The organism is Leisingera sp. F5 (genome assembly GCF_001593695.1).
Genome location: NZ_LUKH01000032.1, coordinates 1 through 57,671, shown reverse-complemented (window position 1 = coordinate 57,671; position 57,671 = coordinate 1). Strand labels below are relative to the sequence as shown.

At 62.6% G+C, this 57,671-nt stretch carries 47 protein-coding genes (1 of these 47 running past the window's edge); 17 read left to right on the top strand and 30 right to left on the bottom strand.

From position 1 onward, the window contains the following. The 8 genes in view from tcuB to A2I95_RS19035 are tightly spaced (at most 8 nt apart) and all read right to left on the bottom strand, a layout consistent with a single transcriptional unit that may run on beyond the window. A protein-coding gene (gene tcuB, locus A2I95_RS19070; RefSeq protein WP_291732160.1) for a tricarballylate utilization 4Fe-4S protein TcuB crosses the window boundary here: on the bottom strand, positions 1-531 show its beginning. Its footprint begins 555 nt before the window's first position; 531 of the gene's 1,086 nt are visible here — the first part of the coding sequence; the start codon lies at positions 529-531; its stop codon lies beyond the left edge, outside the window. Further along, positions 524-1,900, bottom strand: a complete 1,377-nt coding sequence (tcuA, locus tag A2I95_RS19065) for an FAD-dependent tricarballylate dehydrogenase TcuA (protein WP_291732162.1) — start codon at positions 1,898-1,900, stop codon at positions 524-526. Before tcuA ends, tcuB begins: the two co-directional genes overlap by 8 nt. Before the next feature lie 2 nt (positions 1,901-1,902). Next, a complete protein-coding gene (locus A2I95_RS19060) occupies positions 1,903-3,585 on the bottom strand; it encodes a thiamine pyrophosphate-binding protein (RefSeq protein WP_291732158.1) in 1,683 nt (560 codons plus the stop codon). Positions 3,586-3,588: 3 nt separating this feature from the next. Further along, positions 3,589-6,000 (bottom strand): FAD-dependent oxidoreductase, encoded by a 2,412-nt coding sequence (locus A2I95_RS19055; protein ID WP_291732156.1) that lies wholly within the window; start codon positions 5,998-6,000, stop codon positions 3,589-3,591. Next, a complete protein-coding gene (locus A2I95_RS19050) occupies positions 5,993-8,398 on the bottom strand; it encodes an FAD-dependent oxidoreductase (RefSeq protein WP_291732154.1) in 2,406 nt (801 codons plus the stop codon). The genes A2I95_RS19055 and A2I95_RS19050 overlap by 8 nt, the downstream gene beginning before the upstream one ends. Further along, positions 8,395-9,690 (bottom strand): aminotransferase class III-fold pyridoxal phosphate-dependent enzyme, encoded by a 1,296-nt coding sequence (locus tag A2I95_RS19045; protein ID WP_291732151.1) that lies wholly within the window; start codon positions 9,688-9,690, stop codon positions 8,395-8,397. The genes A2I95_RS19050 and A2I95_RS19045 overlap by 4 nt, the downstream gene beginning before the upstream one ends. Before the next feature lie 8 nt (positions 9,691-9,698). Beyond that, positions 9,699-11,159 (bottom strand): aldehyde dehydrogenase family protein, encoded by a 1,461-nt coding sequence (locus A2I95_RS19040; RefSeq protein ID WP_291732149.1) that lies wholly within the window; start codon positions 11,157-11,159, stop codon positions 9,699-9,701. Further along, positions 11,159-12,703 carry a trimethylamine methyltransferase family protein gene (locus tag A2I95_RS19035; protein ID WP_291732146.1) on the bottom strand — a complete coding sequence of 515 codons (1,545 nt, stop codon included), beginning with the start codon at positions 12,701-12,703 and terminating at the stop codon, positions 11,159-11,161. Before A2I95_RS19035 ends, A2I95_RS19040 begins: the two co-directional genes overlap by 1 nt. Before the next feature lie 108 nt (positions 12,704-12,811). Between A2I95_RS19035 and A2I95_RS19030 the strand changes: the two genes are divergently transcribed. After that, entirely contained in the window at positions 12,812-13,705 is an 894-nt protein-coding gene (locus A2I95_RS19030) for a LysR substrate-binding domain-containing protein (protein WP_291732145.1), read from the top strand. Positions 13,706-13,714: 9 nt separating this feature from the next. Here the strand turns inward: A2I95_RS19030 and A2I95_RS19025 are convergent, their stop codons facing one another. Together A2I95_RS19025 and A2I95_RS19020 are read right to left on the bottom strand one after the other, a co-directional pair. Then, a complete protein-coding gene (locus tag A2I95_RS19025; RefSeq protein WP_291732143.1) occupies positions 13,715-14,383 on the bottom strand; it encodes a GntR family transcriptional regulator in 669 nt (222 codons plus the stop codon). A gap of 101 nt (positions 14,384-14,484) precedes the next feature. After that, positions 14,485-15,099 (bottom strand): XRE family transcriptional regulator, encoded by a 615-nt coding sequence (locus tag A2I95_RS19020; protein WP_291732141.1) that lies wholly within the window; start codon positions 15,097-15,099, stop codon positions 14,485-14,487. A gap of 173 nt (positions 15,100-15,272) precedes the next feature. Between A2I95_RS19020 and lpdA the strand changes: the two genes are divergently transcribed. The 8 genes from lpdA to A2I95_RS18980 all read left to right on the top strand — a co-directional run bounded on the left by lpdA (position 15,273) and on the right by A2I95_RS18980 (position 25,139). Further along, positions 15,273-16,655 carry a dihydrolipoyl dehydrogenase gene (lpdA, locus tag A2I95_RS19015; RefSeq protein ID WP_291732140.1) on the top strand — a complete coding sequence of 461 codons (1,383 nt, stop codon included), beginning with the start codon at positions 15,273-15,275 and terminating at the stop codon, positions 16,653-16,655. Positions 16,656-16,673: 18 nt separating this feature from the next. Then, positions 16,674-17,618, top strand: coding sequence for a lipoyl synthase (gene lipA / locus A2I95_RS19010; RefSeq protein ID WP_291732138.1), 945 nt, complete (start codon positions 16,674-16,676; stop codon positions 17,616-17,618). Positions 17,619-17,643: 25 nt separating this feature from the next. Continuing rightward, positions 17,644-19,059: a sodium:alanine symporter family protein gene (locus A2I95_RS19005; RefSeq protein ID WP_291732136.1), complete on the top strand. Its 1,416-nt coding sequence runs from the start codon at positions 17,644-17,646 to the stop codon at positions 19,057-19,059. Positions 19,060-19,126: 67 nt separating this feature from the next. Continuing rightward, positions 19,127-19,540, top strand: a complete 414-nt coding sequence (locus A2I95_RS19000) for a universal stress protein (protein WP_291732133.1) — start codon at positions 19,127-19,129, stop codon at positions 19,538-19,540. A 30-nt stretch (positions 19,541-19,570) separates the two neighbouring features. Then, positions 19,571-20,668 (top strand): glycine cleavage system aminomethyltransferase GcvT, encoded by a 1,098-nt coding sequence (gcvT, locus tag A2I95_RS18995; protein ID WP_291732131.1) that lies wholly within the window; start codon positions 19,571-19,573, stop codon positions 20,666-20,668. A 21-nt stretch (positions 20,669-20,689) separates the two neighbouring features. Then, positions 20,690-21,055, top strand: a complete 366-nt coding sequence (gcvH, locus tag A2I95_RS18990; RefSeq protein WP_024091132.1) for a glycine cleavage system protein GcvH — start codon at positions 20,690-20,692, stop codon at positions 21,053-21,055. A gap of 120 nt (positions 21,056-21,175) precedes the next feature. Next, positions 21,176-24,034, top strand: a complete 2,859-nt coding sequence (gcvP, locus tag A2I95_RS18985; protein ID WP_291732126.1) for an aminomethyl-transferring glycine dehydrogenase — start codon at positions 21,176-21,178, stop codon at positions 24,032-24,034. A gap of 97 nt (positions 24,035-24,131) precedes the next feature. Beyond that, a complete protein-coding gene (locus tag A2I95_RS18980; protein ID WP_291732123.1) occupies positions 24,132-25,139 on the top strand; it encodes a helix-turn-helix domain-containing protein in 1,008 nt (335 codons plus the stop codon). Positions 25,140-25,219: 80 nt separating this feature from the next. Here A2I95_RS18980 and A2I95_RS18975 read toward each other — a convergent pair whose 3' ends face one another. From A2I95_RS18975 to A2I95_RS18960, 4 genes are all read right to left on the bottom strand, one after another. Further along, positions 25,220-26,512 carry an ABC transporter permease gene (locus tag A2I95_RS18975; protein WP_291732120.1) on the bottom strand — a complete coding sequence of 431 codons (1,293 nt, stop codon included), beginning with the start codon at positions 26,510-26,512 and terminating at the stop codon, positions 25,220-25,222. Next, a complete protein-coding gene (locus tag A2I95_RS18970) occupies positions 26,509-27,429 on the bottom strand; it encodes an ABC transporter permease (protein WP_291732118.1) in 921 nt (306 codons plus the stop codon). The genes A2I95_RS18975 and A2I95_RS18970 overlap by 4 nt, the downstream gene beginning before the upstream one ends. Positions 27,430-27,442: 13 nt before the next feature. Continuing rightward, entirely contained in the window at positions 27,443-28,555 is a 1,113-nt protein-coding gene (locus A2I95_RS18965; RefSeq protein WP_291732115.1) for an ABC transporter ATP-binding protein, read from the bottom strand. A gap of 169 nt (positions 28,556-28,724) precedes the next feature. Further along, positions 28,725-29,849 (bottom strand): extracellular solute-binding protein, encoded by a 1,125-nt coding sequence (locus A2I95_RS18960; RefSeq protein WP_291732113.1) that lies wholly within the window; start codon positions 29,847-29,849, stop codon positions 28,725-28,727. Between the two features lie 432 nt (positions 29,850-30,281). Between A2I95_RS18960 and A2I95_RS18955 the strand changes: the two genes are divergently transcribed. After that, positions 30,282-31,256 carry a LysR family transcriptional regulator gene (locus A2I95_RS18955; protein ID WP_291732111.1) on the top strand — a complete coding sequence of 325 codons (975 nt, stop codon included), beginning with the start codon at positions 30,282-30,284 and terminating at the stop codon, positions 31,254-31,256. Between the two features lie 12 nt (positions 31,257-31,268). On the opposite strand, the gene A2I95_RS18950 is transcribed toward A2I95_RS18955, so the two are convergent. After that, complete coding sequence (locus A2I95_RS18950; RefSeq protein WP_291732109.1) at positions 31,269-32,786, bottom strand: trimethylamine methyltransferase family protein; 1,518 nt, start codon at positions 32,784-32,786, stop codon at positions 31,269-31,271. 187 nt (positions 32,787-32,973) lie between these two features. Here A2I95_RS18950 and A2I95_RS18945 point away from each other — a divergent pair, with 187 nt between their 5' ends. Continuing rightward, on the top strand, positions 32,974-35,409 hold the full coding sequence (locus tag A2I95_RS18945) for an FAD-dependent oxidoreductase (RefSeq protein WP_291732107.1): 2,436 nt from the start codon (positions 32,974-32,976) through the stop codon (positions 35,407-35,409). A 70-nt stretch (positions 35,410-35,479) separates the two neighbouring features. On the opposite strand, the gene A2I95_RS18940 is transcribed toward A2I95_RS18945, so the two are convergent. The 3 genes from A2I95_RS18940 to A2I95_RS18930 form a co-directional block, all read right to left on the bottom strand. Next, positions 35,480-36,745, bottom strand: coding sequence for an ABC transporter permease (locus tag A2I95_RS18940; RefSeq protein WP_291732106.1), 1,266 nt, complete (start codon positions 36,743-36,745; stop codon positions 35,480-35,482). Next, on the bottom strand, positions 36,742-37,548 hold the full coding sequence (locus tag A2I95_RS18935) for a taurine ABC transporter ATP-binding protein (protein WP_291732105.1): 807 nt from the start codon (positions 37,546-37,548) through the stop codon (positions 36,742-36,744). The genes A2I95_RS18940 and A2I95_RS18935 overlap by 4 nt, the downstream gene beginning before the upstream one ends. A 78-nt stretch (positions 37,549-37,626) precedes the next feature. Further along, positions 37,627-38,622, bottom strand: a complete 996-nt coding sequence (locus A2I95_RS18930; RefSeq protein ID WP_291732103.1) for an ABC transporter substrate-binding protein — start codon at positions 38,620-38,622, stop codon at positions 37,627-37,629. 207 nt (positions 38,623-38,829) lie between these two features. On the opposite strand from A2I95_RS18930, the gene A2I95_RS18925 reads away from it, so the two are divergent. Both A2I95_RS18925 and hisD read left to right on the top strand, forming a co-directional pair. Next, complete coding sequence (locus tag A2I95_RS18925; protein WP_291732101.1) at positions 38,830-39,801, top strand: LysR family transcriptional regulator; 972 nt, start codon at positions 38,830-38,832, stop codon at positions 39,799-39,801. Between the two features lie 154 nt (positions 39,802-39,955). After that, entirely contained in the window at positions 39,956-41,233 is a 1,278-nt protein-coding gene (hisD, locus tag A2I95_RS18920; protein WP_291732098.1) for a histidinol dehydrogenase, read from the top strand. Positions 41,234-41,250: 17 nt separating this feature from the next. Here hisD and A2I95_RS18915 read toward each other — a convergent pair whose 3' ends face one another. From A2I95_RS18915 to A2I95_RS18865, 11 genes are all read right to left on the bottom strand, one after another. Further along, the gene (locus A2I95_RS18915; RefSeq protein WP_291732096.1) at positions 41,251-41,769 is read right to left on the bottom strand and encodes a nitrous oxide reductase accessory protein NosL; all 519 of its coding nucleotides are present in this window, start codon (positions 41,767-41,769) and stop codon (positions 41,251-41,253) included. Continuing rightward, positions 41,766-42,587, bottom strand: coding sequence for an ABC transporter permease subunit (locus tag A2I95_RS18910; protein WP_291732094.1), 822 nt, complete (start codon positions 42,585-42,587; stop codon positions 41,766-41,768). Before A2I95_RS18910 ends, A2I95_RS18915 begins: the two co-directional genes overlap by 4 nt. Next, positions 42,584-43,486 (bottom strand): ABC transporter ATP-binding protein, encoded by a 903-nt coding sequence (locus A2I95_RS18905; RefSeq protein WP_291732092.1) that lies wholly within the window; start codon positions 43,484-43,486, stop codon positions 42,584-42,586. Before A2I95_RS18905 ends, A2I95_RS18910 begins: the two co-directional genes overlap by 4 nt. Next, the gene (locus A2I95_RS18900; protein ID WP_291732089.1) at positions 43,479-44,747 is read right to left on the bottom strand and encodes a nitrous oxide reductase family maturation protein NosD; all 1,269 of its coding nucleotides are present in this window, start codon (positions 44,745-44,747) and stop codon (positions 43,479-43,481) included. Before A2I95_RS18900 ends, A2I95_RS18905 begins: the two co-directional genes overlap by 8 nt. 2 nt (positions 44,748-44,749) lie before the next feature. Continuing rightward, positions 44,750-46,660: a TAT-dependent nitrous-oxide reductase gene (nosZ, locus tag A2I95_RS18895; protein WP_291732088.1), complete on the bottom strand. Its 1,911-nt coding sequence runs from the start codon at positions 46,658-46,660 to the stop codon at positions 44,750-44,752. Between the two features lie 11 nt (positions 46,661-46,671). After that, positions 46,672-48,864, bottom strand: coding sequence for a NosR/NirI family protein (locus A2I95_RS18890; RefSeq protein ID WP_291732086.1), 2,193 nt, complete (start codon positions 48,862-48,864; stop codon positions 46,672-46,674). Further along, positions 48,855-49,319: a hypothetical protein gene (locus A2I95_RS18885; protein WP_291732084.1), complete on the bottom strand. Its 465-nt coding sequence runs from the start codon at positions 49,317-49,319 to the stop codon at positions 48,855-48,857. Before A2I95_RS18885 ends, A2I95_RS18890 begins: the two co-directional genes overlap by 10 nt. A gap of 138 nt (positions 49,320-49,457) precedes the next feature. Beyond that, positions 49,458-50,219 carry an ABC transporter permease gene (locus A2I95_RS18880; protein ID WP_291732082.1) on the bottom strand — a complete coding sequence of 254 codons (762 nt, stop codon included), beginning with the start codon at positions 50,217-50,219 and terminating at the stop codon, positions 49,458-49,460. Further along, positions 50,216-50,962, bottom strand: a complete 747-nt coding sequence (locus tag A2I95_RS18875) for an ABC transporter permease subunit (protein WP_291732080.1) — start codon at positions 50,960-50,962, stop codon at positions 50,216-50,218. Before A2I95_RS18875 ends, A2I95_RS18880 begins: the two co-directional genes overlap by 4 nt. 9 nt (positions 50,963-50,971) lie before the next feature. Continuing rightward, positions 50,972-51,736, bottom strand: coding sequence for a transporter substrate-binding domain-containing protein (locus A2I95_RS18870; RefSeq protein WP_291732079.1), 765 nt, complete (start codon positions 51,734-51,736; stop codon positions 50,972-50,974). 39 nt (positions 51,737-51,775) lie between these two features. Next, positions 51,776-52,573 carry an ABC transporter ATP-binding protein gene (locus A2I95_RS18865; RefSeq protein WP_291732078.1) on the bottom strand — a complete coding sequence of 266 codons (798 nt, stop codon included), beginning with the start codon at positions 52,571-52,573 and terminating at the stop codon, positions 51,776-51,778. 97 nt (positions 52,574-52,670) lie between these two features. On the opposite strand from A2I95_RS18865, the gene A2I95_RS18860 reads away from it, so the two are divergent. Genes A2I95_RS18860 through A2I95_RS18845 form a run of 4 tightly spaced genes read left to right on the top strand, consistent with a single transcriptional unit; the run spans position 52,671 to position 56,887 of the window. Then, the gene (locus A2I95_RS18860; RefSeq protein WP_291732075.1) at positions 52,671-53,318 is read left to right on the top strand and encodes a TetR family transcriptional regulator C-terminal domain-containing protein; all 648 of its coding nucleotides are present in this window, start codon (positions 52,671-52,673) and stop codon (positions 53,316-53,318) included. After that, positions 53,315-54,499 carry a pyridoxal phosphate-dependent aminotransferase gene (locus A2I95_RS18855; protein WP_291732073.1) on the top strand — a complete coding sequence of 395 codons (1,185 nt, stop codon included), beginning with the start codon at positions 53,315-53,317 and terminating at the stop codon, positions 54,497-54,499. Before A2I95_RS18860 ends, A2I95_RS18855 begins: the two co-directional genes overlap by 4 nt. Next, a complete protein-coding gene (locus A2I95_RS18850) occupies positions 54,496-56,100 on the top strand; it encodes a 5-guanidino-2-oxopentanoate decarboxylase (RefSeq protein ID WP_291732071.1) in 1,605 nt (534 codons plus the stop codon). Before A2I95_RS18855 ends, A2I95_RS18850 begins: the two co-directional genes overlap by 4 nt. Before the next feature lie 4 nt (positions 56,101-56,104). Further along, the gene (locus tag A2I95_RS18845; protein WP_291732070.1) at positions 56,105-56,887 is read left to right on the top strand and encodes an arginine deiminase family protein; all 783 of its coding nucleotides are present in this window, start codon (positions 56,105-56,107) and stop codon (positions 56,885-56,887) included. A gap of 284 nt (positions 56,888-57,171) precedes the next feature. On the opposite strand, the gene tnpA is transcribed toward A2I95_RS18845, so the two are convergent. Further along, positions 57,172-57,546: an IS200/IS605 family transposase gene (tnpA, locus tag A2I95_RS18840; RefSeq protein ID WP_291732068.1), complete on the bottom strand. Its 375-nt coding sequence runs from the start codon at positions 57,544-57,546 to the stop codon at positions 57,172-57,174. Positions 57,547-57,671: the final 125 nt, after the last annotated feature.

Genomic DNA, 57,671 nt, shown 5'->3' with positions numbered 1-57,671 from the left:
CTGCCCGCCCACATGGCGCCAATACCGCCGCAAGGACACAAACAGCGCCAGAAGCGGCAGCAGGAAGGCGGGCATGAACACCGAGACCATCAGCCCGTGGCTCATCACCGCATAAAAGCCTTCGCCGCTTTCAGGGCGCAGCGTTTGCGCGGCCCAGAACAATACGGCAAATCCCAGCGCCAGGGCCAGAGCCAGCGCCGTGCCGCTGCGCTGGAACAGCCGGGCCAAGGGGCCGGGCCAGGCAAAACGCTCCCAGCTGTCGCTGCGCACCTCGGCCAGGATGCCGGGCAGGTTCAGGTCGAACTCATGCGGCTCGATGTACTGGCAAGCGTAATAGCAGCCGCGGCAGTTGTGGCAGAGGTTGGCGAACTGGGTGATATCGGCGTCAGCAAAGCTGCGCTGGCGCATGATTGCCGGGAAGACCGAACAGTAACCCTCGCAATAGCGGCAGGCATTGCAGATCTCGATCTGGCGGCGGGCTTCGTCGATGCGGGTCGAGGGCTTGCTGCCCATTTGGCTTTGATCAAACATAGTTGGCGGCCTCCCGGCCTGCGATGCGGCCGAACACCGTGCCGATGGTCATGCCGAAACCGGCCAGATAGCCCTGGCCCAGGATCGACCCGGCCATAGTCTCGCCTGCGGCCCAGAGGTTCTCCACCGGGCCATCAGCGCCCTGCACCTGGGCGGTCTCGTCCACCTTGAAACCCAGGTAGGTAAAAGTCACGCCTGGGCGCAGTGAGTAGCCGTAGAACGGCGGCTCGGTGATCGGACGGGCCCAGTTGGTCTTGGGCGGGGTCAGGCCTTCGGTCGCCAGCCCGTCCAGCTCGGTCGGGTGGAAGGTGCCGGGGCGGCAGGCGGCGTTGAAGGCTTCGACAGTTTCGGAGAGCTTCTGCGGCTCCAGACCCAGCTTGCCCGCCAGCTCCGGGATCGTGTCCGCGGTTACAGGCGGAAAGACCGAAGGCATAAACAGGTCCTTGGACTTCGAGTCGATGATTGAATAGGCAACCTGCTCCTGCTCCGCCGCCACCAGCCGTCCCCAGATTGCATAGCGCTTGGGCCAGACGTCCTCGCCCTCGTTATAGAACCGCTTGCCGTCATTGTTCACCACCACCGAGAACGGCACGCAGTCGAGCCGGGTGACAATGCCGCCGTCGAATTTGGGCGCGCGCCCGTCAATGGCCACCGCGTGGCATTGGGTCGGATCGCCGATCGACTGCACCCCCTGCCCCAGCAGATTGAACAAAACATCGCCGCGATTGTAAGGCGTGCCGCGGATCAGGAAGTTCTCGGCCTCCGGCCCCCAGGCCTCCACCAGCCGTTCGATATTGCCCTGGAAACCGCCAGAGGCCACTACCACCGCAGGCGGGCTGAGGCTGTGGCGCGCGCCGCCATGGTTGAAATCAACCCTGGTAATCCGGCCGCCGTCCAGTTCGATATGGGTGACCGGCGCCTCATAAAGCACCTCAACCCCCAGCGCCTCCGCGGTGCGGTAATAGGCATTGACCAGCGCCTTGCCGCCGCCAAGGAAGAAGGCATTGGTGCGGCTCAGCGACAGCGTGCCCGACAGCGAGGGCTGGAACCGCACCCCATGCGCCTCCATCCAGGGCTGGCTCTCCCGGCTGCCGCGGATTGCCATGCGGGCCAGATGCTCGTCGGTCTTGCCTTTGGTCACTAGCAGCAGGTCGTTGTAATATTCATCCTCATCATAAGTACCTGTCAGCACCGACAAGGGGCCGTCGTGCATGCAGCGAAAGTTGCGGGTGTGGCGCGAGTTGCCGCCGCGGTAGGGCTTGGGCGCGGCCTCCAGCATCAGCACGCGCTTGCCCGCCTCCGCCGCGGTGATCGCAGCGCAAAGGGCGGCATTGCCGCCGCCCGCCACAACGATATCGGGATTGCTCATCATCAGGACTGCTTTGGCGCCTTGAACAGATCCTTGCGCAGGGTCATCAGCGCGCCGGGGTCGATTTTGCCCTGGATGATGGTGGTCTCGCCGCTGGCAAGGGCTTCCTCCAGCGCCGGGCCCATTCCGCCGGGACCATCCACCCAGATACCCTTGCCGCCGCAGAGTTCCGCAAATTTGTCATAGCGGGGCGAGGTGATTTCGGCCCCCAAGAGACGCCCGCCATAGAACTCCTGCTGATAGGCTTTCTCGGCACCCCAGGCCTCGTTGTCCAAGACCACCACCACAACCGGCAGCTTGTGCTGAATGGCAGTCTGTATCTCGATCATGGTGTAACCGACGGCGCCATCGCCCATCACTGCAACCACCGGACGTTCCGGCGCGGCAGCCTTGGCGCCGATCGCTGCAGCCAGGCCAAAGCCCACCAGGCCAAAGTCCAGCGGGGTGATCAGGCTCATCGGTTCATAATGCGCCAGCCGGTCAGCGGCCTGCAGGCAAGTGTTGCCGGTGTCCAGCGTCACAATGGCGTTTTCCGGCAGCGCCGCGCGGATCTCTGCCAGCGCCCGGCGCGGGTGCATCGGCAGGGTGGCGATCTGCGCTTCTTCTTCGCGTTCTGCAGCCAGGCTGGCCATATCCGCCTTGAAGGCTGCACGCCATTCATCCGCGGCAGGTTTCGAAACGGCGGCGGCCAGCGCCTCGGCGGTCAGCCTGGCATCGGCCTGCACCGCAATTTCCGCCGGGAAATAGCGCCCAACGGCAGAGCCGTCGATATCCACATGCGCGATGCGGGTGTCCGCGCCGACATAATCGTTGCTGTGGAAGGTGGAGTTGAAGCCCAGCCGCGCGCCGAGCACCACCATCACGTCGGCTTCTTTGGTCAGGCGGCTGGCCACCTGGTTGCCGCGCGGGCCCGCCTGGCCTGCAAACCACGGATGGCCGTGGCGCATCACATCGGCATGGCCAGTCGAGGCTACAACCGGCACCTCCAGGGTCTCAGCCAAAGCATTCAGTGCCTCCCGCCCCTTGCCCCATTTGAAACCGCCGCCTGCAAAGATCACCGGACGCTCCGCGTTTGCGAGCAAAGCAGCTATGGCGCTGACGTCTTCCGGCGCCGCAGGCCCCGGGCGGGCGATGTTCACTGGCTTGGGGTCGATAGGTGGCACGTCGGCGGCAAACAGGTCGCGCGGCACATGCAGCACCACCGGCCCGCGGCGGCCCGAGTTGGCCAGCCGGATCGCGTCCTCCAGCATCGGCGCAAGGCGCGTGGGATCGGTGACCATGACCGAACGTTTCGAGATCGGCGCGAACAAGGCAACCTGATCAACCTCCTGAAAGGTATCCTTGGCCTGGTCGCAGCGGCTGATGGCGCCGGCTATCACCACCAGCGGCGAATAGGCCAGCTGCGCCTCGGCCACTGCGGTCACGATGTTAACGACGCCGGGGCCTGCCTGCGCGCCCAGCACCACTCCGGGCTTACCGGTCATCCGTGCCCAGGCGTCAGCCATATGGCCCGCCGCACGCTCATCCCGCGCGCCAACATACCCGATGCCGCCGCCCTCATACATTGCGTCGTAAAGTTCCAGCATCGAGCCGCCCAGCAGGCCGAACACAGTGTCGATGCCATTGGCCTGCAGCACGCGGTAGACAGCCTCGCCTCCGGTGATCTTGGTGTTGATCATGGTCATGTCTTAATCCTCGGATCGGGGCCGCAGGTTCTGCGGATCAAAAATTGCGTTCTGGTGGACGGTCACGGGAATTTCACGGTTCAGGATCTGCACACAGAGGCCCTCACACGGGGTGCCCTTGCGCACAAACAGCCAGCCAAGCGATTTGCCGACGGTATAGCCATAGCCGCCCGAAGTGGTCAGACCCACGGGTTTGCCATCCAGCAGCACCGGCTCACCGCCGTGGATGTCGATATCCTCTGCGTGCAGTTCGGCGTAGAACAGCTCCCACTCGGGATCGCGAGCCAGCAGCGCTGCCTTGCCCAGGAAGCTGCGGCCTTCGGCGACTACAAAACGCTCCAGCCCCACGTCCAGCGGTCCCACATCGGTGGTCAGCTCGCCGGACGCGCGATAGGCCTTCTCCATCCGCATGCCGTTGAAGGCATAAGAGCCCAGATCGGTCAGCCCGTGTTTTTTGCCAGCGGCAAACAGCGCGTCATAGAGTTCACCGATCTGCTCCAGCGGTGCGTGCAGCTCCCAGCCAAGCTCGCCGACGAAGGAAACGCGCAGGGCATAGCAGGGGATGCCGGCCACGGTGATTTCCTGCCCGGACAGCCAGGGGAAGGCCTTGTTCGACAGATCAGCTCCGGTCAGCTCTGCCATAATCCGGCGCGAGGCAGGACCGGAGAGCGCCAGCATCCCCCAATCGTGGGAGCGGTTGATCATCTGCACATCTTCGCCGTCGCGGATATGCGATTTGATCCAGTCGAAATCCGGGTTGGAACGAGCGATGGGCGAACCGGTGAAATAACGGTCCTCAGCCATGCGCCAGATGGTCATTTCGGTCTCGAACCGGCCCTTTTCCGTAAGCAGATGGTTCAGGCTCATCCGCCCGTCCCTGGCCGGGACTTTGTTGGCCGACAGCCGGTCCAGCAGCGCGCCTGCATCCTTGCCGGTGATCTCAAACTGGGCAAAGGCGCAGAGGTCGATGACACCGGCTGCTTCCCGCGTTGCCTTGGCCTCAGCCATTGCATTGGCGTGCCAGGGCTGATGGCCCCAGCCGATCTGCTCGGTCTCGCCCACCTCGCCGAAATAGCGCGGGCGCTCCCAGCCGGCGACCTCGCCAAAAACCGCGCCTTTGGCAGCCAGCCGGTCATAAAGCACATGGCGGTTCAACGGGCGCAAGCTGTTGAACTGCTTGCCCGGGCACGGGGTGTCGTGCCGGCGCATGAACTCATCCTTGGTGCGCTCGACGATGAAGTGATCGGTGGAGAAATTGCCATATCGGCGCGGATCCATGCCGCGGGTGTTGATCGGGGTTTCGCCATGCACCATCCAGTCGGCCAGCACCTTGCCCGCGCCGCCGCCCCAGGCCAAGCCGATGGAGGAGCCGCAGGACAGCCAGACATTCGGCGCCCCGGACGGGCCGACCAGCATGCCGCCATCCGGCGTATGGGTGATCGCGCCGCGCACCACGCGCTTGATACCCAGCTCCGCCAGCACCGGCATCTTGTCGAACGCCACCATCAGGAAGTCTCCGATGGAGTCGTAGTCTGCCTCGAACAGCTCATTCTCGGCGGCCCAGGGCGCGCCTTGGGGCATGGTCCAGACTGTGGGGCAGACGTGGCCCTCATAGATACCGATCAGGCCGGATTTCTGCTCCTGCCGGATATAGCCGCCATAAGCGTTGTCGCGCATCACCGGCAGCTCCGGGCGGTCCATGAACTCGGGCACCGTATCCGTCACCAGATAGTGATGCAGGCAGCTGACAGAGGGGATCTTCAGCCCGAACCACTCGCCCACTTGATTGGCATAGGAACCGGCGGCAATCACCACATGTTCGGCCAGCACATCGCCCTTTTCCGTGCGCAAGAGCCACATATCCCCCTTGCGGGAGGCGCCCAGAACCTGATTTCGGCGTTCGATCCTGGCCCCGCGCGCGCGGGTGGCGGCGGCCAGCGCCATTGTGACTGACGACGGATCAATATGGCCGTCCTCATAGGTGCGCACTGCCGCCTTGACGCCGTCCACATTGTAAAAGGGGTTCACCCGGGCGACCTCCTCCGGACCGACCAGCTCCATCGGCAGGTCCAGCAGCTTGCCAACGCCCATAATGGATTTCATCCAATCCACCTCGTCATCAGTGGTGGCAATGCGAAAGCCGCCGACCTCATGCCAGCCGATAGATTGGCCGGTTTCCTTCTCAACCCGCTTGTAGGTCTCAATCGAGGTCTTGTTGATCCAGCCCGCCAGGCGGCTGCCCACCGCATGGGCGATCTGTCCCGCCGCATGCCAGGTGGAGCCGGAGGTGAGTTCGGCCTTTTCGAACAGGATTGTATCGGTCCAGCCGTTCTCGGCCAGCTGGAACTGGGCGGCCACGCCCATGATGCCGCCGCCGATGATGGCGACCTGCGTGGTGCGGGGGATGTCAGTCATGTGCAAAGGCCTCTTTGGCGGGGTGCAGCGACGCTTTGGCGGCGTAGCGGGTGCAGGCGATTTCGACCTCAAAACCCGGGACAACGGTGTTTTTGGAGAGCAGGTCCAGCGACGCATCAATCATCGCCAAAGCCACCGAACGGCCGTAGCGACAGCTCCACGCAGCCGAGGTGATCTGCCCCACCACATCACCGCCGAAATAGACCGGCTCGTCATGGATCGGGATCGCCTCCGGATCATCGAACAGGATCGAGACGATCCGGCGCTCCGGGGAGTGATCCTTCAAGGCCTCCTCGCCAACAAACCCGGTGCCAAAGGCGCAGAAGCCGCCCAGGCCCGCTTCCTGCGGCGTGGTGCCGGGGCTGAGCTCATGGCCAAAGGCGCGAAAGCCGCTTTCTATCCTGAGCGAGCCGCTGGCGTACAGACCTGCATGGCTTGCACCTGCTGCCAACAGTGCCTCATAGGCGGCCATGGCCATGTCGGCGGGGATGTACAGCTCATACCCCTCTTCGCCGGTGAAGCTCAGCCGCCCGGCCCAGCCGCGGGCCAGGCCGATCTCAACGGGAGCGAACTGGAAGCGTTTCAAATCCGGCACCGGGCTGTTCGAGGTCGTTTGCAGTACCTCGCGAGCCTTTGCGCCTGCTAGACCGATGATCGCGTAGCCGCTGGTGACATCGGTGAATTCCACGTGAAACGCACCTTTGGTCTCGCGCATCCGCTTCAGGTCGCGCACCACCTCACCGGCACCGACGATCATGAGGTATGTATCAGCCCCGTGCCTCTGAACGGTGATGTCGCTCTCCACTCCGCCCTTGCGGTTGAGGATCTGGGTATAGGCGATGCGGCCTTCTGCAATGTCCATCTGCGCCGCGCACAGGTGGTTGAGGAAGGCGCAGGCGTCCGGCCCCTGCACCATGATCTTACCGAATGCGCTTTGGTCCAGGATGGCAGCGCCAGTGCGGCAGGCGTCGGCTTCGCAGCCCACCTGTTCGCGCCACTTCGGCACGCCGAAAGTCAGCGGAAGATGCGCGTCTTCACCGCCGAAATGCACCGCCCGCTCCCAGCCGCCGCGGGACTCAAAACGCGCACCGGCAGCCGCAAGGCCAGCGTGAATAGGCGAACGGCGCTGGCCACGGGCGGTCTCCATCGAGCGGCCTGGGAACGGGTTGTCATAGTGGCGGCCCAGCACCTCGGGGATGCGGGCCTCCAGCGCGCCCAGCACGTTCATTTCCGGGCTGAAGCGGCGGATGTCGGCCTCGTTCAGCTCCATCGTCGGCTCGCCTGCGATGATCCATTCCGCCATCGCGCGCCCAGCCCCGCCGGCCAGCGCGATGCCGGTGGAGTTCATGCCGCCCATCAGGAACAGGCCCGGCACCTCGGGGCTTTCACCCAGCATGAACTGACTGTCGAGGGTGAAGCTCTCCGGGCCGTTCAGCAGCATCCGCACCTCGGCCTTCTCCAGCGCCGGAATGCGGCGCAAGGCGTTCTCCATCATCGGCATGAAGTGGTCCCAGTCCTCGTCCAGCAGATCGAAGGAGAAATCCTTGGGCAGCCGGTCCAGCGGCAGCCCCTTGGCGTGTGGCTCAAAACAGCCGACCAGCAGGCCCTCCACATCGTCGCGGGCGTATAGGAAGGCGTCCTGGTCGTTCAAAGTCGGCAGATGCGTGCCTTTGCCCAGCACCTGCACCTCCTCCAAGGGCTTGGTCAGGATATAGAAATGCTCGCAAGCGTAGAGCGGCATATGGGCGCCCGCCATGGCGGCGACTTCACGGGACCAGAGACCACAGGCGATGACCACCTCATCGGCCTCAATCACGTGATCGCCAACCTCAACGCCGGAGATCCGCCCGCCCTTCTTCTGCAGACCGGTGACGGCGGTGTCCTCAAAGATCTGCACGCCCCGCGCCCGCGCGCCTTTGGACAGGGCCAGGGCCACATCCGAGGGGTTCACCCGACCGTCTGCAGGCGACCAGACCGCGCCGATCACATCATCGGTTTCAATCAGCGGCCACAGCTCCTTGGCACGTTTGGCGTCCACCACGTCCGCCTCCAGGCCAAAGGCGCGGCCCAGCGAAACCTGGCGTTTGATATTGGTCAGCCGGTCCTCATTGGTGGCCAGGGTCAGCGAGCCAGTCTGGGTCCAGCCGGTTGCCTGGCCGGTCTCCACCTCCAGCTCTCCGTACAGATCAATCGAATAGTTGATCAGTTTGGTCAGCGTCGCCGAAGGCCGCAAGCGGCGCACCAGCCCGGCGGCGTGCCAGGTGGTGCCGGAGGTGAGTTTCGAACGCTCCAGCACCACGATATCCTTCCGCCCTTCGCGGGCCAGGTGATAGGCGATGGAACAGCCGATGACGCCGCCGCCGATGATGACAGTGCGGGCGTGGGAAGGAAGGCTCATTGAAGTACTCCGTCACGGATGAGCGCAGAAAGGGTGCCGCGGAAATGCTCCACGGCTTCGTCGATCAAGTCTGGGGTATGCGGCAGGCCGGTGACGCAGGAGGTGAAGGACATGAAGTCCACCCCCCGCTCCAGCAGCCCGTCACGCAGGCCCTTGACGATGGCGGGCGGCGTCTTGCGGATCGCAGCCGCATCCAGCCCTTCGATCGAGGTGCCGCCGACATAGATGTGGCAGGTGGAGCTGTCGCCATAGGCCAGCGCCTGCAATTCCAGGTCGCGGAAAACCCCGTTGAACCCGTCCCGAAGCCGCGCCGCCATGGCATCTGCATGGGCCTGCACGTCGCCGGTGGAGAGGATCTCCATCGCCTTGATCGCACCCGCCGCTACCATCGGAGCGGCGTTAAAAGTGCCCTTGTGGCTGACCGGCGGCGACAGCCCGTCGCGGGTTTCGGCGGGGCTCAGCAGCTCCATGATCTCTGCCTTGCCCACGACCGCGCCGCCGGGCAGGCCTCCGGTTACCACCTTGGCCAGCGTGGTCAGGTCCGGTACCACGCCGTCGCGCGCCTGCCGCCCGCCGGGCGACCAGCGCAGGCCGGTGATCACCTCGTCAAAGATCAGCACATGACCGCTTTGATCCGCCAGCGCGCGGATGCCCTGCAGGAAACCTTCGGGCAGCGGCACCGACCCGTAGTTGGCGCCCGATGCCTCCACAAAAATCGTACCGATCTGCGTGTCGCTGTCCAAAGCCGCAGCAATTGCTTCCAGATCGGGCGGCGCCACCACGGTCAGATCGCTGACCGCCTGCGGCACGCCGAGCGATGGCGGCGTATTGGCGCCGGGCTTGGCGCCCTTGATCAGCATGTCGTGCCAGCCGTGGAAATGCCCGTCGATCCGCAGCACCTTGTCGAGGCCCGAATGCGCCCGTCCCAGCCGCAGCGCCAGCATGGTGGACTCGGTGCCGGACCCGGTAAAGCGTACGCGTTCTGCCGAAGGAAACAGACGGTTCAGCCACTCGGCCCATTCCACCTCCAGCGCGTGGCAGTCGCCGGTATAGGGCATCCGCTGCATCTGGCCGGCCACCGCCGCGGCGACCTCCGGATGGGCATGGCCCAGGATCTGGCTGGCGGCGCCCAGCTTGAAGTCGATGTAGCGCTTGCCGTCCGCGTCCCATTTCTCGGCCCCCCTGGCGCGGGTGAAATAGACCGGATGCGGGGTCTTGTAGCGCAGCTCGTGGCTGACCCCGCCCGGCATGACGAGGCGCGCGCGCTCAGCAAGGGATTGGCTGGTGTTCATACCCGCTCCTAATGGTTCAAAACGATGGATTTCACGGCGCAATAGGCACTGATGCCCAGAAGCCCCTTTTCCCGCCCGATGCCGCTTTCCTTGACGCCGCCGAAGGGGACCGTGTCGCCGCCCTTGAGGAAACCGTTGACAAAGACCTGCCCCGCCTCCGCCTTGCGGGCAAAGCGCATGGCCTGGGTGGTGTCAGCGGTATAGATCCCGGCGACGAGGCCAAAGCGGGTGCCGTTTGCCAGCGCCAAGGCCTCATCGGCGGAGTGGCATTTCTGGGTCGCCAGCACCGGGCCAAAGACCTCCTGCCGGGCGATCTCAGCCTCCGCCGGCACATCGGCAATAACCGTCGGGGCGAAAAAATTGCCAGCTGACAACTTTTCCGGGAATATCCGGCTGCCGCCGGTGACGCAGGTAAACCCTTCGGCCTTGGCGCGGTCGACAAAGCCTTGCACCCGCTCCAGCTGGGTTGCCGAGATCAGCGGCCCCATGTCCGGGTCGTCCAGCCCGTGGCCGATGGTCATTGCCTCGGCCTTGGCAATCACCTTGTCGACCAGCGCGTCATGCACCGAAGCCTCGCAGACCAGCCGGGCGCCGGCGGCGCAGACCTGGCCTGCGTTAAAGAAGATCCCGCGCGCCACGCCGGCGGCGGCGGCGTCCAGGTCCGCGTCGGCCAGGACCACCACCGGAGACTTGCCGCCCAGCTCCAGTGTGGTGCCGGCAATGGGTTTGGACGCCGACTGCATGATCTTGCGGCCTGTGGCGGTGGAGCCGGTGAAGGTCACATGCGCCACATCCCTGTGGCTGGCCAGCGCCGCGCCGGTCTCTCCGGCGCCGGTCACCACGTTGAATGCTCCGGCGGGCAGTCCGGCTTCAGAGGCCAGCTTTGCGGTCAGGATGGCAGTCAGCGGTGTCAGCTCCGAGGGTTTGGCGACCACCGTTGATCCAGCGGCCAAGGCCGGGGCAGCTCCGCGAGCAAGTGTCGAAACCGGATAGTTCCACGGCAGGATATGCGCCGTGACGCCAACCGGCTCCAGCAAAGTAAAGGCGGTCTGGTCCGGCCCGAGCGGAATGCTTTCGCCGTTCAGTTTGTCGCAGGCCCCGGCATAGAAGCGGAAGTAGTCCGCCGCCCGGCGCACATCCCGTTTCGCCTGGCTGATGGGTTTGCCCGCGTTCAAGCTTTCCACCGCTGCCAGCCGGTCTGCGTTCTGGTCCAGCAGCGTTGCCAGCCGGAACAGCGCTGCAGCCCGCTCAGCCGGAGGCGTATCCGCCCAGCCAGGCAGTGCTGCCTTGGCGCTGGCAACCGCTTGGCCAGCCTGGTTGCCATCTGCGTCGCGGTATGTCGCAAAGGCCTGCCCGGTGGCTGGATCAATCAAATCCCGGGCGGCACCTGCCCCGGCCTGGCCCGCGCTGTCTATCCAGCAATGCGGAATGCGGTCCAGCTGCCGGGGATAACGCGGGTGATCCTGCATCACGCCCGCCCGATTTGCGCCCGGCTCAGGCAAATATTGAACCGCTGCCGCAGCTCCCGGTCCTTGCCGTCGGCAATATGGGCGGGGAAGTGGCTGGCCAGCAGTTCCCGCGCCTTGTCCTTCGCCACCTCGCCAATCGCGCGCGCGCCCTGCTCTTCCCACTCCCGCGGGGTCTGGCGGTCGCCCAGATGCGGGTAGAAGTAATCGGATTTCATCCGGCTGAAGGTGTGGCGGTGGCCCAGATAATGGCCCTCGCCACGGCAGACCTCGGCAATCACCTCGGCGCCGATGTTTTCCGCATTCACCTCAACCCCGCGCAGGGTCCGCAGGATGTTGCCGATCATGTCGTTGTCGACCACATAAGCCTCCAGCGACACGCCCAGAAGGCTGGCCTGCATGCCGCAGGCCTGGGTGATCAAGTTGGAACCGGCATGGGCGGCGGAAGACACGGCGAGGTTTTTTTCGCTGCCATACTGCGCATCCAGCGACTTAGAGTCGGTGATGCCGGCAATCGAGGTCACGGGCAGGTTATAGAACCGCCCCATCTGCGCGGCTGCTGCCATCAGGATTGCCTGTTCGCCGCCGCCTGCACACATGGAACCGGTGCGCAGATCGGCGATCAGCGGCTTGGCGCCATAGATCGCGGCCACGTTCGGGTCGACCAGCCGGGCAAAGACCAGCCCCGCGAGGGTTTCCGCCACCGCCTGCACCAGCGAGCCTGCAATGGTTGCCGGGCTGGTGGCGCCGGCCTGGCCTGCCGAGATCAGCTGCACCGGGAAGCCCGCCAGAACCGCGGCCTCCAACGTGTCCAGCGCCTCTTCGGCAAAGCGCATCGGCGGGACCACGTGGCAGACCATGACGGTCAGGAAGGGGCGGGCGCGAAAGGCTGCCTCGGACCCGGCCAGCGTGTAGCAGAGATCCGCCAATTGCTGCAGGTTCTCCGGCTCGGAAACCGACACCGACACATGTTTGGAGGTGCCCATCAGGCATGCATAGGCGGTGTTCAGGTCCATATCCGCCACGTCCTCGACGTCGCGGGCAACAACCGAGCGGCTGAAATGGTGAATGTTTTCCATCGCATCGCAAATGCGCGCGGCGTCATAGAGGTCTTTCAGCGTGCCATCCCGGTAGCGCCCGTCCTCAAGGTCGAAAACGCCGGGCGCGCCGCCGCCCGAACTCATGTGGACGCGTTTGCCGGACAAGTTCAGATCATGGCGCGGATCCTGGCCGTAGAGCACCACGTCGCGGCGGGCTTCCTCGACGGTTTTCAGAACCAGCGCCCGCGGGAACAGCAGCCGCTTGTCTGCCGTATAGCTGCCGCCCGCCGCACAGACCTTGTCGATCATCGAAGGCGTTGCCTGGCTCAGCCCCAGCGTTTCCAAGAGCGACAGAACGGCTTCGTTGACCTCAGCCTCATCCGAAGCGCTCAGCGGCCGGAACCGGCCGCCCTCGATACCGCCCCAGACCGGCGGGTTGTCTTCTGCCGGTGCGCTCTCGGCCTCGATCCGGGCTTCTCTGCCGCGGCGGCGCGTTCTTGCAGCCATTGTCTTCCCCTGACGGAATTTGTTTGGGCAAAGGCTACGCAGGGGCGGCGCGCGGCACAAAGACAAGTTTCTCTTGCTACCGATGAGTAAAACTCATTTAAATCCGGCATGGCCAATCTTCCCTCCCTCCCCGCCCTGCGCGCGTTTGAGGCCGCCGCCCGGCTGGGCAGCTTCCGCGCTGCGGCTGAGGCAATCAACGTGTCGCCCACCGCCGTCAGCCATCATATCCGCGGGCTGGAGGCCTATCTGAACATCCAGCTTTTTACCCGTGATGGCCGCCAGGTGCATCTGACGGACGAAGGCGCGCGGCTGGCGGACGGTGCCTCCCAGGCGTTCCGGATCCTGGAGGCCACCGTTGATTCCGTCGCCCGCTGGCCCGAGAAAACCACGATCCGCATTGCTTTGGGCCCCAGCTTTGCCACCCGCTGGCTGCTGCCGCGCTTTGCCGCATTCTGCGAGGCCTTTCCGGAGGTGGAGCTGAAGCTGGTGCAAACGCCGCTGCTGGTGTCACCGCAGAATGTGGACGCCGACATCTTTATCACCTGGGGCGACGGGCGTTTTCCCGGCATGATTTCCGAACCATTGGTCAGCGTGCTGTCGGCACCGGTCGCCAGCCCGGCCCTGCTGGACCGGCTGGGGCATCCGCAATCACCCGCCGACCTGACGCGCCTTCCGCTGATCCACCAGCGCGACACTCTGGGCTGGAACGCCTGGTTCATGCAGGCCGGGGTCCGGCTGGACGGCCCGCTGCCCGGTCCGGTCATTGAAGACACAAATGTGGTGCTGCAGGCCGCTGCGTCCGGGCAGGGTATCGTGATGGGGTGGATCCCGCTGATCGACACCGATCTGCAAAGCGGGGTGCTGGTGCAGCTGTTCGATACGACCGTCAGCGAGAACCGCGCCTATTACCTGGTCCGGCCGGAGTCCGGCCCGAATGAAAGTGTCACCAGCGCTATCAGCGACTGGCTGCTTGCCCAGACATCACCAGCAACGGCAGCTTGAAAACAGGTGTCAGGAGCGGGTCAAAACGGGGAAATGCGCCAACAACGAGGTTTTGGCCGCTTGAACATGCGCTTTGGTCAGTTCTGCAGCACGAGTGGCATCCCCCTCTTCGCAGGCCGTCAGGATCGCAATGTGCTCCCGCTCGGCACGCTCCATACCGTCGCTCATGACCAGCTGCGCACGGATGTAGCGGTCGATCCGGTCCATCGCGCTGCGGGCTGCTTCGCGAAAATAGGTCAGCGCACTGGCACTGTAGAGCGCGTCGTGGAACTCCCGGTTCAGAACACCCCACTCCATCGGGTTCTTGCAGCCGGCAAAAGCCTCGCAATGCAACCGCGCGCTGGCCAGAAGTTCCGGTGACATCCGCGGGACCGCATCACGGATGATCTCCGGCTCCAGCAGCGCGCGGAAATCAAAGATCTCTGCCGCCTCATCCGCCGAAAGCCCGGCAACAACCGCCCCCTTGAAGCGCTGTGTCTTAACCAGCCCGTATTCCTCCAGCCGCGAAATTGCCTCCCGCACCGGGATCCGGCTGGTGTTGAAGCGGCGCGCTATTTCTTCCTGACGGAGCGGTTCACCCTCCTCCAGCCGGCCGTCGATGATCGCACTGCGCAACGCCTCAAACACTGCGGCGGAAGCCGAAGCAGCTTTTGAGATATCAGCCGGGTCCAGTTTCATCACGATGCCTCTCCTTTCAGACAGGTGTATGTGAACCTGCCCGTCCGGAAAAGCGGCTTAACCGTCAGCCGGTGTTTACGGACCTCCGGGCGGCTTCCCCGTCACACTTCCAGCGACACCCACAGCACCCTGGCGTCTTCTGTACTGACCGACACACAGCCGTGGCCCATACCGCTGTCATAATAGACAGAGTCCCCCGCCCCCATGCGAAGCGGCCGGTAGTGTTCCGTGTAAAGGATCAGCTCGCCGCTCAGCACAAACATGAACTCTTCGCCCTGGTGGCGCACCCAGTTGTCGAATTCGGTCACGTCGCGCGCCTTGATGGTGCTGATATAGGGCACCATGCGTTTGCTGGTCAGCTCGCTGCACAACAGTTCATGATCATAGGTCGAAGTTTCCTTGTGCTCACCCAGGCCGGTGCGGGTGAAATCCCGGCGCCCGGTGACGCCGCTTTGCCCGGACTGCACAAACAACTGCGGCGTTTCCAGTTCCAGCGTCTGCATCAGGCGGCGGATGATCTCGAAACTGGGACGGGTCTGGTTGTTCTCGATCTTCGACAAAGTCGACCGTCCAATGGCCGCCGCGCGCGCTGCTTCCTCCAGCGTCAGCCCCTTTTCCTTGCGGGCGTCGCGAATCATTTTCCCCAGGACTTCGCCGTCCGGAGCCTCCATCGCTTCCGGGCCCAGCCCTGTTTCTTCTGAGGGAATTGGTTCCATTCGTGCAAATTCTCCTGTTCCGCAAACAGCTTAGCTTTGATGTATTCACGGGTCAAAATTTCCGAGACCGCACTTTATGTTTGCAAAAGGGAATAAGTTTCCTATAGGAGACGAAACGTCGTATACGTAAGCATACGTGCCGGTCCTGAGCCGCATTTCGGAGGAGAAACCACATGAGCACATATGATTTGATCGTGATCGGGGCCGGTCCGGGCGGTTATGTCGCAGCAATCCGTGCTGCACAACTGGGTCTCAAAGTCGCCTGCGTCGAAGGCCGCGGATCGTTGGGCGGCACCTGCCTCAACGTTGGCTGCATCCCCTCCAAGGCACTGCTGACCTCCTCCGGCAAATATGCCGAACTGTCCCATCTGGCCGCGCATGGCATTGCCGTTGAGGGCGCCAGCCTGGACCTGGGCGCGCTGATGGCGCGCAAGGATAAGATTGTCGGCGACCTGACCAAGGGCATCGCCTTCCTGTTCAAAAAGAACGGCGTCGATCACATCGAAGGCTGGGCCAGCATTCCGGCGCCCGGCCAGGTGCAGGTCGGCGAGGACAGCTACACCGCAAAGAATATCCTCATTGCCACCGGATCGGAACCCGCCGCCCTCCCCGGCGCGGACATCGACGAGGTGGATGTGCTGAGCAGCACCGGTGCGCTGGCGTTAGAAGCCGCGCCAGAGCATATGGTGGTGATCGGCGCCGGCGTGATCGGGCTTGAACTCGGTCAGGTCTGGTCACGCCTCGGATCCAAAGTGACGGTTGTGGAATACCTGGACCGTATCCTGCCCGGCATCGACGGCGAGATCGCCAAGCTGTCCCAGCGGGCGCTGTCCAAGCGCGGGCTGAAGTTCCAGCTGGGCCGCGCGCTCAAGACCATTGAAAAGGGCGAAAACGGCCTGACCCTGACGCTGGACCGCGTGGGCAAGGACAAGGAAGAGCAGATCGAGGCGGACAAGGTGCTGGTCGCCATCGGCCGCCGGCCTGTCACCCGCGGTCTGGGTCTGGAAACCTTGGGCGTTTCCATTAACACCCGCGGCTTCATTGAAGTGGACGAAACCTTCCAGACCTCGGTACCCGGCATCTTTGCCATCGGCGACTGCGTGCCCGGCCCGATGCTGGCACATAAGGCCGAAGAGGACGGCGTGGCCTGTGTCGAGATCATGGCAGGCGAGCACGGCCATGTGGACTACAACACCGTGCCCGGCGTGGTGTACACCGACCCGGAAGTTGCCTCCGTCGGCCAGACCGAAGAGACCCTGAAAGAGGCCGGCATCGAATTCATCACTGGCAAGTTTGCCTTCATGGCCAACTCCCGCGCGCGCTCCACCGGCGAAACCGACGGCGCTGTCAAAGTGCTGGCCACCCCCGGGGGCAGGATCCTCGGCGCCCATATCTGCGGCGCGCATGGCGGTGATTTAATTGCCGAATTGGTGCTTGCGATGACAAAAGGTGCTACTATCGAGGAGGTTGCACGGACCTGCCACGCGCATCCTGCGATGGGTGAGGCGGTGAAAGAAGCCTGCCTTGATGCACTTGGCCGCGCCATCCACGCCTGATCCGGAGGGATATGCCAGATGACGATCCAGCTAAGACCCCGCCACCCGGAAAAGGCCCACAAGGCCGACAGCGCGATCCCGCGCAAACCGAAGTGGATCCGCAAGAAGAAGATCGAAGGGCCTGAGTATTACGAGACCCGCAAACTGATGCGGGAGCATGATCTGGCAACCGTCTGCGAAGAGGCCGCCTGCCCGAATATCGGCGAGTGCTGGTCCAAGCGCCACGCCACAATGATGATCATGGGCGAGGTCTGCACCCGCGGCTGTTCCTTTTGCAACGTAACCACCGGCAGGCCGGACACGCTGGACGCGTTTGAACCGGGCCGGGTTGCCGCCGCGGTCAAGAAACTGGGTCTGCGCCATGTGGTGATCACCTCCGTTGACCGGGATGATCTGGAGGACGGCGGCGCCGAACACATCGCCCAGACCATCCGCGCCACCCGCCATCAGAACCCCGGCACCACAATCGAGGTGCTGACCCCGGATTTCCTGGGCAAGGGCGAAGCGGCTGATGCGGTCTTTGAAGCGGCGCCTGACGTGTTCAACCACAACCTGGAAACCGTGCCGCGGCTGTACCCGCGCGTGCGCCCCGGTGCGCGCTATTACACCTCGCTGCGGCTGCTGGACGACGCCAAACGCGCCAATCCGCAGCTGTTCACCAAGTCGGGCATTATGGTCGGTCTCGGCGAGACCCTGGACGATGTGCGCCAGGTGATGGATGATCTGCGCGCCGCTCAGGTCGACTTTCTGACCGTGGGCCAGTACCTGCAGCCCACTCCCAAGCATCACCCGATCGACCGCTTCTGGTCGCCGGAGGAATTCGCGCAGCTGGAACAGATTGCCCGGTCCAAGGGCTTTCTGCACGTGTCGGCCACGCCGCTGACCCGTTCATCGTTCCACGCGGATGAAGACTTTGCCGCCCTGAAAGAGGCCCGTCAGATGGCTTTGGCAAAGGGTATTTAACTAAAACGCAAGCGGGAGGAGACCCATGGAAGCGTTAAACTCAGCAGTAGGCTGGCTAAATGGTATCGTGTGGGGTGTACCCATGCTCGTCATGATACTTGGAGTCGGCTTTTTCCTGCAGGTAGGCCTGAAGTTCATGCCGATCCTGAAAATCGGCACTGGCTTCAGCCTGCTGTTCAAAGGCCGTGAAGGTCAGGGCGAAGGCCAGATCAGCCCGTTCAACGCGCTGATGACCTCGCTGTCGGCCACCATCGGTACCGGCAACATCGCAGGTGTCGCCACCGCCGTGTTCCTGGGCGGCCCCGGTGCGCTGTTCTGGATGTGGATGACGGCTCTGGTCGGCATGGCCACCAAATACGCCGAAGCCGTCTGCGCAGTGAAATACCGTGAGAAGGACGAGCTGGGCAACTTCGTCGGCGGCCCGATGTACTACATCAAAAACGGCCTCGGCGCGAAATGGGCCTGGCTGGGCGTTGCATTCGCACTGTTCGGCGGTGTGGCTGCTTTCGGCATCGGCAACGGTGTTCAGGCCAACGGTGTGGCGCAGGTTCTGGAAACAAACTTTGGCGTCAACACCTCGGTCACCGGCGTAATCCTGATGGTTCTGACCGCAGCCGTTATCCTGGGCGGCATCACCCGCATCGGTGCGGTTGCCGGTAAGCTGGTTCCATTCATGGCGATTGCATACATCATTGCAGGCCTGCTGGTTCTGCTGTTGAATGCCGGTGCAATCGGCAATGCGATCAGCCAAGTCTTTACCTATGCCTTTACGCCCTGGGCCGCAAAAGGCGGTGCAGCTGGCGCGGCTGTTTGGCTGGCGATCCGCTTTGGTGTCGCACGCGGCGTGTTCTCGAACGAAGCGGGCCTGGGCTCTGCTCCGATTGCTCATGCTGCTGCTGAGACCAAAGGTCCGGTAAACCAGGGCCTGATCGCGATGCTGGGGACCTTCATCGACACCATCATCGTCTGCTCGATCACCGGTCTGGCGATCATTGCTTCGGGCGCCCTGGATGCATCTGTGGCCGATTTCCTGGCCAACGGTGAAACCGAAGGGTACAAGGCGATTTCCGGTGCAGCGCTGACCTCGCTGGCGTTTGAGACCACCCTGCCCGGCATCGGCGGCTCCCTGATCGCAGTTGCCCTGTCGATCTTTGCCTTCACCACCATCCTGGGCTGGTCGTTCTACGGCGAGAAATGTATCGAGTTCCTGCTGGGTGTGAAATCGCTGATCCCTTACCGCGTGCTTTGGATCGTGATGATCTACTTCGGCGCCACCGCGGACCTCGGCTTCATCTGGCTGCTGGCAGACACGCTGAACGCGATGATGGCCATTCCGAACCTGATCGCCCTGGCCCTGCTGAGCCCGATCGTCTTCAAACTGACGAAAGAGTTCTTTGCCACCGGCGGCAAGTCGGAAGAAACTGGCACTGCAGCTGAATAACCATCGACGGGGGGCCGTCACGGCCCCCCGTTCCTGACCCGAATTCCACATCTCGAGGAGACGGCTGATGGCCACCAAAATTCTGCTTCCGATTGACCACACAGATCAAAAATCGTGGAAGAAAGCTCTACCCGTCGCGCTGGAGCAGGCCAAGTTCTACGGCGCCGAACTGCATGCTGTTTCGGTCATTCCCGAGATTGTCCAGCTGCCCAACCTGCCCGCGGGCTACGGCTCTGGCGCCAAGGCGCATGTCAAAGGCGCAGTCGAAGCTATCCTGGCCCGGAATAATGCCTCCGATGTACCGGTGCAGATCGAAGAAGGCAGCGTTTACCGTGAGATCCTGAAACTTGCCCACAAGGACGGTTATGACATGATCATCATGGCCTCTGCCGAAGGCGAGTTCCCGAACTACGAGATCGGCCCGAACCTGGCCCGCGTCGTGCGCAATGCGCATTGCACGGTCATGGTTGTCCGCGGCTGAGCCTGAACTTTACAAGAAGGGACATCCGTCATGACCGACGCACCCAAACGCACCCCGCTTTATGACCTGCACGTCGAGCTTGGCGGCAAGATCGTCGATTTCGCCGGCTGGGAAATGCCGGTTCAGTACCCCATGGGCATCATGGGTGAGCACAAACAGTGCCGCGAGAAAGCCGCGCTGTTTGATGTCTCCCACATGGGCCAGGTGATCCTGCGCGGCGACAATGTGGGCGAAAAGCTGGAAACGCTCTGCCCCCAGGCTTTTGCAACCCTGAAAGAGGGCAAGGCGCGCTATGGCTTCTTCACCAATGACGACGGCGGCATCATGGACGACCTGATCGTCTCCAATGCCGGCGACCACTATTTTGTCGTGGTGAACGCCGCGCTGCGCCACCAGGACATCCCGCATATGCAGGCAAACCTGGACGGCGTCGAAGTGACCGAGATCTTCGACCGCGCGCTGGTTGCTGTCCAAGGACCCAAGGCTGAAGATGTGGTGGGCGAACTGTGCCCCGCGGCCCGTGAGCTGAAGTTCATGGAAACCGTCCTTGCAGATATCGGCGGTGTCGAATGCCGCATCTCGCGACTGGGCTACACCGGTGAAGACGGCTACGAGATCTCGATCCCGGAAGCGGACGCCATTCGCGTGTCCAAACTGTTCCTGGCCCATGACGACTGCGAGCCCGCGGGCCTCGGCGCCCGCGACAGCCTCCGCCTCGAAGCAGGCCTCTGCCTCTATGGCAACGATATCGACCAGTCGACCTCGCCGATTGAGGCCTCGCTGTCCTGGGCCATCCAGAAGCGCCGCAAGGAAGACGGCGGCTTCCCCGGAGCCGCCCGCATCCAAAAAGAATTGGCTGAAGGTGCCGCCAAGAAACTGGTCGGCATCAAGCCTGAAGGCCGCGCACCGGCCCGCCAGGGCGTGGAAGTCCAGAGCGAAGGCGGCGATACTCTCGGCACCATCACCTCGGGCAGCTTCGGCCCCACTGTCGGCGGCCCGGTCGCCATGGGCTATGTTGCGGCAGACCACGCCCAGCCGGGCACCAAGGTGAACCTCATCATCCGCGGCAAGGCGCAGCCGGCTGAGATCGTCGCCCTGCCCTTCGTCACTCAGAACTACAAACGCTAAGACATCATCAGGAGAGTCAACATGGCCACCTATTATTCCGAAGACCACGAGTGGATCACCGTTGAAGGCGACGTGGCAACCCTGGGCATCACCCAGCACGCCGCCGACCAGCTGGGCGAAGTTGTCTTTGTCGAGCAGCGCGAAACCGGCGACGAGTTCGAAAAAGGCGGCGAGATCGGCGTCATCGAGTCGGTGAAAGCGGCGTCCGAAATCTACGCGCCGCTGGACGGCGAAGTGGTTGAGGTGAACGAAGCCCTGGCCGACAACCCCGGCGCCCTGAACGAAAGCCCGGAAGGCGATGCCTGGATCTACAAGATCAAGCTGTCGGACGCGTCCCAGCTGGACGATCTGATGGATCTGGACGGCTACAAGGCCCTGATCGGCTAAGTCTGCCTGCGGATCCGCTGCCGCTTGCGCGGATCCGCCCCTTCTTCTGGCTGAAAATATCCCCGCCGGAGGCTCCCCAAAAGCCCGGCTGGACGTGACCTTTTCAAAGGAGCGCTTTAAATGGCCTTCAAACTTACCGATTACGAAGCCTATGACTTTGCCAACCGGCGCCACATCGGCCCGTCTCCGCAAGAGATGGCCGATATGCTGCAGGTGATCGGCTTCAAAACCCTGGACGAGCTGATCGACGCCACCGTGCCGCCCGCCATCCGCCAGAAAGAGGCGCTGGACTGGGGCCCGGCAATGACCGAGCGCGACGCCCTCTTCCACATGAAAGAAGTGGCCTCCAAGAACAAGGTTCTGACCACGCTGATCGGCCAGGGCTACTATGGCACCACCACCCCGGCGCCGATCCTGCGCAACATCCTGGAAAACCCGGCCTGGTACACCGCCTATACCCCGTATCAGCCGGAGATTTCCCAGGGCCGTCTTGAGGCGCTGTTGAACTTCCAGACCATGGTCAGCGACCTGACCGGCCTGGATATCGCCAACGCCTCGCTGCTGGACGAAGCCACCGCCGCTGCCGAAGCCATGTCGATGGCGCACCGCGGTTCGCGCTCCAAAGCAAACAACGCCGCCTTCTTTGTCGACAAGAACTGCCACCCGCAAACCGTTGCCGTGATCCAGACCCGTGCCGAGCCTTTGGGCATCGACGTGGTCGTGGCCGATCCCGACGATCTGGATCCGGGCGCAGTCTTTGGCGCCATCTTCCAGTATCCCGGCACTTACGGCCATGTGCGCGATTTCACATCCGAAATCGAAGCCATCCACGAGCACAAAGGCATCGCCGTTGTTGCCGCCGACATCCTGTCGCTGGCGCTGCTGAAATCGCCGGGTGAAATGGGTGCTGACATTGCCATCGGCTCGACTCAGCGCTTTGGTGTTCCGATGGGTTACGGCGGCCCGCACGCGGCTTATATGGCGACCACCGACAAGCTGAAGCGCGCCATGCCCGGCCGCATCATCGGCGTCTCGGTCGATGCCCGCGGCAACAAGGCCTACCGCCTGGCGCTGCAGACCCGCGAACAGCACATCCGCCGCGAAAAAGCCAACTCCAACGTCTGTACCGCACAGGCGCTGCTGGCGGTTATCGCCTCGATGTACGCGGTCTATCATGGCCCCGACGGCATCAAGGCGATTGCCCAGTCGGTGCACCGCAAGACCTCGCGCCTGGCTGCCGGTCTGGAAGAAAACGGTTTCAAGGTGGAACCGGAAGTCTTCTTCGACACCATTACTGTCGACGTCGGCCCGCTGCAGAAAACCGTCATGGAAGCAGCCGTTGCCCGCGGCGTGAACCTGCGCAAAGTCGGTGAAGACCGCATCGGCATCTCGCTGGACGAACAGACCCGCGCCGGGACCATCGAAGCCGTCTGGGCGGCCTTCGGCATCGACAAGAAAGACGATAGCGTCGCAAACCGCGCCTACCGTCTGCCCGACTATGCGCTGCGCGAAAGCGAGTATCTGACCCACCCGATCTTCCACAAGAACCGGGCCGAGGCAGAAATCACCCGCTACATGCGCCGTCTGGCCGACCGCGACCTGGCGCTGGACCGTGCGATGATCCCGCTGGGATCCTGCACTATGAAGCTGAACGCGACCATCGAAATGATCCCGGTCACCTGGCCGGAATTCGGCAACCTGCACCCCTTCTGCCCGGAAGATCAGGCGCAGGGCTATCATCAGATGATCGCCGATCTGAACGACAAGCTGTGCCAGATCACCGGCTATGACGCGATTTCCCAGCAGCCAAACTCCGGCGCGCAGGGCGAATACGCGGGCCTTCTGACCATCCGCAGCTACCACGCGTCGCGCGGCGAAGCGCACCGCAACATCTGCCTGATCCCAACCTCCGCACATGGCACCAACCCGGCGTCGGCACAGATGGTTGGCTACAAGGTGGTTCCGGTTGTTGCGGATGAAAAAGGCAACATCGATGTCGCCGACTTCCGCGCCAAGGCTGAAAAGCACTCGGACAATCTCGCGGCTTGCATGATCACATACCCTTCGACCCATGGTGTGTTTGAAGACACCGTGCAGGAAGTCTGTGAGATCACCCACGAGCATGGCGGTCAGGTCTATATCGACGGTGCCAACATGAACGCCATGGTGGGCCTCGCACAGCCGGGCAAGATCGGCGGCGACGTTTCGCACCTGAACCTGCACAAGACCTTCTGCATTCCGCACGGCGGCGGCGGCCCCGGCATGGGTCCGATCGGCGTCAAGGCGCACCTGACCGAGCATCTGCCGGGCCACCCGGAATACGGCACTGCCGTGGGTCCGGTTTCGGCAGCGCCGTTCGGTTCGCCTTCGATCCTGCCGGTATCCTGGGCCTACTGCCTGCTGATGGGCGGCGAAGGCCTGACCCAGGCGACCAAAGTGGCGATCCTGAACGCCAACTACATCGCTGCACGCCTCAAAGATGCCTACAAGATCCTCTACACCTCGGAAACGGGCCGTGTGGCGCATGAGTGCATCCTGGACACCCGTCCGCTGGCAGATGACGGCAACGTCACGGTGGACGATGTTGCCAAGCGTCTGGTCGACTCGGGCTTCCACGCCCCGACCATGTCCTGGCCGGTGGCGGGCACGCTGATGGTGGAACCGACCGAATCCGAGCCCAAGGACGAGCTGGACCGCTTCTGCGACGCCATGCTGTCAATCCGCTCGGAGGCGCAGGACATCATCGACGGCAAGATCGATCCCGAAAACAACCCGCTGAAGCACGCGCCGCACACGGTGCGCGACCTGGTGGGTGAATGGGACCGTCCCTATAGCCGCGAACAGGCCTGCTTCCCTCCCGGCAACCTCGGCGTCGACAAATACTGGCCGGCTGTGAACCGGGTCGACAACGCCTATGGCGACCGTCACCTGATCTGCACCTGCCCGCCGATGTCGGATTACGAAGAAAACGAAGCCTGATCCTTCAGGCCTCCCGCCCTGCCGGCCTGTCCGGCGGGGCACCCTGCCGCCGCGCTTCAGCGGCCGCAGTCCCCGCATGACCCGCTCAGAGGAGAGAATGATGTCCCGTCTCGAACCGCTGACCGTGCCAGCTTCCCAGCACTCCGCTGACAGCGCGGCACACGCCCGCTTCCACGACGTCGAAATCATCCTGCCGCAGTCGGAACCCCCTGCCGCGGCGCAGATGATTTGCGAAGTTTTCCGCGCCGCCAATGATCTGTTTCCCGACAGCGGCTACCGCACCGCCGTGCGCAACCTCAGCTCGCAAATGCGTGCCGTGCCCGCGGGCTGGAAACCGCAGACGGTCATTTTCCTCGGCGGTATCTCCAGCCGATGGCCGCTCAACTCAGGTGAAAAGGCCAGCCTGCAGCGGATCTGCCGCCAGGCCCAACGCTGCCTGTTTGCTGGCAGTGCCATCTTTCTGCTGGCCGAGTCCGGCTTGCAGGCGGCCTTCGAGACCGCTGTGCATTCGAATTTTGCCGCCGCCGCAGAGGAAGAGCAGCTGACCTGCGCCCCGGCAGGCACACTGACCACCGCTGCTGGCCGCATCAATACTGCCGTCAGCAGCTTTGCCGCCCTGCGCCTGCTGGCCGGATTCCTGCGCGCCGACCGCGGCCCGTTCATCGCCGATGCGGTCTGCGACTATCTCGGCCTGGCCTTTGGCCCGGCATCGGAGCAATCCAGAATATCGCTGCAACTGCGCCAGACCGCCGGCGGCGACGCGCTGATCGTCAAAATCCTCGACCTGATGCAGCAGAACCTCGAAGAGCCGCTTTTGATCCGCGATATAGCCCAGCAGGCCGGCGTTTCTCCGCGCAAGCTGGAGCGCCGTTTTCAGCAAAAAACCAGAACCAGCCCGCTGGCCGCCTATCGCAAGCTGCGGATCGAGAAGGCCCGCCAGCTGTTGCTGCACACCACCCTGCCGCTGACCGAGATTGTCGCCGCTACCGGTTTTGGCTCGCGCAGCAACCTCACCGAATGGTTCAAGCGCGAATACAAGACCAGCCCGCTGGCTTTCCGCAAAGAATACTACGCGGACAGCCACCCGGCAGGATCCGCCGCCTGAGAACAAACTGGCTGAGAACAAGCTGGATCCGTCATGAAAAAGGCGGCCCTAAGGCCGCCTTTTGTCTGTTTGGGACCGGTTCAGTTCCCTGATCCGCTGTCCTCGCCGTCGTTGGAGAGGGCTCCAGGGTCAAAGACATTGCCGAAACCGGAGCTGTTGCCCTGCGGTTCCTGCTCTGCCTCCGCGCCATCTTCTTCGTCCCCCGACAGGCTGCCGGGCGCAAAGACGCCGCCGAAGCCGGAGTTGTTGCCGGTGCCGGTGGACGGTGCGCTTTGCGGTGCAGCTTCGCCCTGCTCTTCCAGTTGCTGCTGCCGGCGCAGATCGCGTTGGCGGCGCAACTCCTGGATGCGCTCGTCTGCCTCCAGGCGCTTCTGTTCCTGAACGTCAGCGATACACTGCTGCGGATTGTAGACCGTGGCAGTCCCCACAACTGCCACCGTTGCGCAGGCGACAACCACCAGCGCCACCGCCGCGACATTGGAGCTGAGGAAGCCCGGCAGCCGCAGCTTGCCGCTTTCCAACTCCTCCACCGTTGCCTTTTTGCGGGCAGCTGCGACCAGTTCCTTGCGGCGGATGCCGGCCTCGTTCGCCAGCGCCGCAAACACTGTCAGCACCACGATGATAAAGGCCAGGGCCGAGATCGCCGGGGTGATGCCATAGCGCACCTTCTGCGCCAGCTCGATGGTCAGCGTCGGGTATTCACCGAAGGTGAAGGTGGTGGTGTTGTAGTTCTCGAACGATGCCAGGAATGCCAGCACCGCCGCCGAAGCGATGGCCGGCCGCATGAACGGCAGCAGCACCTTGCGGAAGGCCTGGGCATGGGTGGCACCCAGATCCAGTGCTGCCTCGGTCAGCGCAATGTCATAACGCTGCAGGCGGGCCACCAGCACCAGCATGCAGTAGCTGGCAATAAAGGTGGACTGGCCAATGATGGTCAGGAACAGACCGTTCGACAGCCAGCTGTCCGCCCCCAGCCCCAGCATCCGGTTGATCCGGTCCCAGAACACCAGGGTCGAGATACCAATGACCACGCCGGGGATCAGGATCGGCGCGATGATAATGGTGTAATAGGTCGCGCGCAGCTTGGGCCAGATCTGGGTGAGCATCAGCGCCCCCGCCAGACCCATCGCCACCGACAGCACAATCGTGCCCGCCCCCACCAGGATCGAGTTCCAGATCCCGTTCAAAATCCGCTCGTCCTGGAACAGGGCCGAGAACCATTCAAACGTCAGGCATTCCCAGGGGGTCATCCGCGGGAAGGACGGTGAGTTGAAGGCAGTCGCCGACATGATCACCAGCGGCCCCAGAAGATAGGCAAAGAAGATCGCCAGATAGACCCAAAGGCTTATGCGCATAAAGGAGAAATTCTTCATTTGCCGATATCCCCCATGTTCACCTTGAACAGGCGCATGATGGCCAGCACCAGCAGGATACAGGTGACCAGCAGAACCACCGCATACGCCGCGCCCTGCGGCCAGTCGGAGTTGTCATTGAACTGCTGATAGATCAGCTGCGTGAACCACAGGGACGATGGACCGCCCAGGATCTGCGGCGCCGCCAGCGCACCGGCGGACAGCATGAACACCATGGTGCAGCCCGAGGAAATGCCCGGCTTGGCATAAGGGATTACAACCCGCTGGTGGATCTTGGTCCAGCTTGCCCCCATGTCCCGCGCCGCCTCGATCTGGTTGCGGTCGAGGCTTTCGATCACGTTGTAGATCGGGAAGATCATCAAGAGGATATAGGCGTACCCAAGACCCGCATACAGCGCGATGTCATTGCGGATAAAGTCAAACGGGGTGTCGAAAATCCCCAGCCCCACCAGCATGTTATTAAGAACGCCTGTTTCGCCGAAGATGATGCGCAGCGCAAAGGCCCGCAGAATTTCGTTGATCCAGTAGGGAATGATCAGCATCAGCGCAAAGATGCGGATGTGATTGCCCTTGGTCTGGGCCAGGTAATAGGCGATTGGATAACACAGGATCAGGTTGAAGATGGTGACGCAGACCGCTGCCACCAGGGTGCGGAAGAACACATTGAGGTCGACGGCGTTGTAGCTCTGGCTGCCGCCTTCCGGCCCGAACACCAGGTATTTGTAGTTCTCGACCGTATAGACGTCCTTGGGGCCGCCGATCTCTGGCGGCGGAAGGTTGGGACGGAAGGAAAAGTCGAGCATCGACAGCTGCGGCAGGATGATCAAGCCGATGGTCCAGAACAGGACCAGACCCAGCATCAGACTGCCCATGCCGACACCGTTGCGTTTGAAGAACTCCCTCAGGAAGCTTGGCATGACATGGGCCTCCTCATTCCGCGGCCAGCTCACCGGCAGGAACACAGACGGCGTTTTTCGTCTCGTATTCCAGGGTGATATTCTGGCCGGTGTGGTCATCAAAGGACTGGCCCAGGTTGGGGATTGATACCTTCAGCTCTTTGCCGCCGTCGCCTTCCATAAAGATATTGAAGCTATTGCCCTCGAACTCCTCGTGGTTGACGCGTGCGGTCACGAAATGGTCGCCCGCGGCGCCCTGGGGCGCCAGCGCAAAGGCCTCGGGGCGGATGAACATCATCGCCTCGTCGCCTTCTTTCATGCGACCCTGGTTGGCGGTGGAAATCCGCGCCACCAGATCGCCTGACCGGTTGGTGGCGATCAGAGCCTCGTCGCCCATCACCCGCTTCACCTTGCCGCGGAAAACATTGTTTTCGCCCACAAAAGACGCGGCAAAGGCGGTGGCGGGGTCGTTGTAGATGGTCTTGCCGTCACCGATCTGGTCGATCACCCCCGCCTTCATCACCGCGATGTTGTCGGACATGGTCAGCGCCTCGCCCTGGTCGTGGGTGATGTAGATAAAGGTGATGCCGACCCGTTGCTGGATTTCGCGCAGCTCTGTGCGCATGTGCTGGCGCAGCTTGAGGTCGAGCGCCGACAGCGGTTCATCAAGCAGCAGCACATCCGGTTCGGCGCACAAGGCGCGCGCGATCGCCACCCGCTGACGCTGGCCGCCAGACAGTTCGGAGGGCAGCTTGTCGCCCTGCCCCGGCAGCGCGATCATGTCCAACAGCTCATCCGCGCGTTTGCGCCGTTCCCTGGCCGAGGCGCCCTTGATCTCCATTGAGAAGGTGATGTTTTCCCAGACCTTCATCAGCGGAAACAGCGCCAGGTTCTGGAAGATCAGCGCGGTCGGGCGCTTGTTCGGCCCGATCCCCTTCATGTTGTTACCGCCAATCAGCACCCGGCCGTCGCTGGGCTCAAGAAAGCCTGAGACCGCCCGCAGGATGGTGGTTTTACCGCAGCCCGAGGGCCCCAGGAAGGAGAAGAAATCCCCTCCATTGATGTTCACATTGGCATCGCGCACGGCGACAAAGTCACCGAAGCGGATCCAAAGATTCTCGAGATCAACGCCGACCCCAGCACTCATTTGGCTTCTCCCCAGGGTGCAGATCCCCATTCCGGTGGCGCTCCACCGGCCCCGCAAGACCTGCTTCCCTTGTATTGTTGTTGAAGGCGCCGCTCCGGCTGGCTGCCTGCGGCACGGAACCGGCCCCCGGGATAGATCTCCCGGAGGCCCGCATGATCAGGCGCTTCGCTTAGGCGCTTTTGAACTTGTTGACGAACTCGGTCCGCACGTCCGCATACCACGGCGCCTCGGCCGGCCACGGGTTCAGATTGGCCAGCGAGTTGCCCGGATAGGCTTCGGCGAAGTTCTTCTTGTAGACATCGCCCGAATGGCTGTCAGCGCCCAGAACCGGCGAGTTATAGCCATGGCTGTCGATTGCCTTGCCTGCCGGTTCCTGCTCGTAAGCATAGGAGATGAAGGCATAAACCTGCTCTTCGTTCTTGGCGCCAACCGGCATCGAGATGCCGTCGACCCAAGCCATCGCGCCTTCGACCGGTGCCTGATAGTGAACCGGTTCGCCAGCAGACTTGAGCGCCAGCGGCGGGCCGTCCCAGGTCTGGCCAACCACAACACCCTCGTTCAACAGGCCGTTTTTCTGGGTGTCCGCATCGTTCCAGATCAGCTTGATCCGGTTCTTGCGCGCCACGCACCAGTCGGTGACCTGGCCCCAGACCTTGCGCATGGTTTCCTCGTCGTCGTAAGCCGCCCAGATCGAGCCCGGCTCCATCTCGCCCGAGGCTTCCATGTAGAGACCCGCGCCCAGCATCATCGAATGCGCCCGGCCCATGGTCTTGCCGGCATTTTCTTCCGACCAGACATCGCCATAAGACGGGGCGTCGCCCGCCGGCAGCCATTTGTCGGTGCGGTAGGCAATGCCTTCGGTGCCCCAGATATGCGGCAGCCAATGCACGCCCGAACCGCCAAAGTTCCAGGCGTCGGTGCCGATCTTGGCCATCGCCGGGTTCACCGCGTCGACATTGACCTTATTCATGTCGAACGGCTTCAGCAGCTCCAGCGGCCCCCACTGCAGCGAGCGGTTGTTGGTCGGCGAAACGATGTCAAAGCCTTGGCCTTTGGTGGCCTTCATCTTGTTGATGATTTCTTCGTTGGAACCGATACCGGTGTAGTTCACCTTGATCCCGGTCTTGGCTTCGAAGCCCGCGATGAATTCGGGCGGCAGATAGTCCGACCACATCAGGATGTTCACTTCGCCCGATGACGCCAGTGCGCTTTTTGAGTAAAGCGGCGCCGCCAGTGCCGCTGCACCTGCGCTTTTCAGTACCGTGCGGCGGCTGATTGAAGTCTTTGCTGTCATATCCAGTTATCTCCCTTTGGACTGTTGTTTGTTGTTCTTATTGTTTCAACCGTGAAACCTTGCGGAGTCAGACGCCCCGCCTACAGTGACAGTTTTCAAAACTGATAAGGCCAGAGCTTTCGCAATCCGGTTTTGCATAACGCCAGTTTCGGTGCAGTTAAATATCCTCCACGACAATGCATCGGCTAAAAAAACCATCGCTGTGGCTGCAGTGTGCGCCCGTCGGCGCGAGGCGTCAATGTTCATAAACCCTTTACAAGGCAGCGGCATTTACCGCGCGGGCGCGCTCAGCAGCTGCGCAGGGAGCGGATTGCATGTGCAGCAGCCCAAGCGCAATCGGCCAGGCCCTGGACTTCAGCATTTTGCCACCAATTGGCGGAAATCCAATAAACGCCTCATGACGCAGCCGCAGATTTGTGGGAGAGGTATCCGATGCCTAGCCACTCCGCCCGCAAAGATCTGAGCCTGAAAGGGCTTGAACTGTTTCAGATCACTGCCCGCAAAGGGTCTCTGCAGGAAGTGTCCGAGGAGACCGGCCTGTCGGTCAGCACCATCTCGCACCATCTGCGCAATCTCGAGGATCATTTGGGGGTGGAGTTGTTCAACCACAGCCGCCGCCCCATGGTTCTGACACCCAAGGGCCAGGTTTTCCTGCGCAGCATCGGCGATGCGCTGCACACGATCCGCAAGGCCAAGGCCGAGGCTTCGGCCGGAAACATTTCCGAGGCCAGCTATCTTCGGCTTGGCACGATTGAGGATTTTGACAGCGACATAATCCCTGAACTGGCCGTATTCCTGTCCGCCAGCATGCCGCGCTGCGATTTCATGTATCAGACCGATTCCAGCCATGCGGTACTGGCCATGCTGCGTGACCGGCAGCTGGATCTGGGCATCACCACCACCCCGCCAGAACGTTTGCGCGATCTGCAGGACAGGCCGCTGCTGCGCGATCCCTTTGTTGCGGTGCTGCCTAAATCAGGCGAACCCATGCTGCAGGAGGTTATCGAAGGCCGCAGCACGCTGCCCTTCCTGCGCTTTGCCAGCAACCAGATCATATCCCGCCAGATCGAAACCCAGTTGCGGCGCATGGGCCTGTCGCTGCCGCACAGGTTCGAATGCGCCAGCAATCAGACACTGATGGCCATGGTCGCAGCGGGTGCCGGCTGGACGATCACCACGCCGCTGCTGTTTTCCCGCGCCAAACTGTTCCAGCCCAAGCTGCAAATGGTCGCGTTTCCGGGCAAAAGCTTCTCGCGCACCCTGGCCATCGTTTCGACGCCGGATTGTTCGCGCTCGATTCTTGATCTGGTCGACAACCGGATGCGCACGCTGATTGCCGACCACGCGATAAAACCGTTCCAGCAAAGCGCGCCCTGGCTTGCGGACAGCTTCACCCTGATCTCTTGACCGCCCGGCCTCTTAGTAGATCTTGAAGCGCGCCCGTATTTCCCGGTCCTGCTCTGCAGTCAGATACGCGGGCTGATGGGTCTGCAGTATTTCCTGTGCCCGCACCCGCGCCTGTGCCCAGGCGTCCAGTCCGCCCTTTTCCGCCCAGGTGCGCGGCTCGTCCCGGTCCGCTATCGCCGGGTAGAAGTAATCCCGCTCCATTGCCGCGAGCGTATGCTGACCGCCCAGGAAATGCCCCTCGCCCAGCACCGCCGCGCAGATCGCCTCGAACCCGATGTTTTCTTCACTCACCTCAATCCCGCGCAGGGCGCGGTAGGTGTGGGAATGCATCTCGTCATCCAGCACGAAGCCTTCAAAACTTGCCCCCAGAAGAGACGCTGTCATGCCCGAGCTTTCATAGATCAGGTTGCCCCCCGCCAGCGCTGCCGCCAGCGACGTCAGCCCTTTTTCAGCCCCGTATTGCGCGTCAATCGCCTTGGCATCGGTCATTGAGCATGCCACCCCTGAGGGCAGCCCCAGCCAGTTCGACAGTTGCGCCGAGGCTGCATTCAGAACCGCCGTCTCGCCGCTGCCGCCGGAAAACGCCCCGGTGCGCAAATCAATTACCAAAGGCCAGTTGGAGAACACCATCGGGAAACCCGGCTGGATCGCGTGGACCATCACCAGGCTGGCCAGGGTTTCGGCCAGCGACTGCGCCAGAAACCCTGCCAGCGTCGCGGGCGCCGTTGCCCCTGCCTGGGCCGCGGTGATACAGGACATCGGAATGTTGTGTTTGATGCATTCATAGACAACGTCCACCGCATCCTCGCCATAACGCATAGGAGAGATGACCGGGCTGATATGCGCCTTGACGAAGGGGCGCTTGGAGAACTCCCCCGGACCGCCTGCAGCGATATCCAGCATCTCCACAATCGGCGCCACATGCTCTGCCAGCGTAAACGACGTCGCCACCGGTTTGGTGGTGTTCTTCAGCAGCGCATAGACCGTGTTCACGTCCAGATCGTAGGTGTCCGGCACATCTGTCGCCACACAGCAGCGGGTGAACCAGCTGACATTGGCCAGAGTATCCTGCAGCCGGGTGAAATCATGCAGGTCAGTCAGCGTCGAAGGCCGGTACACCCCGCTTTCCATATCCAGTGTCTGCACTGCCGCGCCGCCGGTGCCGAAATGCACTGCATTGCCGCCCACCGTGATTGAGCGGCGGTCATCGCGTCCGTGCAGAACAAACGTCTTGGCAGCCTGGTCAATCGCCTGTTCCACCAGTTGCGGCGGGAACAATACCCGGCCGGCACCGTTGTCCTGCGCCCCTGCCGCCAGCAGATCGGCGTACAGCCGGGGCGGAACTTCCCCCATGCCAAGCTTGGCCAGCAATTCCAGTGATGTGGAGTAAACCCGCTCCAGTTCCTCAGGGATCAGCGGCTTATAGGCCCCGCCGATCTGGCCCGGCGGACAGGGATCCACGGCAGGCTTTGCCGCCCTCTGCGCCAAACGCTCCCGGCGTCCGCCCCGTTTGGCTCGCTGCTCTGCCATTATTGTGACCTCCTGAGGTAAATCTTGCCCCAATGTTCCCGCCGCAGCCGCCGGCAAGCAATCACAGGAGCAAAACTAGCAGTTTACTCAATAAAGTTTTCGAATTTTTGATAATTACACTCCCCTGCATTGCAGCCTGCGCTGACCGGGCGCTTAGTCATGCAAAATCCATCGGGAGGTCCCTTTCATGAAATCGCGCACCAAGGTTGTGGTGATCGGCGGCGGCATCGCAGGCTGCTCCACCCTCTACCACCTCACTCAGGAAGGCTGGAGCGACGTCGTTCTTGTCGAACGCAACGAACTGACCAGCGGCACCACCTGGCATTCAGCGGCACAGGTCACGAATTTCGGCATGAACCAGACCATGGTCGGCCTCAAGACCCACTCGATCAACCTGTACAAGGAACTGGCGGAAGACCCGGATTACCCGATCAACTACCACCACGGCGACGGCGGTATCCGCCTGGCCAATACCGAAGCGCAAATGCAGGGCTACCGCCACTTTACTTCCATGGCGCGCGGCATGGAGGTGGGGTTCGAGGTGATCGACGCTGAGGAATGCGCCCGCCGCCACCCGCTGATCTCCACCGATAACCTGATCGGCGGCCTGTGGGACCCGCTGGACGGCGACATCGACCCGGCCCAGCTGTGCCAGGCGCTGGCGCGGCGTGCCCGCAAGTCCGGTGCCGAGGTCTACCGCAACACGCCGGTGACCGCCCTGACACAGCATAAGGACGACACCTGGACCGTGCATACCGAACACGGCGACATAGACTGCGATATCGTGGTGAACGCCTGCGGCTACCGGGTGAACGAGGTTGGCGCCATGATGGGTGTGCACCACCCCGTCGCCTCGATGGAGCACCAGTATTTCCTGACCGAAGAGATCCCCGCGATCAAAGACACGGGACACCGGATGCCGCTGTTGCGGTGCCCGATCAGCGACTATTACTGCCGCCAGGAAAAAAACGGCCTGCTGGTGGGTTTCTACGAACAGGACTGCAAGACCTGGGGTATGGACGGGATCGACCCGAATTTCGTGAACGCCCTGTGCCCCGATGATCTGGACCGGGTCACCGACGTGCTGGAAGGCGCTTTTGCCCGGATGCCAGCCTTGATGGAAACCGGCATTCACACCGTGGTCAACGGCCCGATCACCTATACCATCGACGGGGCGCCCCTTGTCGGCCCTATCCCTGGCAAGCGCAACGCCTTTTGCATCATTGGCCTGCGGGCCGGTCTGGGTGAAGGCGGCGGCCACGGCTGGCTCTTGGCGCAGCAGATCGTGCATGGCGAGGCGCAATACGACACCTGGTGCCTTGATCCGCGCCGCTTCACCGGCCACACCAATGCAGAGCTGACCGCGCTGAAGGCGATCGAGGATTACCAGAACGAATTCCGCTTCCACTTCCCGCATGAGCACCGCCCGGCGGGCCGCCCGGCCAAGACCACGCCGCTGACGCCAGTGCTGGCCGCCGAAGGCGCCGAGTTCACCGTGGTGAACGGTTGGGAGCGGGTCGACTACATCAAACCCGCGCCGGACTTCCACCCATCGCTGTCCTTCAACTTCGACGAAGCCTTCGAGGTGATCGCGGCGGAAGTAAGGAACGTTCAGGACAACGCCGGCCTGGCCGAGGTCAACGGCTTCAACCGGTTTGAGATCACCGGCGCGGACCGGCACAGCTTTCTCGACCGGATGTTCTGCGGCACCGTCACCAAACGCGCGGGCCGGGTCGGTCTCGGCTACCTGCTGAACCACCATGGCATGATCAAGGGCGAGGCCACAGTGGCCAATCTCCCCGCCTCGGACCGCGGGCCGGAGCGGGTCTGGTACGGCTCCGCCGCCGCCAGCGAACTCCACGACATGGACTGGCTCTCCCGGCACATCCAAAAAGACGAGGACGTGCAAATCCGCTCTCTCACCAACGACCAGACCATCCTGGTCCTGGCCGGCCCCCGGGCACGGGGCGTGCTCTCAACCTGCGCCCGGGGCGACTGGTCGGCTGAGGCCTTCCCCTGGCTGTCGGTGCGCGAATGTTTCATCGGCTTTGCGTCCGCCACAGTGATGGGCGTCAGCTTCTCCGGCGAGCTGGCCTATGAAATCCACGTCCCCAACGCCTCGCTTTACGCAGCCTACCTGGCCCTGCGCAAGGCGGGCGAGGCACACGGGCTGAAACTCTTCGGCGCCCGCGCGGTAGAGTCGATGCGGATGGAAAAAGGTTTCCTGCACTGGAAGGCAGACTTGATCACCGAATTCGACCCGTTTGAGACCGGGCTGGACCGGTTCGTGAAGCTGGAAAAGGGTGATTTCATCGGCAAGGAGGCCCTGCAAAAACGCCAAACCGAAGGCGCACGCAAAAAACTGGTCACACTGCGTATTGATGCCAGCCACGCCCCGGCCCATGGCGGCGCCTCGCTGATGCAAGACGGCAAGGTCGTGGGCACGGTAACATCCGGCGATTGGGGCCACCGGGTAGGGATGAACCTGGCTTATGCTTTTGTGGACCCGGCACTGGCAACCGAAGGCAGCACCATGCAGCTCGACCTCTGCGGCGATCTGGTGGCAGCCACGGTTATCGCCCCCTCCCCTTATGATCCGGGCTTCGACCGTATCCGGGGCTAGACCTCTCTCCAGACAGCAAAACGCCCGGAGAATTCTCCGGGCGTTTTCTATTGCAAAGCGGACACTTGCGTCAGCTGCGGCCCTTCCATGGCACCAGCCAGTTCTCCGCCTGACGCATCAGAATGTCGATGCCATATCCGATGATGCCAATCAGCACGATCCCCATGATCACGATATCCGTCAGCTGGAACTTTGAGGCGGCAATGATCATCATGCCTGCGCCTTTCTGTGCAGCAACCAGTTCCGCGGCCACAACGGTGCCCCAGCAAACGCCCATTGCCACCCGCGCGCCGGTAAAGATCTCCGGCAGCGAATTCGGCACGATCACATGGCGCATGATCTGCCACTTGGACGCGCCCAGAGAATAGGCCGCGTGGATTTTCGAGATGTTCACCCCCGAAACCCCGGCCCGCGCCGCAATCGTCATGATCCAGAGTGCGGCCAGGAACAGCAGCACGATCTTGCCGGTTTCCCAGATGCCGAACCAGATGATCACCAGCGGGATCAGCGCCAAGGGCGGCACCGGGCGCATGAATTCGACGATCGGGTCGAACCAGCCGCGGAACCAGCCTGACAGCCCCATGGCATAACCCAGCGGAATGCCGACGATCGCCCCGGTCACAAAACCCACGATCACCCGTGTCAGCGACCAGCCCAAATGCTGCCACAACGAAAAGTTCTGATAACCTTCCGAGGCAATCTCAAAGAACCGCGCCACCACCGTTTCCGGTGCCGGCAGCCAGATCGGGTTCATCTGCAACCCGCTATGCGGAGCAAAACTGATTGCTCCTTTTCCGGTCAGCGTCACCGTACCATCGCCTGCGTCCACTTGTTTTCCGGGGCCGATGGGTTCGCCGTTGATTGCGACGATCTTTGCGCCTTCCTTGCGCTTGACCTCGTCATTGCGGTCAAAAATCAGAGTGGTGGAGCGCCCGGCCTGTGCCGCCAGCGCATCGTTCTTGGCAAAGCCGTCACCGGGCTCCACCTCAAACTTGGGGCTTTCTTCGCCAAACCCGGCCACCCTGACCGTGATGTCTGCGTCATCAGTTGCCCCGTCAGCATTCTCCAAAGTATAGGTGAATGTGGTTTCGCCGGTGAAGGGCCCTGGCACATGAATGGGAAGCAGCTTGGAGCCGGTAAAGGCCGCCCAGATCACAAAAATCACAAGGACCGAGATGATCGAGGCAGCCCGGTCCGGCGTCACGGCGCTTTCATCGCCAAACGTTACGGTTTTCAAGCTGGTAAAGTCCTGCTGCGACTGCATCCCCTTGCGGATCAGCTGAACCAGAAAGAAAGCACCGGCGAACAGTGCGATATAGAAAACAAGTACGGTCATGCAACTTGCTCCGTCCGGCCCATGATCTCCTCTTCCATTTCCCAGATCATCGAGAGGATCTCATCGCGGGTCTCGGCAAATCCTTCGGATTTTTTGACGTCGCGCAGATCGGCATTCACCCCGCGTTCCGCGAAGGGCAGGTTGTATTCGCGGTGAATACGGCCGGGACGCGGCGCCATCACGATCAGCCGCTCGCCCAGCAGCAGTGCCTCCTCCACCGAGTGGGTGATCAGGATGATGGTCTTGCCGGTCTCCTTCCACAGCTTCAGCACCAGGCCTTGCATCTTCTCCCGCGTCAGCGCGTCCAGCGCGCCAAGCGGTTCGTCCATCAGGATCACATCCGGCTCATTGGCCAGGCAGCGGGCCAAGGCAACACGCTGCTGCATCCCGCCCGACAGCTCGTAAACCGCCTTTTCCTTGAAATCCTGCAGGCCGACGATATCCAGCAGCCGGTCCGAGATCTTCTCCCGTTCCGCCCGCGCCATGCCTTTCATGCGCGGCCCGAATTCCACGTTGTCGCGCACGTTCATCCATTCAAACAGCGCGCCTTTCTGGAACACCATGCCGCGTTCGGCATCCGGCCCGGTGACACCATGGCCGTTCAATTCTATCGCCCCTTCCGTCGGGGCCAGAAACCCGGCCAGAATGTTCAAGAGCGTGGTCTTGCCGCAACCCGAAGGCCCCAGCACCGACATCAGCTCTCCCGCTTTTAAACTCAATGAGACGTCTTTCAGCGCCTGTACCGAACTGCCATTGGGCAGATCAAAACGCATAGAGACACCCTTGATGTCCAATCCTGACATCTCTCCCCCTTCCTGCTTCAGCCGCGGATGCAAACGGCCCGGTGACCGGGCCGTTCATCTCAGTTAGTCAATAGCGACTCAGTTCAGCGCGGCGTCCAGCGGCGCACTGTCAACAGCACCATCATAGGAATCCAGCGCCGCTTCGATGCTCCCCGCATTCACAAACACATCCGCCACGCCCTTCATGAAGCTTTGAGCGCCGCCGCCCAGCCATTTTTCGGTAAGCTGCTCCTCAGCCGAGGGGAAATTGAAGGTGGCAATTGTGGCCTCGGCATCACCCAGGTCCATACCGGCATCCTTGGCAATCACCGGCAGCATCTCGTCCTTGTGATCACCCGAGTTCCACATTGCGTTGGCATCTGCGGTCACTTTCAGGAATTTGCTCAGCAGCTCGCTGTCCTCAGCGATGAACCCTGCCGGTGCGCTGGTTACATCGAACACCAGAATACCCAGTTCTTCCTTCTCGGCGCCGGTCAGCAGCACATTGCCATGCTCCAGCATCCGCCGCAGCGCGCCGCCCCAGCCGCAGACCATGTCCAGATTGCCCTGGGCAAAAGCTGCCGCGCCGTCCGCGGGCGCCATATCGACGACTTCCATCGAGCCGATATCAACACCGAAATGCGACATCTGCGACAGGAAGTTATAATGCGCAGCGGTACCGATCGGCACACCCACTTTCTTGCCGGCCAGCTCGCCTGCGGTGGTCTTGTCGATCTCCAGCGCCTCGGCGACAACACAGTTGTCATTGTCGGAATAGCTGACGGCCACATCCACAATCTGGATATCCTGGCCCGCAGAGGTCGCCACCACAAACGGCGGCACGCCCTGGCTCACAGCAATCTGCACATCGCCCGACGCCATCGCCGCCGACATTGCCGTGCCGGTGTCGAACGACACCCAGTTGATCTTGACGCCCAGTTCCTCCTCATAGGTGCCGTTGGCCTTGGCAAACTGGAACGGCATCGGCCATTCCAGGAAATAGGCCACGGTGATCTCATCCAAATGAGCGGCATTCACAGCAGAGATGGAGGCGGCGGCGGCGCAGATAGTTGAAAGCAGATACTTTTTGATCATATTGGTAGGTCTCCCAGGTAATTCGCCGGGCCCGTTCGTTGCGAGCCTCATGGCTTTGATTTTTGCACTGCAAACCATATCCGGGAAGCCACTTCGCTATAGCAGAAAATTGCTCTTGCGACTAAAGTAAAACTTAGATTTGATTTTTACGGATATATTGGCGCAAACCTGTGGATAGCATATGCAAAGCGCAAGGGAGGACGGCATATGCAAAAGACGCTGAGTCTACGCTGGCTGGAAGTGTTCCAGCTGATCTCCAAGTCGGGATCGATACAGAAGGTCGCCGCAGAAACCGGCCTGTCGATCAGCACCGTGTCCAATCACCTGCGCAGCCTGGAAAGCGCGCTTGGTGTTGATCTGGTGGACCACACCCGGCGCCCGATGGGGCTGACACCGGCCGGCGTGGTCTATGCCCGCTATGTATTTGACGGGCTGATGACGCTTAAACGCGGCGAGGCCGAGATCCGCTCCGGCAGCTGGCAGCATGCCACCGATCTGCGGATGGCCTTGCTTGATGATTTCGACAACGAGGTTGGCCCGGAACTGTTTCAGTTCCTCTCTACTGCGCTGCCCCGCTGCAGCTTCCGCCACTACACCCGGCCCAGCCACGAAATCATTGAAAAGCTGCAGGAGCAGAAGCTGGACGCCGGCGTCGCCACCCGCCCGGCCGGGCTGCTGCCGGATCTGATCGAATACCCGCTGATGCGGGATCCCTTCATTCTGGTGGTGCCCACCGGGTATTCCGGCAGCGTCGAGGATCTGACCAAAGCTGATACGCCTCTGCCTCTCCTGCGCTATTCCCGTGACCACACCATCGGCAAGCAGATTGAAACCCAGCTGACCCGGCTCAAGATCTCTCTTCCCAACCGGTTTGAACTGGAGTGCAACCAGTCGATCATCGGCCTGGTCGCCGAAAGCAGCGGCTGGACTGTCACCACCGCCGCCAGCTACCACCGCGCACAGCGCTTTCACGACAAGGTCAAGGTTGTGCGCTTCCCCGGTAAGAGCTTTGCCAGAACGGTGTCGCTGTTCACCACCAGCGTCTATCCTGCGGCCACTTCGCAACTGATCCACCAGGCATTGCAGAAATCCCTGCGCCACCATTTCACCGATCCGATCAGCGCACGCTTTCCCTGGCTGGCTGAGGAGTTCCGCACCCTCCCCGCAAAGGGGAATTAGGCTCCCCAGCAATTCGAAACAAACATCCGTGTTTTTCGGAACCTGCAAGCCGCAGCTTGACCGTGCGGCCTGCAGGACGCTGTTTTAGGTACAACCCGCGCCGTCCCCTTCCCCACGCACCCGGCGGCCCTCTAATGGAAATGAGCTGACCCCAATGGCAATCACCTACCTCAAGCAGGCCCAGCCCCGCCCCGCTGCCGAAAACAGCGATATCCGCGATACAGTCGCCGTCATGCTCGCCAATATCGAACGTGAAGGCGAAGACGCAGTGCGCCGGTATGCGGAAAAGCTGGACGGCTGGACCGGCCCAATTGTGGTAACCGGCGCCCAGCGCCGCGCGGCTTGCAACCGGGTTTCGCAGCAGATGAAAGAGGACATCCAGTTCGCCCATGCCAACATCCGCCGCTTTGCCGAGGCGCAGAAGGGCACAATGGGCGAATGCGAGGTAGAAGTAATCTCCGGCCTGATCGCAGGCCAGAAGCAAATCCCGGTTTCCAGTGCCGGCTGTTATGTGCCGGGCGGCCGCTACAGCCATATCGCCAGCGCCCTGATGACCATTACCACCGCCAAGGTCGCCGGCGTGCCGCATATCACCGCCGTCTCCCCCACGCGCCCCGGAACCGGCATTCCCGATGCCATCGTCTATGCCATGGACCTGAGCGGCGCCGACCTGATCCTGAACCTGGGCGGCGTGCAGGGCATTGCCACCATGGCGCAGGGCCTGTTCGGTGCCAAGCCCGCAGACATCCTGGTCGGCCCCGGTAACTCTTATGTGGCCGAGGCCAAACGGATGCTGTTCGGCAAGGTCGGCATCGACATGTTCGCAGGCCCCACCGATTCATTGGTCATCGCCGACCACACCGCCGATATTGAAACCGTCGCTTGGGATCTGGTCAGCCAAGCCGAACATGGCGCCGACAGCCCGGTCTGGCTGGTCAGCACCGATGAGGCGCTGGCCAAGGGTGTCATGGCCCGCGCGCAGGCGCTGATCGACAAACTGCCTGAACCCAATCTCTCTGCCGCCCACCGCGCCTGGCAAGAACGCGCCGAGGTGGTCCTCTGCGATAGCCGTGAAGAGGCTGCGCATGTCGCAGACCGTTACGCGCCCGAGCATCTGCAGGTACAGGCCGAGGACCTGGATTGGTGGCTGGACCGCCTCACCGCCTATGGCTCGCTGTTTCTGGGCAAGGAGACCACGGTGTCCTTTGGCGATAAGGCCTCAGGCCCCAACCACGTGCTGCCGACCAGCGGTGCCGCGCGTTATACCGGCGGGTTGTCAGTGCACAAGTTCACCAAGACCGTGACCTGGCAGCGCTGCAACGCCGCCGCCTCGCACGAGCTGGCCCAACGCACCGCCCGCATCAGCCGGATGGAAGGCATGGAGGGTCACGCTATCGCCGCCGAGCTGCGCCTGCAGACAGAGACCGCCTGAAGCGCAACGCCGAGGCGTCAGGACGGCGTCTCCAGCTGCTGGTCAAGGTCGACCGGACCCAGGACTGCCTCATCGGGAATACCCTCAAACCCGTTAACTTCGCCGCCGTACCGGTAAGCAAACCGGGCGGCGTCCTCAGGCGAGGCAAAGGGCACGACTTCCGGCGCGCCCATGCCGCCTGCCACATTCGACCCCACCACGAAATGCGCACCCTCAGCATCAATCCAGTTCCTGGTGCCGGGATGCGCCCAGCTGGGGGCCGCGCCCATATCGCTCACATAGATGGCAGTGATCTCTGCATCCCGTTCCGGGCTTTTCACATAGGCCGCCAAATCCCGCACCTGGGCAAAGAACAGCGGCACCGGGAAACCGTCCAGGTGGATCTGCCCCTTCGGCCCGCCATGTTCGGCCACATTCATCTGGCAGAAGTAACTCAGCGCCACCTCCGTCAGCTCCACCGGCGCGGGAGGCGCCTTGGCCTCTTCCTCCTGGCAGGCAGTCAGAACCAGCGCAGCAGCAAGGATCAGGCGTTTCATGGCTCCACCCTCCGGAACGCGGCGCAGGCCAGCAGGAAGCCCAGCGCGGGCCACAACAGCAGCGACAACGGTGCAGCCCAGCCGGGCAAAGCCCCGGCAGCGCCCGCCATGCCGCTGGAGAGCGCCACGCTTTCCGAGGCGGCGACATTCCACAGCCGGAACGCATCCGCCGGGTTGGCAACCATCACCCAGGGGAAGATCTTCTGAGTGAACACCCCGCCGCTGTCCATCACTACCGCGCCCAGAAGCCCGAGGTCATAAAGCACCACAAACACCAGCCACACACCCGCTGACAGGCCGGCGGCAGCCGTCGCGCCGCTGGACAGCGCTGACAGCGCATAGCCCAGCACCAGGAACACAGCCCCCAGCAGGATCGAGGTCAGCACCAGCCGCCCCAGCGCCATCAGGCTCTCGGTTCCCGCGCCGCCAAACCAGGCGGCAACGGCTCCGGCGGCACCAAAGCCGATGCACATAGCAATTGCCAGAGCGGCCACATGCGCCATCAGCTTGCCCAGCAGGATCTCGGCCCGGCCCGCCGGATAGGCGAGCAGCAAGGCAAGACTGCCGCGGTCTCGGTCCCCTGCCACCGCATCAAACCCCATCATCAGCGCCAGCAGCGGCGCTAGGTAGACCGACAGCGTGGTCATCGAGGCCACCGAGACGGTCAGCATGTCCACCCCCAGCGTCCCCGTCGGCGCCGAGCCGGCAAAGGACAGCGCCAGCGCAAAGGCCAGCATGATCAGCGTGGCCATGAACAGCCAGCGGTTGCGCCGCAGAATCAGCATCTCGGCACGGGCAATGGCAAAGGCGCGTCTCATTTGCGGTCCTCCCCTGAGTAATGGCGATAGAGGTCTTCCAGCCGCGGCGGCACCATGTCGATATCCGCCACCGCATCGCCCATAGCCGCAATCTTGCGCAGCTCGGCCATTTTGTCCTGCGGGCTGCACAGGACCTCGACTGAGGCACCGTTGATCCGCCGTCCGCCAGTTTCAAATGCAATCCGGTCTGCCTGCGCTTCGTTTGCCTGAACCCGCAGCTTCACCGGGAGTCCGGCTTGAGCCGAAAGGCCTGCCAGCGTGTCATCAGCGACCTTCACCCCCTTGCGCAGAATGGCGATACGGTCGGTGCGTGCCTCTACCTCAGTCAAAGCATGAGAGGCGATCAGCACCGCCGCGCCCTGTTCTGCCAGCTCGTTGATGATGGCATACAGATCCTGGCGCGAGATCGGGTCCAGCCCGCTGGTCGGTTCGTCCAGCAGCGCCAGCTTGGGACGCCCCAGCAGCACCTGCGCCAAGCCCAGCCGCTGCCGCATCCCCTTGGAATAGGCGCCGATGCGGCGGTGCATGGCTTCGCCTAGACCGACGCGTTCCAGCAATCCGTCGATATCCGCGCGCTCCCCGGCAAGACGGGCAAACAGCGACAGCTGCTCGTGCCCGGTCAGCGCCGGGTGGAAACTGACAGCTTCGGGCAGGAAGGCGGTCGCGGTGCGCGCCGCCGCACTGCCGGGCGCCGCGCCGCAGATGCGGATGCTGCCGCCCTCGTGCCGGATCAGGCCCAACACGGCCTTGATCAACGTCGACTTCCCTGCGCCATTGTGGCCCAGCAGCGCCAGCCGTTCCCCAGGAGCGATATCCAGGTCGATGCCATGCAGCACCTGGGTCCTGCCGCGGAACTTGTCCAGCGCGCGGATCTGCAGCGGGCTGTTTGCGTTATCCATCTTGTTCAACCTTTCTGGCAGCCTCAGGCCGCTCCGGCCGCATCAGCGGGTGGCTGTCGATCACCCCGCCCGGCAGCAGCGCCGGAAACGCCGATTGCGACCACTTCACCAGCTGCACTGCGGGCGAGCCCATCAGCAGCTTCGCCGCCGGCTGCGTCCACAGCACATGATCCATGCTGTCGTTCGGGCGGTACGGCGCATCTGCGATGCCATCCCCGTCCACATCAAAACCTGCGAAGTCGGACCAGTAATTACCCTGGCCGTCCTCCGACCATTCCACCCATTTGGTGGAGACGAATTTCACCTGATGCCGGTTGCCGACAAAGGCATTGCCCACCATCCGGTTGCCCGCGCTGCCCGCGGTGAAATGGATGCCAATGCCGCAGCCCTCAAACCAATTGCCCGAGAAATCATTCTTGTGCGCATTGTAGAGGAAGGTGCATTTGCCCTTGGCACCCTTTACATAGTTGCCCCGGAACTCGCCCTGGTTGGCGTAGTTCAGCATCATCCCGTGGTCGCGGTCATTCAGCGAGACGTTTCCCGTCACCTTGACGCGCGTGGAAAACATCACCGCATAGCCCAGGTGATTGCCTATCGAGACATTGCCGGAAACTTCGGAGTTATCCGCGTACATATAGTGCACCGCAAAGCGCAGATCGCGGAACACATTGTTAGTGAACGTGTTTTTCCTGGAACTGTTCACAAATACCCCGTCACGGCCAAAGCGGATGTCATTGCCATCCACCACCGCGCCCGGCGCGTTCCAGACATAGACGCCGTTGCCGCGGGAATTCATGCGGCGGTCCAGGCGGCCTTCAATCCGGTTGCCCTGCACCAAGCTGTCTTTTGCCCCATGAATATCCACGCCGTACAGGTTGCCCAGCAGCACATTGTTCAGGATCTGGGGCGCCTTCGCTGTCTTGGTCAGCTTGATGCCGCTGTCGATCTCCTGATGCGAGGAGCCGGAGCCAACAACGGTCAGGTTCTGCACCGTCACACCCGGTCCGGTCACGGTGATCACCGATCCCATGCCCTGACCGTCCAGTGTGGCGTGGCCCAACCCGTCCAGCGTGACAGGCCGGTCCAGCACCAAGATTTCGGTATATTCACCGGGGGCGAGGCGGAGGGTGTCGCCATCCGCCGCCTGCGCCAGTGTTTCAGCAATGGCCCCTGCCCGGTTGGGCACGTCCCAATCCGCCGCCCAGGCAGGCGCCAGACAGGAGAGAGCCGCAAGCAAAGATATGGGCAGGAGCCGTTTCATGTTTACGCGCTCCGCGGCTCAACCAGCATCCGGCCGCGCATCTCCATGTGCAGCGCGTGGCAGAACCACTGGCAATAGTACCAATGCACGCCCGGACGCTCCGCCTTGAAGGTGACAGAGGCAGTGGCCTGCGGCCCGACCTCCATCGCGACGCCGAAATTGGACAGACAGAAGCCGTGGGTCAGGTCGTCGATATCATCCAAGTTGGTGACATAGACGGTGACCTCGTCGCCCTGCTTGACGGTGAACTTCTCCAAGCTGAAGTTCGGCGCCTGGCTGGACATGTAAACCCGCACCTTGTCGCCGTCGCGCACGATGGTGTCCTGCCAATCGTCCAGATCGACGCCATCCGCCTCAGCCTGCTTGCGGGCCTCGCTCCACATCGGGTCGTTACGGTCCCAGATGTTGGCCGGGTTCACCTTGGAGCGGTGGACGATGATCGAGTCATGCGGCTCGGCAAAGGTCGGGCCGTCGTGCACCACCTTCATCTTGTCGCCGGAAATATCGATCAGCTGCTCGTTCTCGGGCTTCAGGGGGCCGACGTTCAGGAACCGGTCCTTGGAGAACTTGTTCATCGAAATCAGCCACTTGCCATCCGCCTCGGCGGTCTCCCCCATCGAGGTGGAGTTGTGGCCCGGCTGATAGTGCACATCCAGCTTGTCGAGGATCGGATCCACATCGGCGCCTGCATAGGCCTCGATCGCCTTGGCGATGTCCCATTTCACCACCTGGCTGTCCAGGAACAGGGTGGTATAGGCATAGCCGCGGTTGTCGAATGCGGTGTGAAGCGGGCCAAGGCCCAGCTGCGGCTCTGCAACCACTGCCGAGCGCGGATCGGCATCCGCATCGAACAGCGCGTCCAGCTTTTCGACATCGATCACCGACACAGTCGGCGACAGCTTGCCGTTGACGCAGACGTGCTTCTTGTCCGGCGCGGTGTTGATGCCGTGCGGCGAGTTCGGGATCGGGATGTAGCGGGTCAGCTTGCCCGGCGCGTCCTTGCGCCCGTCTACAACCTTGGCGCCGTTCAACTCCTCATAGTTGCCGGCCTCAATCGCTGCCTCGATCGCCGCAATGTTGAAGACAACAACGTGGTCCAGCTCGTTCTCGGTCATCTCGGCCAGGGTCATGCCCATTTCCGAGTTGTAGGAGGTCGAGTAGGCGTATTTGCCCTGATAGTCGCAGTCGGTGTTATCGAGGTTGCCCGAGACGATCACCTGCCAAGCGACTTCCATGGTGTCGCCGTCGATGGCCGAGAAGATGTTCACGTATTGCGACGGATCATCCAGGATCTGGCCATCGTTGACCAGCGGCGCCTCGTGCTCGCCATTGGCAAAGACATAACCGGTGCGCGGGAATTTCTGCGGGCGCAGGCCGTGGATGTCCTTGGCGTTGGGGATCTCGATGATCTTGTCGCATTTCATCACGTCGCAGCGCACCCGGGCGACGCGGGTGTTGGCCTTGTCGTTCATGAACAGGAAGCGGCCGTCATAGGTGCCGTCGGTGAACGACATATGCGGGTGGTGAAGGTCACCGTTGTCATAGGTGACCTTGCCGTTGGCGGCCAGGAATTCCTTGGTCTCCGGCAGCAGGCCCTCGGTCAGGATCTTCAGCGACTCGTTGGTCTGGCCCCAGCCGGTGGCCGAACAGCGGTTGAACACCGGAATCCGCATGAATTCCCGCATCGAGGGCACGCCGAGGATGCGCAGTTCGCCGGTCTGGCCCGAGGACCAGAAACCGTAGTATTCATCCAGTTCGCCCGGCGCCAGGTTGACGCCCTCCGCCGCTTGCGCAGGCTTGGCGCCCAGCAGGGCGGAGCCGGCGCCAGTGGCCGCCAGCACGGCGCCGGAGGCTGTGGCCCCCAAGAGGCCGCGGCGGGTGACGGGCAGTTTGTTTTTCAGATCTTCAGACATGATGTCCTCCTTCAGGAAACTTTTGTCCTGTTCGCGTTGGGGTGATTGGCGGGCGGGCGGCCCAGAGTGACGTCTGGTGCCGGGCTGCCGGTCTTGGCCCGGCGTTTCAGCTGTTTGATCACAACCGGGCATTTGGTTTCGGATTGATACAGAACCTGGCAATGCAGGCAGTCGACGCATTCGTTCGGATTGATCTCACCAGTCGGGTGAATGGCCTGAACGGGGCATTCATTGGCGCAGGTCTGGCAAGGGCTGCCGCATTCCTTGTAGCGGCGCAGCCAGTCGAACATCCGCACCCTTGCCGGGATCGCCAGCGCGGCCCCCAGCGGGCACAGGTAGCGGCAATAGAACCGTTCAACGAACAGCCCCAGCCCCAGCAGCACCAGCGCAAAGACAACAAACGGCCAGTCGCGCACGAACTTCAGAATGATCGCGGTCTTGAACGGCTCCACTTCGGCATAGGTTTCCGCCAGCGGGATCGACACCATCGAAATGCCGAACAGTCCGAGGAAAATCATGTATTTCGCAGGCCACAGCCGCTCATGCAGCCCCCAGGGCAAGGTAATCTGCGGCACGCGGCACGCGCGGGCGATCTTGTTGGTCAGCTCCTGCAGCGCGCCGAACGGGCACAGCCAGCCGCAATAGGCGCCTCGGCCCCAGAACAGCAGCGCGGCGGCGACGGCAAACCACTGGATGAACACCAGCGGATCCAGCAGAAAGGCATCCCACGAAAACCCGCCCCGCAAGCTGCCTGCCAGTGCCATCAGGTTCACCACGCTCAGCTGTGCGTTGGCGTACCAACCCAGGAACACCAAGGTGACGGTCAGGTAGCCAATGCGGAACCAGTAGAAGACACGCGCATTCGCAGTTGCCTGGAACTGGAAGAAAAACACCCCCGTCAGCACCAGCAGCATCACGCCCAGAACACCGATCTCCAGCGTGCGGTCGTTCCAGATCCGCTGCCACAACGCCGCCTTGGCCGCGGCTTCACCGGTATCATCATCCACCAGCTTGGGTGCAGGCGCGGCGGGCAACAAGTACTGCTCCGGCAGCCTGTAGCCCAAGTCAAACGTCAGAAACGCCCGCTCCAGCGCGCCGACGGAGCGCTGCACCAGGAGCTGCAGCCGGAATGGCTCTGCGGGATCGAACTCCGCATCTGCCGGGATCCTGAACAGGTCCAGTTCGCCAAAGCTGGGGCTGTCACCGGTGGCCAGCTCCCCCAGCCGCTTGTGCTGTTTGTCAAAGAACCGCACCGAGGCATCGCCTTGGATCAGCTGGATCCGGTCAAAGATGCCGCCGCGCACATAGCCGGAACCCTTGAAGCTGTAGCTGCCCCGCCCCAGCACCAGAATGGCGTGCTCGCCCTCCTTCAGCCAGGCCCTAAGGTTCTGATACTCGGCCTCGCCCAGCAGCGACTTGCCGATGGCAGGAACTGAAACCAGCGCCATATGCATATCGATAAAGGTGTCATCCGGCGCCCCGGCCTCAGGCCGTTTGATCGCACGCTGATCGCCAGTGGCCTCAAAAGCCGCGTTGACCTGACCAATGTCCAGCGTCATCCGCCGCACAGATCCGTCACCCGCCAGCGTTGTCCAGTCCGCCACTTCCTCGCGGGCCATGTCGACCTCGCGCTTTGGCCCGTCCGCCTGCACCGGCGACAGGCCGCCCAGCCCCAGCGCCCGCGCCACCTTGATCCCGGCCCGCACCAGGCTGTCGTCGATCACCATGATGGTCACCGTCGCGCCCGAGATGATGTCGAGATCATGGGCATCGCCGCCCGCCGCTGCCTCGGCCTTCAGGTCCAGCCCGGTATAGCTTTCGGTCAGCTTGATCATCTTGGAGTTCGGGATGCCGATCAGTACAATCGGTTCGGAATGCTTGACCAGCTTCACGCCGGTCAGCACCGCATCGGTGTCAATCGCTGCCACCACATGGATCGGCTTGCCGCTGTAGCCGGTGGTGCCGACAAAATCAGAGGTCAGAAAGGCATAGGCGATTATCTCGCCCGCTTTCAGCACCGGGGCCACCGGCACATCCGTGCGTACCGGACCGAACGCCTCGGCGCCGGGCACCAGGTCGGCAGGTGTCAGTTCTGTCAGGAAAGAGTCGAGGCTGTCTGCCTCAGCACCCGCCGCGGTGAATACGGCGGCGAATGTTATCACAAGGGCTGTCATCCAGCCCCGGAAGGCGCGTGTCAGGACCATGGCGCCTCTCCTTTCGTTAGAGTGGCTGCCACGGACGCGCGGGATGCGCGTTCGGATTCTATCTTGGTTGTTAGCGGAGGCCCGCGGCCGTCGTGCCAGTATTGCGCCGGGTTCGGTTGCACGGCGGTTCCCGCAGGCAGCAGCACGGCGCAGTCTGCCGCCCGGCTGATATCAGAGCGAAAAACACTAACCGGCCCGGCGCCGTTTTCAGCAGCGCACAGCGGACAGGTGCTGCATTTGGGGCAATCCTGCGCCTCGCCGCTGTCTTCCTCGGCGACTTGGATCTCCACCACGCCGAACTCACCGCAGATCTCGATCCATTCTCCGCCCGCCGCGGCCTGCGCCGCACCGGGAAAGGCAACCTGCACCACCAGCATGAAAATGGCGCACAGCCCCGCCAGCCGCCGGAACAACCCGGCGCGGCAAGCGGTAGATATGAAAGAGGTGCGCGGCATCTGTTACAAGAATCTCTTGCTGCATTTGCCGCTGACACTAGAGGGAACTTCAGTGCCGTTATTTGATGTATGTCAGATAAATCAGAGATTCCGGACCGTTTGACCACAGTCCGGAAGAGGGGCTAACCGCCCGGCAGATCAGCCATTCTCGAACCGCCGGAAAGCCAGGGTTATCACTCCCGCAATTGCCATATAGACCACCGCAAGCAGGAGCAGCGGCTCGTAAACGATGAATGTGTCGGCCCGCACGCGGGAGGATACCGCATAGATTTCCATCACCGTGATCGTCGCCACCAGCGGCGTTGCCTTCAGCTGCAGAATGGTTTCTCCGCCCAAAGTCGGCAGCACATTGCGGATCGCCTGCGGCAACCAGATCCGGCGGAACATGGTGAACCGCGGCATGCCAAAGGACTTCGCGGCCTCAAGCTGCCCCTTGGCTACCCCCGAGAATGCGCCCCGCATCACTTCGCCTTCATAGCCCGCATAAGACAGAGACAGCGCCAGCACCGCATAAGGCCAGGCCTGGCGCAGGTACGGCCACAGTTCGGACGAGCGGATCCAGGGAAACTGCGGAAACAGTGAACCCAGCCCGTAATACAGCAGCCAAATCTGCAACAGCAAAGGCGTGCCGCGGATAATGGTGCAGAATGTGCGGGCCGGAATGGACAGATACCAAGGCCCCACGGCTTGGGCCAACCCCAGCGGCACTGCCAGCAGGAACCCGATGACAAGGGATACCGCCAAGATCCAGATCGTCGTCCACAACCCTTCCAGCGCCAGCGGCGCATATTTCGGAAGCCAGTCCCAGCGCAGCGAGACCGCGCACCAAATCACAAGCGCCGCAAAAATCAGCATCATAACGATGCGGTGAGGCTGCATCAGCTCCTTGAAACCGGTCATGACGTGCCCCCCTTCAGAGAGGGCTGCCCGCGCCGTGCCCATTTCTCAATCCGGGCAAAGACCGCACCGGAGCACAGCGTCACCATCAGGTACAGGAACCCGGCGGCCAAAAAGAAGGTGAAATAAGCCCGCGTGCTGCTTGCTGCCTGACGGGTTTCCAGTGTCAGCTCATTGAAGCCGACCACGGCGAGCAAGGCAGTGTCTTTGGTGGCGATCAGCCACAAGTTTGCCAGCCCCGGCACCGCAAAGCTCATCATCGCCGGGATCGTCACCCGCCGCATGATCATGAAGGCCGGCATGCCATAGGATTTCGCGGCCTCAATCTGGCCTACAGGCACCGCCTTGATGGCACCGCGCAGCACTTCAGTGGCATAGGCCCCCTGCACCACGCCCAAGACCCAGATACCGGCAGCTACGCCATTGATCTCAACCCGGCCGCCGCCCATGGCTTGGGAGATCTTATTTATAATATCGCTGCCCACGTAGTAGAGGATCAGGATCAGCACCAGTTCCGGCACCGCCCGTATCACCGTGGTATAGATGGCGAGAAGATCACGCGTGACCTTCCCGCCGTATATTTTGCCGTAGGCGCCGAACAGCCCGATCACCAGCCCCAGCCCAAAAGCGCCAAAGGCGATCTGCAGGGAGTTGGCCAGCCCGCGCAGCAGGTTGCCCCCCCAGCCCGACAGCGACAGCAGCTCAGCGCTGGCGCCGAGGCCCAGTAGTTCAAACAGTCCGGTCATGGCAGCACCTTAGTAGATGCTGGTAGTGAAGTATTTGGCAGTGATCTTCTCATGGGTGCCGTCGGCCAGGACTGCGGCGATACCCTTGTTCAGCGCCTCGCGCAGCGCATCGTCGCCCTTGCGCACACCGGCACCGACACCGCGGCCCAGGATTGCGGGATCATCAGCAACCGCGCCTTTGATTTCGCAGCAGCTGCCGGTATCGGAGCCCACAAAATCCGCCATTGCAATGCTGTCCGCCTGGGTCGCATCAATGCGGCCTGCAAACAGATCCTGGTTAGCCTCATCCTGGGTCTGATAAACCTTCAGTTCGGCATCCTTGAAGTATTCCTGCGCATAAGCCTGGTGGATGGTCGAGGCCTGAATGCCCACGATTTTGCCCGCCAGCGAGTCCGGGGTCGCCTCGATATCCATCGACTTGTCCGCCACGATCACCGCCGGGGTATTGTAATAGGGATCGCTGAAATCAATCGTCTTCAGCCGCTCCTCGGTGATCGACATCGAGGCCATAATGGCGTCGACCTGCTGGCCGGTCAGCGACGGAATGATCCCATCCCAAGCCACAGGTGTAATCACGCAGTCCAGTTCTGCCGCGGCGCAAACCGCACCGATCATCTCGACTTCCCAGCCGACCCAGTTGCCCGAGCTGTCGAGCGAGGCAAACGGCGGATAAGGCTCCGCGGCGATGCCGATCTTCACCTGTTCCGCAGCAGCGGCGCCAGCAGTCAGGGCGGCGGCTGCGGTGGCAGCGGCAAGCAATACTTTCAGTTTCATAGGTCTCTCCCAGTTGATTATTATTGTGGTGGTAGTGGATCAGGCGACCGAGCTTAAAAATTGCTTCAGCCGTTCTGATTGCGGATTGCCAAAGACCTCGGCAGGCGGCCCCTGCTCTTCGATGCGGCCCTGGTACAGATAAACAACGTGGTTCGCGACTTCGCGGGCGAACTTCATTTCATGGGTGACCAGCAGCATGGTGCGCCCTTCGGCAGCCAGATCGCGGATCACCGTCAGCACCTCGCCCACCAGTTCCGGATCCAGCGCCGACGTCGGCTCGTCAAACAGCATCGCTGACGGGTCCACCGCCAATGCGCGGGCAATTGCCGCCCGCTGCTGCTGGCCGCCGGACAGATAGGCCGGAAAGGTGTCCTCCTTGCCGCCCAGCCCTACCCGCTCCAGCAGTTCGCGGGCCCGTACTATGGCTTCAGCCTTGGGCACCTTCAACACATGCACCGGCACCTCGATCACGTTTTCCAGCAGCGTCCGGTGGGTCCATAGATTGAACTGCTGGAACACCATCGCAAGCTTGGTGCGGATACGCTCGATCTGCTTTTGATTTGAAGGGCTGCCATCCTTGCGCATCGCAACATCTTCGCCACCGATCACAATCTTGCCCGAACTCGGTGTCTCCAGGAAATTGATGCAGCGCAACATGGTCGACTTGCCCGACCCGGAACCGCCGATGATCGCCACCACATCGCCCTGATGAGCGGTCAGGTTCACACCCTTCAGCACTTCCAGATTGCCAAAGGACTTATGCAAATCCTCTACCCGGATCGCCTCGCGGTGCGTGGCGGGCTCCAATTCTGATGCGGCCGCAGCGGCTGTGTCCATTTTTACATCACCCTGAATTTTCTGATTGCAGTAAGCCGCGATTCCAGTAATTATGCAAGTGTATAATTTCTCTGAATGGCAAAAAACAGGAGCTGAGGTGAGCGACGAGCGCCGTAAATTCAAACGCGAATCCGCCGAATCCCGGAAGGGAGCGCTGATTCTGGCCACGCTGGAGCTGGTGGCGGAAAACGGCGTACGCGGGGCTACTGTGCGGGGCATTGCCGAGCGCGCCAACGTCACTCAGGGGCTGATCCGGCATTACTTCAGCTCCAAGGAAGAGCTGATCACTGCCGCCTATGAACACCACATGACCTTCATGACCGACCAGACCTTTGCCCCGGCATCGGCTGTTCAGGGATCTGCACTGGAACGGCTCACGGCCTTTGTGACTGCCTCGCTGACCCCGCCGGTGGTGGATCCGCGCGCCATCGCGCTTTGGGCCAGCTTCCTCAACAAGGTGCAGCAGGACCCCCACATGAAGGCGACGCACGAACGCACATATGCCTATTTCCGCGACCAGCTGGAGGCACTGATCACTGCCGCCCTGGAAGAAGCGGGCCGCCCGGCCCCGCCTGTGCGGCTGCGCCAGCTGGCGATTGCCTGCAACGCGCTTATTGACGGGCTGTGGCTGGAAGGCGGCGCCCTGCCCGATGCCTTTGCACCGGGGGAACTGGCAGAAATCGGGCGGCAATCGGTTGCCGCGATGACAGGACTGAACTTGGAACAAGGGGCTGAAACGTCATGAGGCTGACAGCAATCACCGAACGGCTGGCCGGTTTGGGCGGTGGCAAATGGGAAGTGCACCTGAAGGCTCGGCAACTGGCCGAAGCCGGGGCTGATCTGGTTGAGATGACCATCGGCGAGCCGGATGTGCCCACCCCGCCGGACCTGATCGAGACCGCTGCACAAGCAATGCAGGCGGGCCGCACCGGCTATTCTGATGGCCGTGGCGAAGCGCGTCTGCGCGCCGCCCTTGCCGAGGCCTACAGCGCAAGCCGAGGACGCGTGTTCGGACCGGAGAACACCCTCTGTTTCCCCGGCACCCAGACCGCGCTGTATGCGGTGCTGCAAGGCGTCGCGGAACCCGGCACCGAGGTGCTGGTGGGCGATCCGATGTATGCCACCTACGAGGGTGTGATCCGGGCCTCCGGTGCCGATATGGTGCCGGTGCCGCTGCGGCCCGAGGCCGGATTCAGGATGCAGGCAAGCGACATCGCCGCGCGTATCACTCCCCGCAGCCGCGCGATCCTGCTGACCACCCCGCACAACCCGACCGGTGCCATCCTGACCGCTGACGACCTGCGCAAAATCGGTGAACTGGCCATCCAGCATGACCTCTGGATCATTTCCGACGAGGTCTACGAGCATCTGGTGTTCGATGGTGCGGAATTCGTCTCCCCCCTCTCCGATCCTGCCCTGGCGGACCGGGTGATTGCGGTATCTTCGATCTCCAAATCCCACGCCGCACCGGGCTTCCGCAGCGGCTGGTGCGCCGGACCTGCGGATTTCTGCACCGCTCTGCTGCCGGTGTCGGAAACCATGCTGTTTGGCAACCAGCCCTTTATCGCTGATATGACTGAAAAAGCCGTGCGCGATGGCTCCTCCGTCGCCCCAGGCATGGCCGCCCGTTTTGCTGCCCGCGCCGACCTTCTGGTCCAGCGCTTGCACGGCGAGACTGAATTGCGCGTCCACCGCCCCGAGGCGGGCATGTTTGCCCTGATCGACGTCTCTGCCACCGGAATGGACGGCGATGCCTATGCCTGGGATCTTTTGGACAGCGGCGTCGCCGTCATGCCCGGCTCCGCCTTTGGCGACAGCCTCAAGACTTGGGTGCGCGTCGCCCTCACAATCGACGACAGCAGCTTTGCCACCGCGCTGGACCGGATCACCGCCCACGCAATCCGCAAGACCAGGAGCGTCGCATGACCGCAAAAACAGTTGGCGAGGCTCTGGTCGCGGGGCTGCAGAAACGCGGGGTTTCTTGCGTGTTCGGCATCCCTGGCGTCCACACGGTCGAGCTTTACCGCGGCCTCGCGGCCTCTGGCATCCGCCATGTCACCCCGCGCCACGAACAGGGCGCAGGTTTCATGGCTGACGGCTATGCCCGCGTCTCGGGCAAGCCGGGCGTCGCCTTTGTGATCACCGGCCCCGGCCTCACCAACACATTGACCCCGATGGCCCAGGCCCGCGCAGATTCGGTGCCAATGCTGGCGGTCTCCGGCGTCAATGCCAGTGGCACGCTCGGCAAGGGCCACGGCCATCTCCACGAGCTGCCGGACCAGCACGCGCTGGCCAAGACCGTCGCACTGGTCTCAGAGCACGTCGCACAGCCTGCCGGGTTGGAGAACGCGCTAGACCACGCCTTTGCCCCCTTCTCGGCAGGCCGCCCCGGCCCCACCCACATCCAGATCCCGCTGGACGTTGCAGGCGCCGCAGCAGACAACGGCGCAAATGCTCCCCCCCCCGCACCGACGCCGCTTGACTCCGCCCTGATCACCAAAGCTGCAAACCGGCTCTCCGCAGCAACAAATGTCGTGATCCTGGCCGGCGGCGGCATGAAAACCGCAAACAATGCCCTTCAGGCTCTGGCTGAACAACTGGACGCCCCGGTGGTCCAGACAGTCAACGCCCGCGGCCTGATGCACGGCCATCCGCTGACCGTTCCCGCCAGCCCCAGCCTAAAAGCCACCCGCGCGTTGATCGAGGACGCCGATTGCGTGCTTGCTCTGGGGACCGAGCTGGGACCAACCGACTATGACATGTACGCCACCGGCAGCATGCCCCGGATGGCCGGGCTGATCCGGGTGGATATCTGCCCCGCCCAGCTTGCCCGGCACGAAACGGAGCTCGCCATCACCGGCCACGCAGGGCAAGCCGCTGCCGCGCTCTTGGCCGCCCTGCCCGGACCGGCGAAACAGGCCCAAGGCGCTGAACGTGCAGAGCACACCCGCGCTGCCGCATTTGAAGAAATCGGCCCGGGTTACCGCCGTCAGGTCGAGGTGCTGAACGCCATGCGTGCCGCGGTCCCAAACGCCCTTATGGTCGGCGATTCCACTCAGCCGATTTATGCGGGCAACCTCTACTACGACCACGACCGCCCCGGCGGCTGGTTCAACGCGGCCACCGGCTATGGCGCGCTTGGCTTTGGCATTCCCGCGGCCATCGGCGCCGCCATCGCCGCGCCGGACACATCTGTGATCTGCATCGCAGGCGACGGCGGCGCGCAATTCTCCCTGCCTGAGATCATGTCCGCGGTGGACGAAGACCTGCCCATTACTTTTGTCCTCTGGAACAACCGCGGCTATGGCGAAATCGCCGCCTCAATGGAGGCCGTGGACGTCCCCGTGGTGGGCTGCGACCCGACCCCGCCGGATTTTGAAGCCGCGGCCAAATCCTTTGGCATCCCCTTCACCCGTGTCCCGATGGAGCCGCAGACAATTGCCGCCGCACTCAGCGAGGCCAGCGGGCGCGGCGCTCCCTCCATCCTCGAAATCAACATCACCGGACCCGGTCCGGGACAGGAGTAACCCCATGCGAAACCCGACTTACGAGTTCACCCGCGCCATCACCCGCCGCCCTGCTGCCTCCATCGCGGATGGGCTGCGCGCCGAGGACACCGGCAACCCGGACCTGGACAGCATGCTGGCCGCCCATGCCGCCTATGTCGCCGCCCTGCGCAGCACCGGCGCCGAGGTGATCGAGCTGGACCCTCTGGACGCCTACCCCGACGCCCAGTTTGTCGAGGACACTGCCCTGTGCCTGCCGCAAGGCGCCATCCTGATGCGCCCCGGTGCTCCATCCCGCCTGGGCGAAGTGGCTGAAATGGCCCCGGCCCTGCGCAGCTGCTACGACACCATCCGCGAAATCAGTGGTCCCGGCCACATCGAAGGCGGCGACATCCTGGTGACAGGCACCGAAATCCTGGTCGGCCGCTCCGACCGCACCGATGCCGCAGGTGTAGCCGAACTGGCTGAAATCGCCGCCGATTGGGGCCACACTCTGCGTGAGGTGTTCACTCCCGAGGGCGTCCTGCACTTCAAGACCGACTGCTCGCTGATGGATGCCGAGACCATCCTGTCCACCAAACGCCTGGATGCTTCAGGGTGTTTTGAAGGTTACCGTGTACTGCATGTGGCCGAGGGCGAGGAAGCGGCGGCCAATGCCATCCGGTTCAACAATCTGGTGCTGATGGCAGCAGGTTTCCCGCGCACTGCAGATGTGCTCGACAAGGCAGGCTACCAGATCGTTGAAATCGACAACACCGACTGCGCCAAACTGGACGGCGGCATGTCCTGCCTGTCCCTGCGGTTCTGACCCCGGCGGCGGTAACCCTGGAGCTCTTCCGCGCAGCGGCGGCTGCCTAAGCTGCGCGGAATTCCGGCGCGGACCGGTTCCCCCCCCCCCGCAATCCAAAGCACCCGCCAGCCTCCATTGAGCGGCGATGCTCAATTGCAATGACGGCGCTATGATGGATCCAACGAGGGCAATTTGATATAAAAATGCTCTTGGCTCATCACAACCACCGGAGAGTGGCAGATGAGAAATGAACTGAACGACTACCGGCTGGCGCCGGCAGGATCGGCGATATGGTTTTCCAGTTACTGAAGTACGATGTCTTCAGTGACCGCTCCGTTGGTGGTTGAAAAATACCCCCGCCCCCGGAACCGGCAGCCCCAGTAGCGTCTGCGGATCGCCGGAAATTCCCGCTGCGCCCGGTAAGACGAACGGCCCTTCATCTTGCGCACCAGATCCGAAATGGCGAGCTTGGGCGGCACGGAAACGAACATATGCACGTGGTCGCTCGACAGCACCCCGCGCAAGAGGCTGACACCGTTCTCAGTACAGACCTGGCGGCAAATGTCGCGCACCCGCAGGCGCAACGCCCCGCGCAGCACCTTATAGCGGTATTTGGTGGACCACACGATCTGATAGCGGTGGTAGAAAACGCAGTGTTTCCCGGTATCACATTGCATGGCCTTACCCTTGAAAAAATGAGCCTTCGACCCGGCTGCGGCTCATTTTTCCAAGGGTAAGGCCACAACCGGATTCTTTCACGCTAAAGCAGTTCCGGCTGGAAGCCGGAGGGTTTGCTCCAGAG

Excerpts from the sequence above, each read along its gene's own strand:
- tcuA (WP_291732162.1), bottom strand. The coding sequence starts at position 1,900 with ATGAGCAATCCCGATATCGTTGTGGCGGGCGGCGGCAATGCCGCCCTT.
- A2I95_RS19060 (WP_291732158.1), bottom strand. The coding sequence starts at position 3,585 with ATGACCATGATCAACACCAAGATCACCGGAGGCGAGGCTGTCTACCGC.
- A2I95_RS19055 (WP_291732156.1), bottom strand. The coding sequence starts at position 6,000 with ATGACTGACATCCCCCGCACCACGCAGGTCGCCATCATCGGCGGCGGC.
- A2I95_RS19050 (WP_291732154.1), bottom strand. The coding sequence starts at position 8,398 with ATGAGCCTTCCTTCCCACGCCCGCACTGTCATCATCGGCGGCGGCGTC.
- A2I95_RS19045 (WP_291732151.1), bottom strand. The coding sequence starts at position 9,690 with ATGAACACCAGCCAATCCCTTGCTGAGCGCGCGCGCCTCGTCATGCCG.
- A2I95_RS19040 (WP_291732149.1), bottom strand. The coding sequence starts at position 11,159 with ATGCAGGATCACCCGCGTTATCCCCGGCAGCTGGACCGCATTCCGCAT.
- A2I95_RS19035 (WP_291732146.1), bottom strand. The coding sequence starts at position 12,703 with ATGGCTGCAAGAACGCGCCGCCGCGGCAGAGAAGCCCGGATCGAGGCC.
- A2I95_RS19030 (WP_291732145.1), top strand. The coding sequence starts at position 12,812 with ATGGCCAATCTTCCCTCCCTCCCCGCCCTGCGCGCGTTTGAGGCCGCC.
- A2I95_RS19025 (WP_291732143.1), bottom strand. The coding sequence starts at position 14,383 with ATGAAACTGGACCCGGCTGATATCTCAAAAGCTGCTTCGGCTTCCGCC.
- A2I95_RS19020 (WP_291732141.1), bottom strand. The coding sequence starts at position 15,099 with ATGGAACCAATTCCCTCAGAAGAAACAGGGCTGGGCCCGGAAGCGATG.
- lpdA (WP_291732140.1), top strand. The coding sequence starts at position 15,273 with ATGAGCACATATGATTTGATCGTGATCGGGGCCGGTCCGGGCGGTTAT.
- lipA (WP_291732138.1), top strand. The coding sequence starts at position 16,674 with ATGACGATCCAGCTAAGACCCCGCCACCCGGAAAAGGCCCACAAGGCC.
- A2I95_RS19005 (WP_291732136.1), top strand. The coding sequence starts at position 17,644 with ATGGAAGCGTTAAACTCAGCAGTAGGCTGGCTAAATGGTATCGTGTGG.
- A2I95_RS19000 (WP_291732133.1), top strand. The coding sequence starts at position 19,127 with ATGGCCACCAAAATTCTGCTTCCGATTGACCACACAGATCAAAAATCG.
- gcvT (WP_291732131.1), top strand. The coding sequence starts at position 19,571 with ATGACCGACGCACCCAAACGCACCCCGCTTTATGACCTGCACGTCGAG.
- gcvH (WP_024091132.1), top strand. The coding sequence starts at position 20,690 with ATGGCCACCTATTATTCCGAAGACCACGAGTGGATCACCGTTGAAGGC.
- gcvP (WP_291732126.1), top strand. The coding sequence starts at position 21,176 with ATGGCCTTCAAACTTACCGATTACGAAGCCTATGACTTTGCCAACCGG.
- A2I95_RS18980 (WP_291732123.1), top strand. The coding sequence starts at position 24,132 with ATGATGTCCCGTCTCGAACCGCTGACCGTGCCAGCTTCCCAGCACTCC.
- A2I95_RS18975 (WP_291732120.1), bottom strand. The coding sequence starts at position 26,512 with ATGAAGAATTTCTCCTTTATGCGCATAAGCCTTTGGGTCTATCTGGCG.
- A2I95_RS18970 (WP_291732118.1), bottom strand. The coding sequence starts at position 27,429 with ATGCCAAGCTTCCTGAGGGAGTTCTTCAAACGCAACGGTGTCGGCATG.
- A2I95_RS18965 (WP_291732115.1), bottom strand. The coding sequence starts at position 28,555 with ATGAGTGCTGGGGTCGGCGTTGATCTCGAGAATCTTTGGATCCGCTTC.
- A2I95_RS18960 (WP_291732113.1), bottom strand. The coding sequence starts at position 29,849 with ATGACAGCAAAGACTTCAATCAGCCGCCGCACGGTACTGAAAAGCGCA.
- A2I95_RS18955 (WP_291732111.1), top strand. The coding sequence starts at position 30,282 with ATGCCTAGCCACTCCGCCCGCAAAGATCTGAGCCTGAAAGGGCTTGAA.
- A2I95_RS18950 (WP_291732109.1), bottom strand. The coding sequence starts at position 32,786 with ATGGCAGAGCAGCGAGCCAAACGGGGCGGACGCCGGGAGCGTTTGGCG.
- A2I95_RS18945 (WP_291732107.1), top strand. The coding sequence starts at position 32,974 with ATGAAATCGCGCACCAAGGTTGTGGTGATCGGCGGCGGCATCGCAGGC.
- A2I95_RS18940 (WP_291732106.1), bottom strand. The coding sequence starts at position 36,745 with ATGACCGTACTTGTTTTCTATATCGCACTGTTCGCCGGTGCTTTCTTT.
- A2I95_RS18935 (WP_291732105.1), bottom strand. The coding sequence starts at position 37,548 with ATGTCAGGATTGGACATCAAGGGTGTCTCTATGCGTTTTGATCTGCCC.
- A2I95_RS18930 (WP_291732103.1), bottom strand. The coding sequence starts at position 38,622 with ATGATCAAAAAGTATCTGCTTTCAACTATCTGCGCCGCCGCCGCCTCC.
- A2I95_RS18925 (WP_291732101.1), top strand. The coding sequence starts at position 38,830 with ATGCAAAAGACGCTGAGTCTACGCTGGCTGGAAGTGTTCCAGCTGATC.
- hisD (WP_291732098.1), top strand. The coding sequence starts at position 39,956 with ATGGCAATCACCTACCTCAAGCAGGCCCAGCCCCGCCCCGCTGCCGAA.
- A2I95_RS18915 (WP_291732096.1), bottom strand. The coding sequence starts at position 41,769 with ATGAAACGCCTGATCCTTGCTGCTGCGCTGGTTCTGACTGCCTGCCAG.
- A2I95_RS18910 (WP_291732094.1), bottom strand. The coding sequence starts at position 42,587 with ATGAGACGCGCCTTTGCCATTGCCCGTGCCGAGATGCTGATTCTGCGG.
- A2I95_RS18905 (WP_291732092.1), bottom strand. The coding sequence starts at position 43,486 with ATGGATAACGCAAACAGCCCGCTGCAGATCCGCGCGCTGGACAAGTTC.
- A2I95_RS18900 (WP_291732089.1), bottom strand. The coding sequence starts at position 44,747 with ATGAAACGGCTCCTGCCCATATCTTTGCTTGCGGCTCTCTCCTGTCTG.
- nosZ (WP_291732088.1), bottom strand. The coding sequence starts at position 46,660 with ATGTCTGAAGATCTGAAAAACAAACTGCCCGTCACCCGCCGCGGCCTC.
- A2I95_RS18890 (WP_291732086.1), bottom strand. The coding sequence starts at position 48,864 with ATGGTCCTGACACGCGCCTTCCGGGGCTGGATGACAGCCCTTGTGATA.
- A2I95_RS18885 (WP_291732084.1), bottom strand. The coding sequence starts at position 49,319 with ATGCCGCGCACCTCTTTCATATCTACCGCTTGCCGCGCCGGGTTGTTC.
- A2I95_RS18880 (WP_291732082.1), bottom strand. The coding sequence starts at position 50,219 with ATGACCGGTTTCAAGGAGCTGATGCAGCCTCACCGCATCGTTATGATG.
- A2I95_RS18875 (WP_291732080.1), bottom strand. The coding sequence starts at position 50,962 with ATGACCGGACTGTTTGAACTACTGGGCCTCGGCGCCAGCGCTGAGCTG.
- A2I95_RS18870 (WP_291732079.1), bottom strand. The coding sequence starts at position 51,736 with ATGAAACTGAAAGTATTGCTTGCCGCTGCCACCGCAGCCGCCGCCCTG.
- A2I95_RS18865 (WP_291732078.1), bottom strand. The coding sequence starts at position 52,573 with ATGGACACAGCCGCTGCGGCCGCATCAGAATTGGAGCCCGCCACGCAC.
- A2I95_RS18855 (WP_291732073.1), top strand. The coding sequence starts at position 53,315 with ATGAGGCTGACAGCAATCACCGAACGGCTGGCCGGTTTGGGCGGTGGC.
- A2I95_RS18850 (WP_291732071.1), top strand. The coding sequence starts at position 54,496 with ATGACCGCAAAAACAGTTGGCGAGGCTCTGGTCGCGGGGCTGCAGAAA.
- A2I95_RS18845 (WP_291732070.1), top strand. The coding sequence starts at position 56,105 with ATGCGAAACCCGACTTACGAGTTCACCCGCGCCATCACCCGCCGCCCT.
- tnpA (WP_291732068.1), bottom strand. The coding sequence starts at position 57,546 with ATGCAATGTGATACCGGGAAACACTGCGTTTTCTACCACCGCTATCAG.